The organism is Zobellia nedashkovskayae, from assembly GCF_015330125.1.
GTDB lineage: Bacteria > Bacteroidota > Bacteroidia > Flavobacteriales > Flavobacteriaceae > Zobellia > Zobellia nedashkovskayae.
The window spans coordinates 3,806,322-3,863,992 of sequence record NZ_JADDXR010000002.1 but is presented as its reverse complement, the minus strand read 5'-3'; the positions used below and the strand labels follow the sequence as shown (position 1 = coordinate 3,863,992).

The 57,671-nt window shown below is 36.1% G+C and carries 54 protein-coding genes (1 of these 54 only partly in view); 9 read left to right on the top strand and 45 right to left on the bottom strand.

Annotated features, from left to right (window positions below):
- Positions 1-141 carry the 5' portion of a DNA cytosine methyltransferase gene (locus tag IWB64_RS15845; protein WP_194534934.1) on the bottom strand. Its footprint begins 1,134 nt before the window's first position, so the window shows 141 of its 1,275 coding nt (coding positions 1-141); it begins with the start codon at positions 139-141; its stop codon lies off the left edge, out of view.
- Between the two features lie 208 nt (positions 142-349).
- The gene (locus tag IWB64_RS15840; protein WP_194534933.1) at positions 350-1,564 is read right to left on the bottom strand and encodes a patatin-like phospholipase family protein; all 1,215 of its coding nucleotides are present in this window, start codon (positions 1,562-1,564) and stop codon (positions 350-352) included.
- Positions 1,565-1,778: 214 nt separating this feature from the next.
- Here IWB64_RS15840 and IWB64_RS15835 point away from each other — a divergent pair, with 214 nt between their 5' ends.
- Positions 1,779-2,678 (top strand): EamA family transporter, encoded by a 900-nt coding sequence (locus IWB64_RS15835; protein ID WP_194534932.1) that lies wholly within the window; start codon positions 1,779-1,781, stop codon positions 2,676-2,678.
- A 210-nt stretch (positions 2,679-2,888) separates the two neighbouring features.
- The gene (locus tag IWB64_RS15830; protein ID WP_194534931.1) at positions 2,889-3,422 is read left to right on the top strand and encodes a hypothetical protein; all 534 of its coding nucleotides are present in this window, start codon (positions 2,889-2,891) and stop codon (positions 3,420-3,422) included.
- A 163-nt stretch (positions 3,423-3,585) separates the two neighbouring features.
- Here the strand turns inward: IWB64_RS15830 and IWB64_RS15825 are convergent, their stop codons facing one another.
- From IWB64_RS15825 to IWB64_RS15795, 7 genes are read right to left on the bottom strand one after another with little or no spacing between them, the layout of a single operon-like run.
- On the bottom strand, positions 3,586-4,932 hold the full coding sequence (locus IWB64_RS15825; protein WP_194534930.1) for a Gfo/Idh/MocA family protein: 1,347 nt from the start codon (positions 4,930-4,932) through the stop codon (positions 3,586-3,588).
- A 55-nt stretch (positions 4,933-4,987) separates the two neighbouring features.
- Positions 4,988-5,755 carry a glucosamine-6-phosphate deaminase gene (locus IWB64_RS15820; RefSeq protein ID WP_194534929.1) on the bottom strand — a complete coding sequence of 256 codons (768 nt, stop codon included), beginning with the start codon at positions 5,753-5,755 and terminating at the stop codon, positions 4,988-4,990.
- Between the two features lie 10 nt (positions 5,756-5,765).
- A complete protein-coding gene (locus IWB64_RS15815) occupies positions 5,766-7,010 on the bottom strand; it encodes an Nramp family divalent metal transporter (RefSeq protein ID WP_194534928.1) in 1,245 nt (414 codons plus the stop codon).
- Between the two features lie 48 nt (positions 7,011-7,058).
- Positions 7,059-8,276 (bottom strand): N-acetylglucosamine-6-phosphate deacetylase, encoded by a 1,218-nt coding sequence (locus IWB64_RS15810; RefSeq protein ID WP_194534927.1) that lies wholly within the window; start codon positions 8,274-8,276, stop codon positions 7,059-7,061.
- A gap of 16 nt (positions 8,277-8,292) precedes the next feature.
- Positions 8,293-9,087, bottom strand: a complete 795-nt coding sequence (locus IWB64_RS15805) for a 3-keto-disaccharide hydrolase (RefSeq protein WP_194534926.1) — start codon at positions 9,085-9,087, stop codon at positions 8,293-8,295.
- A 9-nt stretch (positions 9,088-9,096) separates the two neighbouring features.
- Positions 9,097-10,104, bottom strand: a complete 1,008-nt coding sequence (locus IWB64_RS15800) for a Gfo/Idh/MocA family protein (protein ID WP_194534925.1) — start codon at positions 10,102-10,104, stop codon at positions 9,097-9,099.
- 39 nt (positions 10,105-10,143) lie between these two features.
- Complete coding sequence (locus tag IWB64_RS15795) at positions 10,144-11,205, bottom strand: substrate-binding domain-containing protein (RefSeq protein ID WP_194534924.1); 1,062 nt, start codon at positions 11,203-11,205, stop codon at positions 10,144-10,146.
- A gap of 612 nt (positions 11,206-11,817) precedes the next feature.
- On the opposite strand from IWB64_RS15795, the gene IWB64_RS15790 reads away from it, so the two are divergent.
- Positions 11,818-12,639, top strand: a complete 822-nt coding sequence (locus IWB64_RS15790) for a hypothetical protein (protein WP_194534923.1) — start codon at positions 11,818-11,820, stop codon at positions 12,637-12,639.
- A 171-nt stretch (positions 12,640-12,810) separates the two neighbouring features.
- Here the strand turns inward: IWB64_RS15790 and IWB64_RS15785 are convergent, their stop codons facing one another.
- Entirely contained in the window at positions 12,811-13,650 is an 840-nt protein-coding gene (locus tag IWB64_RS15785) for an oxidoreductase (RefSeq protein WP_194534922.1), read from the bottom strand.
- 384 nt (positions 13,651-14,034) lie between these two features.
- Between IWB64_RS15785 and IWB64_RS15780 the strand changes: the two genes are divergently transcribed.
- Together IWB64_RS15780 and IWB64_RS15775 are read left to right on the top strand one after the other, a co-directional pair.
- Positions 14,035-14,844 (top strand): polysaccharide deacetylase family protein, encoded by an 810-nt coding sequence (locus IWB64_RS15780; RefSeq protein ID WP_194534921.1) that lies wholly within the window; start codon positions 14,035-14,037, stop codon positions 14,842-14,844.
- A 386-nt stretch (positions 14,845-15,230) separates the two neighbouring features.
- Entirely contained in the window at positions 15,231-15,842 is a 612-nt protein-coding gene (locus IWB64_RS15775; RefSeq protein ID WP_194534920.1) for a DEAD/DEAH box helicase, read from the top strand.
- Positions 15,843-15,857: 15 nt separating this feature from the next.
- On the opposite strand, the gene IWB64_RS15770 is transcribed toward IWB64_RS15775, so the two are convergent.
- From IWB64_RS15770 to IWB64_RS15650, 25 genes are all read right to left on the bottom strand, one after another.
- A complete protein-coding gene (locus IWB64_RS15770; protein ID WP_194535916.1) occupies positions 15,858-17,408 on the bottom strand; it encodes an SDR family oxidoreductase in 1,551 nt (516 codons plus the stop codon).
- Between the two features lie 263 nt (positions 17,409-17,671).
- Positions 17,672-18,259 carry a DUF6515 family protein gene (locus tag IWB64_RS15765; protein ID WP_194534919.1) on the bottom strand — a complete coding sequence of 196 codons (588 nt, stop codon included), beginning with the start codon at positions 18,257-18,259 and terminating at the stop codon, positions 17,672-17,674.
- 242 nt (positions 18,260-18,501) lie between these two features.
- A complete protein-coding gene (locus IWB64_RS15760; protein WP_194534918.1) occupies positions 18,502-18,801 on the bottom strand; it encodes a hypothetical protein in 300 nt (99 codons plus the stop codon).
- A gap of 304 nt (positions 18,802-19,105) precedes the next feature.
- Positions 19,106-19,297, bottom strand: a complete 192-nt coding sequence (locus IWB64_RS15755; protein WP_013995610.1) for a cold-shock protein — start codon at positions 19,295-19,297, stop codon at positions 19,106-19,108.
- A 193-nt stretch (positions 19,298-19,490) separates the two neighbouring features.
- Entirely contained in the window at positions 19,491-20,807 is a 1,317-nt protein-coding gene (locus tag IWB64_RS15750; protein WP_194534917.1) for a DEAD/DEAH box helicase, read from the bottom strand.
- 3 nt (positions 20,808-20,810) lie between these two features.
- Entirely contained in the window at positions 20,811-22,142 is a 1,332-nt protein-coding gene (locus tag IWB64_RS15745; protein ID WP_194534916.1) for a DEAD/DEAH box helicase, read from the bottom strand.
- A gap of 123 nt (positions 22,143-22,265) precedes the next feature.
- On the bottom strand, positions 22,266-22,712 hold the full coding sequence (locus IWB64_RS15740) for a KTSC domain-containing protein (RefSeq protein ID WP_194534915.1): 447 nt from the start codon (positions 22,710-22,712) through the stop codon (positions 22,266-22,268).
- A 167-nt stretch (positions 22,713-22,879) separates the two neighbouring features.
- Entirely contained in the window at positions 22,880-23,386 is a 507-nt protein-coding gene (locus IWB64_RS15735; RefSeq protein ID WP_194534914.1) for a GreA/GreB family elongation factor, read from the bottom strand.
- 140 nt (positions 23,387-23,526) lie between these two features.
- Entirely contained in the window at positions 23,527-24,261 is a 735-nt protein-coding gene (locus IWB64_RS15730) for a LytR/AlgR family response regulator transcription factor (protein ID WP_194534913.1), read from the bottom strand.
- A 42-nt stretch (positions 24,262-24,303) separates the two neighbouring features.
- Positions 24,304-25,329: a hypothetical protein gene (locus IWB64_RS15725; RefSeq protein WP_194534912.1), complete on the bottom strand. Its 1,026-nt coding sequence runs from the start codon at positions 25,327-25,329 to the stop codon at positions 24,304-24,306.
- An 8-nt stretch (positions 25,330-25,337) separates the two neighbouring features.
- On the bottom strand, positions 25,338-25,937 hold the full coding sequence (locus tag IWB64_RS15720) for a YbhB/YbcL family Raf kinase inhibitor-like protein (RefSeq protein WP_194534911.1): 600 nt from the start codon (positions 25,935-25,937) through the stop codon (positions 25,338-25,340).
- The gene (locus IWB64_RS15715; protein ID WP_194534910.1) at positions 25,934-27,259 is read right to left on the bottom strand and encodes a YHYH protein; all 1,326 of its coding nucleotides are present in this window, start codon (positions 27,257-27,259) and stop codon (positions 25,934-25,936) included. Before IWB64_RS15715 ends, IWB64_RS15720 begins: the two co-directional genes overlap by 4 nt.
- Positions 27,260-27,373: 114 nt before the next feature.
- Entirely contained in the window at positions 27,374-28,408 is a 1,035-nt protein-coding gene (locus tag IWB64_RS15710) for a sensor histidine kinase (protein WP_194534909.1), read from the bottom strand.
- A gap of 6 nt (positions 28,409-28,414) precedes the next feature.
- Positions 28,415-29,635 (bottom strand): ABC transporter permease, encoded by a 1,221-nt coding sequence (locus tag IWB64_RS15705; RefSeq protein WP_194534908.1) that lies wholly within the window; start codon positions 29,633-29,635, stop codon positions 28,415-28,417.
- 2 nt (positions 29,636-29,637) lie between these two features.
- A complete protein-coding gene (locus IWB64_RS15700) occupies positions 29,638-30,381 on the bottom strand; it encodes an ABC transporter ATP-binding protein (protein WP_194534907.1) in 744 nt (247 codons plus the stop codon).
- Positions 30,382-30,387: 6 nt separating this feature from the next.
- The gene (locus tag IWB64_RS15695) at positions 30,388-31,614 is read right to left on the bottom strand and encodes an efflux RND transporter periplasmic adaptor subunit (RefSeq protein ID WP_194534906.1); all 1,227 of its coding nucleotides are present in this window, start codon (positions 31,612-31,614) and stop codon (positions 30,388-30,390) included.
- A gap of 5 nt (positions 31,615-31,619) precedes the next feature.
- On the bottom strand, positions 31,620-32,951 hold the full coding sequence (locus IWB64_RS15690; RefSeq protein WP_194534905.1) for a TolC family protein: 1,332 nt from the start codon (positions 32,949-32,951) through the stop codon (positions 31,620-31,622).
- A gap of 269 nt (positions 32,952-33,220) precedes the next feature.
- On the bottom strand, positions 33,221-34,696 hold the full coding sequence (locus IWB64_RS15685; protein WP_194534904.1) for a CotH kinase family protein: 1,476 nt from the start codon (positions 34,694-34,696) through the stop codon (positions 33,221-33,223).
- Positions 34,697-34,950: 254 nt separating this feature from the next.
- The gene (locus IWB64_RS15680; RefSeq protein WP_194534903.1) at positions 34,951-35,898 is read right to left on the bottom strand and encodes an ornithine cyclodeaminase family protein; all 948 of its coding nucleotides are present in this window, start codon (positions 35,896-35,898) and stop codon (positions 34,951-34,953) included.
- A 223-nt stretch (positions 35,899-36,121) separates the two neighbouring features.
- Entirely contained in the window at positions 36,122-36,847 is a 726-nt protein-coding gene (locus IWB64_RS15675) for a phosphatase PAP2 family protein (protein WP_194534902.1), read from the bottom strand.
- A gap of 210 nt (positions 36,848-37,057) precedes the next feature.
- Complete coding sequence (locus IWB64_RS15670) at positions 37,058-39,694, bottom strand: MGH1-like glycoside hydrolase domain-containing protein (protein WP_194534901.1); 2,637 nt, start codon at positions 39,692-39,694, stop codon at positions 37,058-37,060.
- Positions 39,695-40,692: 998 nt separating this feature from the next.
- Positions 40,693-41,484, bottom strand: a complete 792-nt coding sequence (locus IWB64_RS15665; protein WP_194534900.1) for an SDR family NAD(P)-dependent oxidoreductase — start codon at positions 41,482-41,484, stop codon at positions 40,693-40,695.
- Between the two features lie 75 nt (positions 41,485-41,559).
- Positions 41,560-42,522: a 2OG-Fe(II) oxygenase gene (locus IWB64_RS15660; protein ID WP_194534899.1), complete on the bottom strand. Its 963-nt coding sequence runs from the start codon at positions 42,520-42,522 to the stop codon at positions 41,560-41,562.
- 246 nt (positions 42,523-42,768) lie between these two features.
- Positions 42,769-43,752: a zinc-dependent alcohol dehydrogenase family protein gene (locus IWB64_RS15655; protein WP_194534898.1), complete on the bottom strand. Its 984-nt coding sequence runs from the start codon at positions 43,750-43,752 to the stop codon at positions 42,769-42,771.
- A 148-nt stretch (positions 43,753-43,900) separates the two neighbouring features.
- A complete protein-coding gene (locus tag IWB64_RS15650) occupies positions 43,901-44,746 on the bottom strand; it encodes an enoyl-CoA hydratase/isomerase family protein (protein ID WP_194534897.1) in 846 nt (281 codons plus the stop codon).
- Between the two features lie 169 nt (positions 44,747-44,915).
- On the opposite strand from IWB64_RS15650, the gene IWB64_RS15645 reads away from it, so the two are divergent.
- Entirely contained in the window at positions 44,916-45,326 is a 411-nt protein-coding gene (locus IWB64_RS15645) for a hypothetical protein (protein WP_194534896.1), read from the top strand.
- Here IWB64_RS15645 and IWB64_RS15640 read toward each other — a convergent pair whose 3' ends face one another.
- The 7 genes from IWB64_RS15640 to IWB64_RS15610 all read right to left on the bottom strand — a co-directional run bounded on the left by IWB64_RS15640 (position 45,327) and on the right by IWB64_RS15610 (position 51,502).
- Entirely contained in the window at positions 45,327-46,193 is an 867-nt protein-coding gene (locus IWB64_RS15640) for an AraC family transcriptional regulator (protein ID WP_194534895.1), read from the bottom strand. It lies immediately after the preceding gene.
- Between the two features lie 32 nt (positions 46,194-46,225).
- A complete protein-coding gene (locus IWB64_RS15635) occupies positions 46,226-47,779 on the bottom strand; it encodes a DEAD/DEAH box helicase (RefSeq protein ID WP_194534894.1) in 1,554 nt (517 codons plus the stop codon).
- A 325-nt stretch (positions 47,780-48,104) separates the two neighbouring features.
- The gene (locus IWB64_RS15630; protein WP_194534893.1) at positions 48,105-48,578 is read right to left on the bottom strand and encodes a cupin domain-containing protein; all 474 of its coding nucleotides are present in this window, start codon (positions 48,576-48,578) and stop codon (positions 48,105-48,107) included.
- Between the two features lie 61 nt (positions 48,579-48,639).
- Positions 48,640-49,647, bottom strand: a complete 1,008-nt coding sequence (locus IWB64_RS15625; protein ID WP_194534892.1) for a zinc-binding alcohol dehydrogenase family protein — start codon at positions 49,645-49,647, stop codon at positions 48,640-48,642.
- 27 nt (positions 49,648-49,674) lie between these two features.
- Positions 49,675-50,349, bottom strand: coding sequence for an NAD(P)H-dependent oxidoreductase (locus IWB64_RS15620; RefSeq protein ID WP_194534891.1), 675 nt, complete (start codon positions 50,347-50,349; stop codon positions 49,675-49,677).
- Positions 50,350-50,562: 213 nt separating this feature from the next.
- On the bottom strand, positions 50,563-51,192 hold the full coding sequence (locus IWB64_RS15615; protein WP_194534890.1) for an alpha-ketoglutarate-dependent dioxygenase AlkB family protein: 630 nt from the start codon (positions 51,190-51,192) through the stop codon (positions 50,563-50,565).
- A gap of 58 nt (positions 51,193-51,250) precedes the next feature.
- Positions 51,251-51,502 (bottom strand): aldo/keto reductase, encoded by a 252-nt coding sequence (locus IWB64_RS15610; RefSeq protein ID WP_317172002.1) that lies wholly within the window; start codon positions 51,500-51,502, stop codon positions 51,251-51,253.
- A 303-nt stretch (positions 51,503-51,805) separates the two neighbouring features.
- Between IWB64_RS15610 and IWB64_RS15605 the strand changes: the two genes are divergently transcribed.
- Positions 51,806-52,702, top strand: a complete 897-nt coding sequence (locus tag IWB64_RS15605) for an AraC family transcriptional regulator (protein WP_194534889.1) — start codon at positions 51,806-51,808, stop codon at positions 52,700-52,702.
- A gap of 3 nt (positions 52,703-52,705) precedes the next feature.
- Here IWB64_RS15605 and IWB64_RS15600 read toward each other — a convergent pair whose 3' ends face one another.
- Together IWB64_RS15600 and IWB64_RS15595 are read right to left on the bottom strand one after the other, a co-directional pair.
- Positions 52,706-53,293: a thioredoxin family protein gene (locus IWB64_RS15600; protein ID WP_194534888.1), complete on the bottom strand. Its 588-nt coding sequence runs from the start codon at positions 53,291-53,293 to the stop codon at positions 52,706-52,708.
- A gap of 500 nt (positions 53,294-53,793) precedes the next feature.
- The gene (locus tag IWB64_RS15595) at positions 53,794-54,669 is read right to left on the bottom strand and encodes a LysR substrate-binding domain-containing protein (protein ID WP_194534887.1); all 876 of its coding nucleotides are present in this window, start codon (positions 54,667-54,669) and stop codon (positions 53,794-53,796) included.
- Positions 54,670-54,782: 113 nt separating this feature from the next.
- Between IWB64_RS15595 and IWB64_RS15590 the strand changes: the two genes are divergently transcribed.
- Positions 54,783-56,243, top strand: coding sequence for a pyridoxal phosphate-dependent decarboxylase family protein (locus tag IWB64_RS15590; protein ID WP_194534886.1), 1,461 nt, complete (start codon positions 54,783-54,785; stop codon positions 56,241-56,243).
- A 142-nt stretch (positions 56,244-56,385) separates the two neighbouring features.
- Positions 56,386-57,147, top strand: coding sequence for a DUF481 domain-containing protein (locus IWB64_RS15585; protein WP_194534885.1), 762 nt, complete (start codon positions 56,386-56,388; stop codon positions 57,145-57,147).
- A gap of 8 nt (positions 57,148-57,155) precedes the next feature.
- Here IWB64_RS15585 and IWB64_RS15580 read toward each other — a convergent pair whose 3' ends face one another.
- Positions 57,156-57,632 carry a GAF domain-containing protein gene (locus tag IWB64_RS15580; protein WP_194534884.1) on the bottom strand — a complete coding sequence of 159 codons (477 nt, stop codon included), beginning with the start codon at positions 57,630-57,632 and terminating at the stop codon, positions 57,156-57,158.
- Between the last annotated feature and the right edge of the window lie 39 nt (positions 57,633-57,671).

Below are 57,671 nucleotides of genomic sequence, written 5' to 3'. Positions count from 1 at the left end.
ATAAAACTGGGAAACACCATTTTTTGAATTATGTAAATAGTGTGTGAACGCCGATTTTTTGGGGCTCTCAGATTCCACAAGCCTTATCCTAAAGCTACTCCCGTTAACATCTTCAATTGTGATTTTTTCTTTAATTTCCATTTAGAATCCTGGTATTCTTGAGTATTCTGCAAATTAATAAGTTTATTATAATATATGAGGTAAGTTGTAATTTAAGTATCAACAAAAGCTTCAACAATTTTATCTTGCAATAACATATTTATAAATTAAAATATCCCATTCCGCAGACCACGAAAAACTAATCTTTTTGAACTCTCAATAAATGGTTATCTTGAGCCTTCTGGGTTATTTACTCCTCCAGCTCCCACTCACACCACCTATCCATCCCATCCTGATACCATCTATCTCCGGAGATAAACAACAAATCATTGTTTCGTTCTACCTCAAATTCTACGGGTTGGTTATAAATTTTTCCGGCTTTCCAGGCATCAAAACATTGTAATAGCAAGTCCACTTGGGCGTTTTTGGTCAAATCCATATCCAACTCATACAGTTCTTTTATGAGCGGTACGGCTTCCGTAGACAGCTTATCATCAAAATGAATAAGTGGCGATAATCGTATAATGCTTTCGTTCAAATCTTTGCCTGTGGTGGCTTTAAAAAACATCATGGCCATATAATTGGCGGTATCTGGCGGTTGGTATAAAATGGTCTTGGCTTGGTTAAAAACGGTTTCCATAAAGAAACTGAGCTGTGGTTTAAATTTATGAAAAGCCCATTTCTTTCTTCGGTGTTGCTGGGTGTCTAGCTTCCAGTTCCAAAACGTCTCTTTATTATCCGAAGACATTAGCGGGTTACTGGTACCAAGGGAAACAATCTGTATGTCCTTTAGGTCCACTTTCAGTTTATAGGCCTCAATAATACCCGCTAGAATAGGATTATTAAATCCGCCAAGAGCGCCATCCCAAAGTTCAAAAAACACGCCACTTTCCTGCGCTTTGAACCGTGCAGGAAAATCAAAATACTGCACCGGCGCATTGGAAGAACCGTTAATGGCCTGTGTAAGCCGCACGGAATCATAACGCGAAGGCGTTAAGGCGTAGGATTTAAAAAACTTAGCGCGGTTGTTGAGCGCATCATAAGTACAGACCACAATTTTTAGGGATTCTTTACCAATGATTTTTGGCAGTTCTGACATCTGCACCTTATCTACTTCGGGAAACAGATATTCAAAAGCTTCCATTTTCTTGGTAGCGCTATATTTTGGTCCAAATCCAATACCGAAAAACCGCAAATAATCCACCGGAAAAAAGCGGTCCCAAAAGGCATTCTTATGAAAAATACGTTCTCGGTTTTCTTTATCCTTAAACAAGGTAATGGCCTTATCTATAGAATAATTTTCGGCCAAAGCAGCCAAAACAATACTTCCGCCGGAATTGGCAATGACCAGGTCAAACTTACGGAGTACCTCATGACCGTTCATATTCCCGTAGCGGTCCCGTAAAGTGAGTAGTTGTATAATGGCCCAACTGCCGCCGCCATCTAAGGATAAGATTTTATACATTTTGGTCAGTACGTGGTTTGGAGTGACTAAATATATTAAAATATACTAAGATATCTATTACAGAAAAGTGTAATCGAATTCAGAATCTTTGTTGTAAACCGGGTTTCTGTGGATTACCCAACTCCTACTCCGTTTTAGAATAGATTCCACCTACAGGAAAACAATGCGGCGGACGACGCTCAAAACCTAAAAAACCAATATCTTCGCGCGCTGTATGTGGATGTATCTTGGGCTTCTGGCCGCTTTATTCTTAGGGTTTCATAACCTGCTTAAAAAACATGCCGTTCAGGGCAATGAAGTCTTTCCGGTGCTTTTGGGCACCATTTCTTCGGGCTTTTTGCTGTTACTGCCTTTTTATGTAAGCTCCGCTTGGTATCCGGAGTATATGAAAAGTCTAAACTTCTACGTTACGAATATCCCGTGGCAAACGCATGGGTACATTGCTATAAAGTCCGCCATCATGGCGGCTTCCTGGTTGTTGGCGTATCAGGCGTTAAAACATTTGCCCATTACCATAGTTACGCCCATACGGTCCGCAGGTCCGTTTTTTACATTTATAGGTGCCATTACCATATACCAAGAAAAGCCCAACGGGCTGCAATGGGTGGGGTTCTTTCTGATTATATTTTCGGTATTGCTCTATTCTAGAATCGGTAAAAAGGAAGGCATCCATTTTAAAAGCAACAAATGGATATTCGCCATTATTGGCGCTACCTTTTTAGGGGCTTCCAGCGGATTGTACGATAAATTCCTCATTCAGAGTCTTACCTTGAACCCACAGACCCTACAATTCTGGTTTTGCTTCTACACCGTCCTTATTCTACTCGTCATTTTGAGCATCACCTGGTTTCCGAACGCGGAAAAGCGAAAAGCCTTTAAGTGGCGGTGGTCCATTCCACTTGTCGGCATCCTTTTGCAAATAGCGGATTACTTTTACTTTAAAGCCCTGCAAGACCCAGATGCATTGATCATGTTGCTTTCCGCCATTAAACGCAGCCAGATACTCATTGCCGTAGTAGTAGGCGGACTCATCTTTAAAGAACAGAATAAACGCAAGAAACTAGTGCCGCTAGCGGGTATTATGATCGGGGTGTTTTTGATTTTGTATTCTTAGGGGCTGACTGAGAGTACATTATCATAAAAAATAATGCTTTTCTCTGGACTAAGTTTACAAATAAGACTTTAATACTGTTGATATATGAAAATTGATTACTCGTTAATCGAGATAAAATACCTTGTGGACCAACCTCGCTTTGGTCTACTACTGAACTAGAACTGCAGGAAATAGGTATTTATATAATTGATGTATCATACTACTAGTTGAATGGATTTTATGTTTTTGCTTTTTATAGCAATGGTAATAGGAATTACAGTACCTACTGGAATTTCGTACGTCTTATATAAGTGGATTAAAAAGAAAGGCATCGATAAAAGATTGAGGCTACTGGCTTTTATCCCCATCTTCATTGCCGCATACTTTATTTATGATGCCGTATATCCATCGGACGAATTTTATAAAGTGGATTTTAAAGAAGTTACGGACATGGAATTCCCGAAAAGTGGCAACATAATAGCTAAAACTGCTTCTTTTCCTGACCATTTTGGAGATTATATTTCCTCATTTTTGATTGAATTTGACCCAAATGATCTTAAAAAATTGGAAAATCAATTAATAAATACCGGATTTGAAGAAAAAACCAATAGAATGAGTTCCAAGGAACTGGACTATATAGAACAACGTGTTGAAGGGAAAGAATATGCTAAACAATTCGTGTATCAACTAAAAAACGGAAAGCACTACTCCGTCGGTTTTCTAAATGACAACAAATCCGTAATTGTAACGAGAGTAAGTTGGTAAAGAATCTGTACTACTTAAAAGAAAAGCCTATTACAGGGTAAGTTTTACATGTAGATTAAGTTCATAAATGACTTTACGTAAAAAATCTTCAAACCCTTAAAAAAGGATTTGAAGATTACAACGGATTTCCGGTAGAAATCACTTCAACCAACAATAACACTCATTATTGTAAAAATTTTTCCCATCCTGGAGCATAATCCCTGCTCCAATATTTCATTGCTTCCTTACTGTCCAGTATATGTCCATTTTTAGGATCGATTCTTAAATTTTGTCCGGAACGCAGTGCTATGTTGCCTAGTTGAACAAGTAGCGTACTTTGATGGCCACCTTCAATATCCGAGTTAAGTGGTGTCCCTTTTCGTATGGCATCAAAAAGGTTCTGAATATGTATAATGTCTAAAAGTTGAGAAGGGTTCGAAAGGCTGTCCGCACTGATTTTCCGATTGTCGTCCACCGCTTTGACCAAATTGTTATCCAAATCATAGACTTTGTACGAATTGCCGGATTCTATGACCAAAGACCCTGTTTCCCCGTAAAATATTACGCCAACGGTGCTTCCTTCCACGGAACGACCATTACAACTGCGACCCTCCCATGTCATCAAGGTATTGTTATCGAATTCCAGATTGATGATTTGTGTATCGGGTGTTTCCCAATCGTCATCATACCGATACCGACCACCACTGGAACTAACCTTGGTAGGGAATTCGACACCTAGGCCCCATCTGGCCAAATCCACAAAGTGCGTCCCGTTGTTAAGAGCCTCACCAGTGCCCCAGTTCCAGAACCAATGCCAATTGTAATGAATTAAATTATCCCTGAATGCCTCTCTGGGCGCCGGCCCTTGCCATAGTTCATAATCCAACCAAGACGGTACCTCTGTCAATTTTCCTTTTCCAATTGAAGGACGATTATTGGTATACCACGTTTTGGCAAAATAAGGACGCCCTATACTACCATCTTTGACCTCCTTTATACCCGCTACAACATTGGGCCATGAACGCCTCTGGTTTCCCATTTGCACAACCTTATCATATTTAATGGAAGCGGCCACCGCAAGTTCCCCTTCCTTAGGGTTGTGGCTTGCCGGTTTCTCTAGATAAACATGTTTACCTGCTTTACAGGCCATTATAGCCGCAGGGGCGTGCCAATGGTCAGGTGCGGTAACAACCAGAATATCTACATCCTTATCATCCAATGCCTTCCTAAAATCTGTTACATGTTTCGGTTTTTTATTCTGTATTTTATCTATGGCCCCAATAAACTTTGCAGATGCTCTCTGGTCTACGTCACAAGAATAGATTACATCGCAATTTGATTGCACGGCAAAGTTGGTGCCTACGGCGAGTCCTCTACTGTTCACTCCCATACAGGCAGCTTTTAGTCGTTCGTTAGATCCAATTATATTACCGTAACTTTTAGCGCTAAACCCCGGCAACACCCCTCCGATTGATAAGGATGAAGCGCCCAAAGCCGCCTTCTTTATAAAATCCCTCCGCTTGTTTTCCATATTTTGTTTAGATTATAATTGTTTAGCATTCTTCCGAATAGCATTACCAGTTGAATTATTTTTTTTTTAATCGAGATGCCGATTGCGCATCCAGGAACAATTTTACATCCCTGTGTGTTCTCAAGATGCTTGCTGGACATTCTGTAGAAATATCCGCGTACAATGCGTTATAAACTGCCTCCGATTTTCTTTCGTCAGGTACTACACAGCTTATTGTCTTACTTCTCATTATGGCCGGTATAGTAAGTGTCAAGGCCATCTTAGGAACAGCTTCTATGGTAGGGAACCACCCTTCGCCAAATTGTTGATTCCTACATTGCTCGTCCAATTCTACCAACTTTACCAATTTTGTATCGTTAAAATCCGCCACTGGAGGGTCGTTGAAGGCGATATGCCCGTTCTCTCCTATTCCGATGCAGGCCACATCTATATCATGCGCTTCCAACCGAGCAGTATATGCGTTAATTTCATGTTCAATATCATCTGCATCACCGTTCAGAAAATACGACTCCGAAGGGTTCACTATTTCCAGAATCCTATCCTTTAAATATTTACGAAAACTGGCGGGATGTGAATCCGATATGCCGAAATATTCGTCCAAATGAAATACTATTACTTTACTCCAATCGATGTTTGCTATAGTCAGAGCCTTAAGAAAAGTGAATTGAGAAGCACCCGTTGCCAGAATTATCCTGGCAACGCCTTTTGACTCGATTGCTTCATTTATTTTGTTTTCAACAAAATCAGCTGCCGCTTTCCCCATTTCCTCAGGTTTTGGGTATACGTCTATGTTCAGTTCCTTAATTTTAAAAGATGTATTCATTTTAGTTTTTTTAGTATATAAATTCCATCATGGCGAACCACGATGTTATCAAAGAAAATAATATGACCGCTATAATGCCTATATTCATTTTAAGACCTGCCTTGTGCCCGTGCATCAAAGTTTTCTTATTGATTAAAATATAAATGGGAATTGCTACGGCCGGGAGAATAAAAGCTTGGAAAGCTTGAGAAAAAACCATTAGAATAGGTGGCTTTTCGTCCATAAATACAGTCCCGAAAGTAAATAACAATGCTATGACGATAAGAACCCTGGACTGCTTAGAGTGTATGTCTCTTGGCTTCCCCGTGTAATCTGCAATTAGCCATGGAGCTATCAGTACAATTGGAAACACCGTGGAGAGTCCCGCCCCGGCAATTCCTATAATCAAAAGAAAAGCCGATAGTTTTCCCCCAATCGGTTCGAACAACTGTATCATATCTACCGTGTTATCCAGTTTGAGACCCATTACATGAAGGGTTCCTGCCCCTACCGCCATAATTACACCACTTAGAAACAGCATCATAGCCGCAGAAACAAAAGCATCTCTTTTTTCATTTTTTATATCCTTTATCCCCCAACCTTTCTCTGCCACTACCGTGCTCCTCATAATAAAAACTGCTGCCGAACAGGTAGTTCCCGCAATAGCCGCTATTAACATATATTCACTGGGAGTGCCAGGCATGGAGGGAACCATACCCTCGATCAAAGCGCCCATACTAGGTTTGACCATAATGAACACCACAAGAAAGGATAGCCCCATAATGATTACGAGAACCGTAAGTATTTTTTCGAACATCTGGTATTTCCCGAACCAAAGGAACAGATAGAGAATCATCACGAAAAAAAGTATGATATAAAATGTGTTCAACTCCAGACCGTTAAAGGCTAACTTGATTCCTTCTTGTATAAGATCGGCAACTATGCCCATGACCCCCATAAGAGCTAGTAATTCTCCTATTATCAAGGCAATAATGATATACAAGGAAAGCAACCAGCCCCAACGAAATTCTTTTTTAAAATTAAAAAGAGCCGTATGACCCGAAACCAAGGTCACCTTTCCATAAGCGACCATAAGTATATAGGTGAATATACAGGAGAGTACGAGAGCCCAAAATAAACCCATACCATGTTCTGCTCCTGTTTTGGCCATAGTAGTGACACTCCCCGTGCCAATATTGTAACCTATTAAAAATAGACCTGGGCCAACAACACTTAACGCTAGAAGTATTTTCTTAATTATCTTATTGCTTGCCATGTTTCAACTACTATCGTTAAATACTGTTTTACTTCTCCACGTATAAAATTAGATTCTTGAATAGACCAATTTTCCAGACACGTATGTTTTTTCGATGACCAATTCGTTGTTATTTATGGTGAATAGAATCAAGTCCGCTTTCTTACCTTTTTCCAGAGCTCCTAAATCTTTCATCGAAAACATTTTGGCAGGGTTGGTACTTCCCATTAAGATAGCGTCTGCAAGACTACATTGCGTATATTCCATCATAACGCCCAGACACTTACTTATAGGTGATGCCGCCCCTGCAAGTACATTTTCCTTTGGCAGCTTTACCACGTTCGGTGTCAACAATAGTTTGCGCTCCCCTCTAATATATTCTCCGGGAGGCAATCCTGCCAAATCCAAAGCGTCGGACACCAGAATTGTATTGTTAGGACCCTTAACCTTGTAAAAACTCCTTACCTCTTCTTTTGTCAAATGAAACCCGTCCGCAATAATACTAGGTGTTATACGGTCATCCGATAATTGGGGCCACAGGGGATTGTGATGGCGGTTTATCTCGTTAGCACATCCATTCCCTAAATGGGTGGCCATTTTGGCTCCCGCATCAATAGCTTCCTTAATCTGATTCGCAGACCCATTATGATGACCTAAAGCCACTACAACACCGCTTTCGGTACATTTTCTTATAAACGGAATAGCACCTTCTAGCTCCGGGGCCATCGTGAGTAAAACGATACCGTTATCTGCCGCTTTTTGTATTTCTTTGAATTCTTCCCAATCCGGATTTTTAATATATTTTTCCAAGTGAGCGCCCCTAAACCCTGATATTGGTGAAATATAGGGTCCCTCTAAGTGAAAACCAGGAATGGATGGACCAATTTCCGGATCTTTTCTTGCTGCCGCCAATACTGCGAAATTTTCCTTTATTCTATCGATATCACTTGTAATAATAGTAGGCAAATAACTGGTGACACCAACTTTCCATAAAGCTTTGGTAGCCTTTCGGATATCCTCAACGGTCAATCCGGGTCCGGAAAAATCGACACCCATATAACCATTTATCTGAACATCGATCAATCCTGGCGCTATAAATGTTCTCATATCATTTTTCGCATCCGAAGATTTAATGATTGTTGCTATTCTATCACCTTCTATCTCAATGGTAAGCGGTGTATTATCAAGGTATGAGATACCGCTTACCGCCATAGGTTCCTTTTTTTCCGTCTTAGCAGTATTTGTGAAAACTAAAATGACAAATAATATGACTGAAGTAATTTTCATAGTGGCTATTTTAGCTTTATTCCTGATTGCTCTTGAACTCTCTGATCTTTATATTTCGGAACCACGCATCATCATCATGGTTTTGCAAGACAATGTGTCCTTTCCTTTTTTTAATGAAATTGGGATAGTCCTTGTACTTGCTGATTTTATACAATGAATCCAATCGAGCGGACCCGTAATCGAATTCCACTACCTTATTTCCATTTAGCCAATGCTCCACATGGTCGCCGTTAACTATAATTTTACTGGTATTAAATTTCCCTACAGGTTGCAATTCAACATTCTTGGCCTCAATCATATCATAAAGGGAACCGCTGAACTGAGAGGCCTTTATAACTTTATAAGATTCGTCATCGTCATCCAACAATTGATATTCAAAACCAATTGCGGCATTAGGGGAATCATACTTTTTTGACATTTCCTCGGACACATTATATTTTAGTCCGCTATTACCTGCCTTCAATATTTTCCATTCAAAATAAAGTTCATAATTATCAAAGGTTGCTATGGTCATCAAATCTCCTCCTTCCATAGGTTGGCCATCGGGAAAAGAAGGGACCAGACCACTATTCAATTTTCTTATGGTGCCATCCTCAATAGTCCAATGTTTATCGGGTATTATATCCATGCCCAATCCACGCCATCCATTAAACGTTTTTCCATCAAACAATAGGTGCCATTCCGATTCTTTGTCCCCGCTTTCTTGGATAACCGTTTCCGCTAGATTGGAAGTATCCTGTTTTTTTTCCTGTTTGCAACCTATCATGCCTAGACCTCCTAACATTATGATTACTATGAATAACTTTTTCATTGTGTTTTTTTATACAGTTATTTTTTCAACCTCTACCCATTGGTCGCTATCCACAGATTTCTGTATAGCCGCAAGAATAGCAACACCGTTCAAAATACTTTGATGTGACCTAGGTTCTTTACCTGTTTTAAACATCTCCACCATATCACTATCCGCTTTCGAGATATCTTTGGTCAGAACATCAGGTGTCATTTCGGTAAGACCTTGATCAGTTTCAACAAAGGTTCGCCATTCGTATTTTTTTGTAGAAAAAACCAATGAAGCCAACATCCCATTTTCAAAAACTATATGCGCTCCGTTTTTACCTTCGTCATTATTAGTTACACGTACCTTTTTTACATCTTCTCCGAATAGGTCTGTTAATGGTTGTATCATATGTGCTCCATAAAAAAATGCCCCGCCATATTCCGAGGTAATACCGTAGGGGCCAATGCGAACGATTTGGTTAATATCATCAATTTTGTCTACCTTACTTTTAATACTGTCCGTCTCATAACTATGCGCGATGGAACTATACGAAGTAACAGGAGTTCCTACTTTCCTTGCCATGGCCAAAAACGCCTTGGCCTCTTGAAGATCAGTAGAAAATGGCTTGTCTATAAACGTTGGAATACCTGCTTTTACAAATGGCGTGGCTGCTTCCAAATGATATTTGCCATCTCTATGGTCCACAATAAGAGCATCTATTTTGCCCATCATTTCTTTTGGGTCTTTTACCATATTGGGAATCCCGCCATGTTGCATAGCGTCGATAGCAAATTCCTCTGTTTCACCCCAAACATATTTTACTTCTACACCAGGGAATTTTTTATCTATATTAAAGATTTGACCAAAACCTTTGGTATGCGAATTCTCCGCTCCAATGATTCCAATTTTTAGTGCTTTCTGCTTATCTTTTACCATTCCAACTAAATTTATAGCAAAACCAGAAGGGCCTGAAAGTGCTATTGAAGATAATGCTACCCCTTTGCTCAATTTTTCAATAAAAGATCTTCTCGCATTTGAATTCTTACTCATTATTTCAATAATTAATTAAGGAATCTGATGGTTTTAGAATTAACGTGCGTTCAAATAGAATTCTAGATTCTCTTTTATGATAATATCAATTGGTACATGATGAATTTTTTTTGGGGTCTTGCGATAAACGAAAAAGTCAAAAAATGCCTGAACAGCCCATTTTCCCTGAAAGAATGGATTTTGAGAAATCAGATATTTGATACCATCGTTTTTAAGCTGATTAATATTTTCCTCTATAAGGTCAAATCCAATTACCTGTATATCCAATTCATGGTTCCTATGAAAAGTAGCTATTAAATGACTTCGCGAATTGGTGACAAAAACACCTTTAATATTTGGATTTTTGATATAATATTTTGTAAGCTCCCTAAATACATCGACTTCATCTGTTGAATTAATAGTTAAAGAGGATATTTTTCTTTTGCCTTTGCCTTCCTTGGAATATAAAAAGTCCAAAAACCCTTGTTCAATTACCCCAACTAGAGAACTGTTGTCAAATCCTTTTACCATATTTACAATAAGAATATCCCCTTCTGGATGTAAAATAGAATGTAACAACATACCCGCAACACGTCCACTAGACTTTGAGTCCGGACCTATATAACTCAACGCTTTCCGACTTGGAATGTTAGCATCTATAAAAACATAAGGAATATTCAATTCATCTAGCCCATCAAGAAATGAGACACTTTCTTTTTCAAACAGTGGTGCCAATATTACTCCGGAAGGTTTCTTTTCTAAAATAGAGTTCGCGTGTTTTACAAAGCTAGATTCATCAAACAGACTATACTCATGAACATCTATTGAAAAACCGAAATCCTTATACTCCTCCCCCATTTTTTTGGCTCCCTCTTTAGGAAGGGACCAATATTTTTCCGTAGTTGTAGATTCAGGAAGAAGGGTGCTAATCGTGAAGGTTTTCCCCATGGCTAGGGTACTAGCTAAAGAATTGGGGTTAAAGCCTAAATGTGTAATAGCCTCTTCAACTAACTTTCTTTTTTCAGGAGAAACTTTTCCTCTTTCATGAATAACCCTATCCACTGTACCTGTTGATACGCTGGCGTAATCTGCAACATCTTGAAGTGTAATTTTTTTATTCATTTGAAGCTTAAAAGCTACCATTTGTAAAAATGTGGGCGCCCACAAATATATTAATAAACTTAAAATATAAAAGTTTTATACCTTATAAAATTTAAAATTGAGGTTTTAAACCGGAAATTTTTACAAATATGTGGCCGTACACACTATTGAGCTTTCTAAACAATTGATAAAAGTCTATGTCTACAATCCTTTACGTAGGCTGTAGCCTAGCTTTATATTATATTAAAAGTACACTCATGTATATTAATTCTATATACCGTAAACACTAAACCAGTGAAAATTAATTTTGAAAAGCTACCTTTTATACGTTTTCAGCTTTTCATGAGAATTATTCTTTATGGGGAATTTAATATTGATATTCAATAATTGAAAACCTCCATTTAATGAAAGGCTAACAAACAATCTAATAAATCACTTATGGGATTTTCAAGAACTCTTTAATTCTAATGGCTATTCCTAAATTATAGTGGAAGAACATGGAACTATTACCTTAATTACAATACATAATTAAATTAGGTTTTTTTCTTACAACTCTTATAGATATTTTATATTATTAAGTGATTTAACGATAATATTATATTAATAAGAATACCCCAAATAAAACAAACAGATATGAATGCATTTAATTCATTTTTCCTTCTAATATTAATCATTTCAGGATTGCATATACCATCATTTGGCCAAGAAACTAACGTTTCTGGTAATTGGATTGGAATTACCACTTTGAGGGACGAAAAAGTATGCTCTTATGAAATAAAAATTACCCAATACGGAATGGATTTAGAAGGAATTATTAAACTTTCAACTTTTAATAAACAATACTATGCTATTTATAAGGTAAAGGGAAGAATGTTTGATTCAAAAATTTTTTTAGAAGGTTATGAATATATTGAAAATATATCTGGTGGCGGATATAACTGGTGTATGGCTTCATTAAATCTTACTTATTTACAAAAAAACAATAAAGACTATTTAATAGGCTCTTGGGGAGCTAACAGTATATCTGGAGGCTGTCCGTCAGGAAGTGGTGATGTAGAAATTAAACGGGAAAATACTAAGAAACAAATAAAAATAGATAAAATAGCCAATAGAAAAGTGATTGTAAAAGACACCATAAATGTTGAGAATGTAATTGTGGTAATAAATGTTTGGGATGATGGAATAGAAGATGGTGATATTATTTCAATTAACCTTAACAACGAATGGGTTTTAAAAAAACACAAGGTTACAACCAAGAAAGAAACAATCAAGTTTGCGTTAGAAAACGACTATAACTACCTTACATTATACGCTGAAAATCTAGGAGACATCCCTCCAAATACTGCTGCAATTGAAATTAAAGACGGTAAAAAATCAAAAACAATAGTCTTAAATTCTGATGAGGGAAAAAGTGAAGCAATACTTCTAAAAAAGAATAATGAAAAGTTACCGTAAAATAAATAAGTTATAATAGCCAACCATTTTACAAAGGGGTGATAAAACACGACTAAAGCAAGGTTCTATTAGGCTCAGAAGTAACCTCAATCAATATCAATAAAATAGAACATATTAAAAAAACCGCCCAAAAAGGCGGTTTTTAGTATCTATAAAATGGGTTGTACTACCCTATTCGAAATCACAATCTTTACCTAAGCTTTCAAACTTAGCTAACTCTTCTATTAAGCCGTTGTTTACTTTTCCGAAAACTTCGTAAGCAATTTTACCTAAAGGTAAATGTACAGGAGCTTCTTCTAGCTGTGCTAGTTTGTAAATAGCATCTGCTGCTTTTTCTGGGTTACCAGGTTGGTTTCCACTTAAACCTTGCAAACCTCTAATACGCTCACCTACTGTACTTTCGTAATCTTCAATTTTTGTATTATCGTAAGCTGCTGAACTTCCTGCCCACTCTGTTCTGAACGGTCCAGGCTCTACATTGGTTACTTTAATGTTTAGCGGCTTTAATTCTGCTGCCAAAGCTTCACCAATACCTTCTAATGCAAATTTAGAACCGTTGTAGATTCCTAAACCTTGAGAACCTATACGTCCTGCAATAGAAGTTATGTTTATGATATGACCAAAACGTTGCTTACGCATGTGTGGCAATATCTCTCTTATTGTAGTTAAAACGCCAAAAACGTTTACTTCAAATTGTCTCCTAACTTCTTCATCAGAAATCTCTTCTATACTTCCCATAATACCATAACCGGCATTATTAACAACTACATCTATCTTTCCAAACTTATCATAAATGGTTTTAATACCATCAATGATCATTTGCGAAGAAGCAACATCTATAAGTACTCCAAAAGAACTCCCAGGGTTTTCCTTGTTAAACGCCTCTACTTGGGCTTGTTTTCTAAAAGTACCTACCACAATTTGACCTTGCGATAATACCTCTTTAGCTAACTGCTTACCTAATCCTGATGATACACCAGTGATAAACCATACTTTTTTTTCTGTACTCATTTTTATTTTATTGAAATCGTGTAAAAGAACTGAACTATTTTTTTGCTAAATTACTAAAAGATTTGCTGGTATTATAGTCCTTTGGAGATGTTAAGTCTATTTAAAATAATAGCTTTGGTTTTTTTGATTGTTTTCTGAAATTAAAACTGTGCTTATCCCTGTGTATTGCAAATAGGGTTCTTTAGGTTTAACCCGAAGGTAATTGTCTACATACAAAATCTCTGAGTCTTGAGATTTATTAGGAAAAGAGAGTAATAAGCTATATTAGGGTTGTAGTTTTAAAAAAAATCAGCTTTTCTACCTCCATATTTATCAAGTCTGATAAGGTTTTAATGCATTTAGATTTTAAAATTATTCAAAATATTAAACAATAGAATTCTAATTATGAAAAAAATAGTCCTTTGTGTATTGATTATCATAGTGAATGCTGCTTTTTTATATTCTCAGGAAACAAATAAGAACTTCAAATGGCCCGAAAATAAAAAAGCAGCGGTCTGTTTGACATTTGATGATGGTCAAGATTCTCATCTGGATAATGCCATACCCTTGCTTGATAGGTTTAATATGAAAGCAACTTTTTACTGCCCCGGAAACAAAGAGGCTGTACATAACAGGATTTCTGAATGGAAAAAAATTGTTGAAAACGGACATGAACTTGGCAATCATTCGTTATTTCACCCTTGTGATGGTAAATTATTTGATTGGGTCAGACCGGAATATGACTTAAATAATTATAGTTTAGAACAAATTCGAATGGAACTATATACTGCCAATACTTTATTCAAAGCTATTGATGGAAAAACGGATAGAACTTATGGTTATCCCTGCTCAAACTTTAAAGTACAGGGAGATACAACCTACGTAGAAGTGGTTAAAGAATTGTTTTCTGCCGCAAGAAGTGATGGACCTATTCCGAACAGCATGGAAAATATTGATACTAATTTTATGCCTAGTTGGTGTGTGGAGAGTCATACCGGAAAAGAGTTAATTGCCTATGTAATAGAAGCAAAGGAAAAAGGTACAATTGCTACATTTATGTTTCATAGTGTTGGAGGTGGCTACCTAAACGTATCCAATGAAGCATTGCAGGAATTATTGGTTTATCTTAAAGAAAATGAACAAGATTATTGGGTAGACACCTTTTTTAATGTTACCAAATACATTTCAAGCCAAGACATTGTTACCACTGAATAAACTAGGACTAGAAGTGAAACAAATGATTTAAAACCGATTTTACCCATTATGTATGAGGTATTTACAGGATGGTTTAAATTAAATAGTTGTAAAAAACTTCAATTGCTTGTTGTTAATGCTTTTTGTCCTTCTTTAATGAAACGGTCATTATAGTTGATGAAGCACTTTTCTTCTTGATTTACTTCTGAGCGAAAGTGTGCCCTAATTGTTGATATCAAAAACGGTTACCTTAATTCAACAAAAAGACGATTTCCATTATTTTAGGTTGCATAAAAATTTCTTTTTTAATTAGTTACCACTCATTCTTTACTTTCCCCAATCGTTGTCAGTATATTTGCCTTTTCAAAAGAGTTAGATTTAGAACTGCAATTCATTACATAAAAGGTATGCCATTTAAAAAATTACACCCCCACTTACTTGATTGTTTAGAGCGTCTTGAGATAGATACGCCTACGCCATTTCAGAAAAGTAGTATTCCCGTTATAAAAAGTGGCGCCAATGTTTTTTGTTTTGCTGAAAAAGGAAGTGGTAAAACAACGGCCTTAATTCTGACCACCTTGCAGAAACTTAAATGTGAGGAAGTTGGAGATGCACCTAGAGCAGTGGTAATGGTGGAAAACAAGGAAAAAGCCTTAGAACTAGAAGAAGCCTTTCTGGAATATACTAAATATACTTCTTTACGGGTTTACGCCAGTTACGAACAACTGCATATAGATGTTCAGAAATCTGAAATATACATGGGTATAGATATTCTGATAACTACCCCTAAAACGCTTCACAACCTGTTTTTAACCAATGGTGTAAGTATCTCAGAACTAAAAATAATCAGTGTAGATGATGCGGAATTTCTAATGAACAAAAAAGAAACTACATTTTTGATTGCTATAGGTGCCAGCATTAAAAAATGCCAGTATGTTATTTATTCTACAAAAACACATCCGCAATTGAAACGCCTAGAAGAGCATTTCATGGAGCATTCTAGAACCATTAAAGCTTAATCGTGAAGCTTTTGTTTACCAAGAAATAGGGAAGTAATCTTTTAGGAATTTCCCACACCAGTGTTTTCCGGTATTGATACCGTCAAACAAGGGGTCTACTACTCTAGCGGCACCATCAACAATATCTAATGGCGGCTGAAAATCGTGCACTTCTTGTTTCTTTTTGGCCAATTCCGCAGGGTCTTCATCCGTTACCCAGCCCGTATCTACCGCATTCATAAAAACACCATATTTAGCAAGGTCGCCAGAAGCAGTATGCGTTAGCATATTCAAGGCCGCTTTTGCCATATTGGTATGCGGATGACGGGATTCTTTAAAAAACCGATGGAATTTACCTTCCATTGCCGTTACATTAATGATATGTTTTTGGCCCGTATTTTCCTTTTTCATGAGTTCTGATAGTCGGTTGCACAACACAAAAGGCGCAACGGAATTTACCAGTTGTACTTCTACCATTTCTGTGGTTTCAATAGCACCTAGTTTTAACCTCCAACTATTGGTTTTACGTAAATCTACTTGTTGTAAATCGGCATCCAATTCGCTTTCCGGGAATACTTCTTGAGTAACCAGACTGGCATCAAAGCTATACGGAATCTGAGATAATTTAGCAGAAGACCGCAATCCTATACCAGGTTCCGGACCGTGCCAAGAAACCGGCATGTTTTTATTGGATGAAGCAGCTGTTGTTAAAGTAGTCAACTCATCCAAACACGCCATGTGGTCCGCCAATACGCCTCTTGCATATTCTGGTAAAGACTCAAAAGGTCTTTCTTCATTCTGCATTAAATGCGCATAAAACCCTGCAGGACGGCGTACCGTTTGTGCAGCGTTATTGATAAGGATATCTAGCTTCTCATAATTCTGCTCAATATAGTTACAGAAAATTTCCACACTAGGAATGTGTCTTAAATCCAGTCCATGTATTTTAAGTCGGTGTCCCCATTCCGTGAAATCTTCCTCTTTAGAAAAACGCAAAGCAGAATCTACGGGAAAACGAGTGGTAGCAATAACAGTTGCACCACCGCGTAATAACATAAGCGAAATGTGATACCCTATTTTTAAACGAGAGCCGGTAATAATGGCTACCTGCCCTTTTACATCGGCTGTTTGGAAGCGTTTGGCATAATTGAGGTCACCACATTCCGTACACATGGTATCGTAAAAATGGTGTAGTTTGGTGAACTTGGTTTTACAGACGTAACAATCGCGAGGCGATTCTAATTCCCCGGTTTCCTTTTGGGCCAAATCTGCCGCTGCCAATAATTTAGGCGCTACAAATACGGAAGCTTCACGGGCATAACGAATACCGGTTTCGTTACGGGCACTTTTGTCTTTTGCTGCCTGCTTACGTTTTGCTGCTTTTTTAGCATCCTTTTTTCTTCGAGAGAATTCTTCCCTACTAGGTCTTGATAATTGACCGGATACCTTTATTAATGCAGTTCTTTGCTCTTTGGGGATTTCAAATATCTGATTGGTATCACCAACCAATCGCTCTAGAACAGCAATTGTTTTTTTTACTTCCTCTAAAGTTATTTCTTGAGAATCATCCAATTCTTCACTCTTCATTCCTCCAATTTTTATCAGCATAGTGCCCTATTCAAACACTATTTTACGCCGCGCGAAATTACATCTTTATTCGCTGTACTTTATGTAAATACGGTGTTTTATTTTCTTGAAAAGTACCGTCAACAGCTACTTCTTCCTGCAAATTGGAATTGTAACCCCCTATTTATCAGTTTCTCCGCAAGATTCTTAGTCGACCCCAACTAAAAGAGCGCCAACAGTATAAACTATTGGCGCTCTACAATTAAACAGGGGAATATTATTACTTATTCCATATCTATAATACCCACTACCTCATAAGCTCTTGTGCCATCTACCTGTACTTTTTCATAAAGAATATTGGCATACTCGTAATAGGTCTGACCGTCTATGACTACCTTTTCGTAATCGTTGGGAAGTTCATAAACAATAGTACCTACTTCTGGCTCAACCACTTCATATTCATTACCTATTTCATTATAAAAGGTACCACCAATGGTAAAATAAATATGGTTGTTATAACGAACTCTGGCGTAACCTTGAGGTAAAGTTTGTATTCTAAACCCAATTTTTGGAGCTATAGGAATATACCGACCTCTAGAAGATGTGTAATATCTGTTATTTGCATAATAATAGTTCTGACCTTGATACTTAACTACTTTTTTATTAGGTACGGACCGTACGGAAACCACTTTCTTTTTTGGGGTTTTGTATACCACTCTTCTACTAGATACCCTATTAGGTGTTTTTTTGACAGCAGTTTTGGTTGTCGTTGTTTTAGTTGTGGTACGTCTGCTGGTCTGAGCTGTACCTGTCATTGCAAATGCGACTAAAAATAATGATGAGATTACATATGTTTTAATAGATGCTTTCATAATTCAGTAGGATTTAAAAGATTAAACTTAAATTTTTACTATCACTACTTTGACATAAATAATTAACCTTGGTTTAATCACCTAGGCTTGTTTTTAACCAAAACTAGACGAGCTATCGTTTTCTATCTACGAACTCGTAAATTCTATAGATGTAAATAAGCTGTTATTTTGAGTTTTGTAAGCATAAAAAAAGGCGTATTCTCTTGAATACGCCTTTTTTACAATTAAAATTTATGAGCTTTTTACTTTAATAAAGCAAGAATACCTTGTAATTCAGTAAGGTTAAGACTTGAATCACTATCCGTATCCAAGGTGTCAAAATTTTCTGAAACGGAACCAATAGCCTCCGTTGAGCTAATGCTTTCACTATTATCTGTATCCAACAAACTAAATAAACTTGTTACCTGCTGTACTGTTGAATTAGAACTCAAAGACCCTAATAACGAGGCTGCCTGTGATGCCGTGGAAGTGTCTACGTTCTTAACGCTGTTACAGCTAGCCAATGCCGCTATAAGTGCAAATGATGCTACTACTTTTTTCATGGTTTTGTGTTTTATTAATGTTTATATGATGCAAAAGTAGTCTTACATATTGAATTAGAAGAAATTTATATACCAATACTTTGATTATATCTATACATCAATTGAAGTAATAGACGAATAACGTTATAAATGAAGATTAACTAGCTTTTAGCTAGACATTATCGCTTCTATAGTTTTAAGCCGAAATCAGGAAAAGTGAACAATTCCACATTATTTTTTATAAAACAGCAGTACACAGAAAATTTCGGACACAAAAAAAGCCCATCAATTAAGATGGGCTTTTCTAAAACTTAAAGTATATGTATTAGATAACTTTTACGTTCACTGCGTTCAATCCTTTGTTACCTTCTTGTAAGTCGAATTCAACTTCATCACCTTCGCGAATTTCGTCAACTAAACCTGATACGTGTACAAAATGATCTTTTTCTACGCCTTCTTCAGTGATAAAACCAAAACCTTTAGTATCATTGAAAAACTTTACTGTTCCTTTACTCATTGTAATGTAATTAAAATTTATAATCTATATTGAGCTGCAAAGATGGTTCCATTTTTCTGACAAACAATATTTTAATTCACTTATTTTCAACTAAATATCATTTTGTTTTTAACGTAGTCCTCTAATTTAAAGAGCAATAGCCTAATAACGTAGTGTTTGAGGATGATTAGGTGTATCGTTAGTTGACAAAATATTATTCTAAAACCGTTACGCGAACCTTCTTATTCTTCAAACGAGAGTTGTTCAGCTTATCTACTAGCTCATTTGCAATAGACAAAGGAACGGCTACAAATGCACAATCTTGCTTTAATTCAATAACACCCAATTGGTCTTTATTAATTTTTCCTTGCTTAAAGAACAAACCAGCAATATCCCCTTTTGAGATTTTATCTTTTCTACCTCCTGAAATAAATAGCGTTTCCCAGTATTGGGTTTTGGCAGGTGCTTTCTTAGAAATATTCACCTTTTCCGCATCCTTAATAAAATCAGGAACATATTCTTTTGACCACTGTAACACATAAGCGGTTCCTTTTGAATTTACACGTGCCGTTCTACCATTACGGTGGGTAAACTCTTCAACAGCTCTGGGAAGTTCATAATGAATGATATATTTCATCTCTGGAATATCTATGCCCCTAGCAGCTAAATCCGTTGCAATCAATACTTGACAAGTGCCGTTTCTAAATTTAATTAAAGAACGTTCTCTATCTTTTTGCTCCATTCCACCGGAAAAACAAGCATAATTGATTCCGTTTCTATCCAAATAAGAACTTACCTTTTCAATACTATCTTTGTAATTGCAAAAGATAATACCCGGCTGATTACCTATATGGCGAAGCAATTCCATAAGGGTTTTCAACTTTTCCTTATCAGTGGCAATTACCGTTTTAATCGTCAGTTTAGACTCTTTTTGAGTATCTAGGTAATTAATAATCGTAGGCTTATCCAATCGAACAAAACCAGGGATCTCAACACCTTGTGTAGCCGAGGTAAGAATACGTTTATTAATATGAGGCAATTGCTGAATGATATCAATCATTTCACCCTCAAAACCAGTTTCCAACGACTTATCAAACTCATCTAAAACCAACGTCTTTATATTCGTTCTTGAAAAACGGTCACTACTAAAATGATCCGCAATTCTACCTGGTGTACCTATTAAAATAGCAGGTGTGTGCTTTAATTCAATTTTATCCTTAGACATGGGTCTACCACCATAAACTGCATTCACTTTAAAACCAGAACCCATATCACGAACTACTTGTTCTATCTGTATGGCCAGTTCCCGGGAAGGCACTAAAATTAATGCCTGCACTTCCATACATTCCGCATCTAGACTATCTATGAGTGGCAAAAGAAAAGCTAAGGTTTTACCCGTACCCGTTGGAGAAAGGAGAACTGTATTGGTTGTTTTTGGAATAACCTCCAATGCTTCTTCTTGCATTGGGTTCAATGCAAAAATCTTTAATTTATCTAAAATGTCTTGCTGATTACGTATCGTATTAGCCATGGCTTAGTTCTTTTGAAGTACGTCTATTTTTGGATTAGCCGCAGTGTTGTGCATCAAATGATCGGCCAGTACTTTTTCTATTAACTCATCTTTCGTTAAATGATGGAAAATAGTCTTGATTTTTTCTTTCGTTTCTACAGAAACAGTGCGATTAGGTTTGGTCTTGAATATTTTCTTGGCCCAAAGCTCTAAGTTAATTTCTTCCCTATCTTGGGCATCTTGCTTTTTGAGCTCATGGAAAACCAATCCCAATTCTTTTTCAAACTCAGGAATATCTGGGCGTTCATCTTCTTGAATGATACTTAAAGAAAGTCCCTTTGCTCCTGCCCTAGCCGTACGACCACTACGGTGTACATAGGCTTCATAGGTATCTGGAAGATGGTAATTAACCACATAGGAAATTTCCTTTACATCAATACCACGAGCCGCTAAATCAGTAGCCACAAGAATATCTATATGACCTTCTCTAAACTGGCCCATGATGCGATCACGAATACCTTGTGATAAACTACCATGAATAGATCCTGATGAGAATTTGTTGATGGCCAGTTTCTTTGCCAATTTGTTGACTGCTGCTTTTGTTTTACAGAAAATAACACCACGTTCTCCTTCTTTAGAGTTTAAAAAATGAAGTAAGACTTCTAACTTTTCAATTGGATCAACAACAATGTATTTATGATCAATACCTTGGTGTCCCATTTGAGCCATATCTGCCTCTATATGTACTACATGTTTAGACATATAGTTTTGCACCAGTTGCTTTACAGTTCCCGGCATAGTAGCGGTAAACAATAAAGTCCGTCTAGATTTTGGCATCTCATCTGCCAACGTATCCAAATCGGTTTTTAATGCAGTCACCATCTCATCGGCCTCATCCAACACCAAAAACTTCAATTTTTTAATGCTGACGGCCTTACGCTGATTCAAATCTATTAAACGTCCCGGTGTAGCTACTATAATATGTGTAGGCTCTTTTAAACGCTCTATTTGAGGTTTTATAGGGATGCCACCACAAACGGAAGCAATAGAAATAGCAGGGCTATGCGCGGCAAAAGAAACTAAGTTGGCATAAATCTGTTGTCCTAGTTCCCTTGTGGGAGATAATATTACAGCTTGTACGTCTGTATTTTCCGTGTTTACCAACTGAAGCAACGGCAAACCAAAAGCTACGGTCTTACCGGTTCCTGTTTTTGCCAAAGCCACTACATCCTCTTTCTGCTTTAAAAAAATGGGAATTGTTTTGTTTTGAATATCCGTGGGAACAGAAATCTTTAAATCTGCTAAACTCTGGAGCACTTGTTCGTTGATTCCTAAAGCGGAAAATGATTTAGACATAAAATAATTTTAAACAAAGATAGTCACACGTTATAAGAGAATCGTGCAAAGTGATGTACTAATTAAATGAAAAAGGGCTCTGATAAACAAGCCCTTATATTGTAATCCGATAAAAAGTAACGTTTACGCTTCTTGAAGTATACGTTTAGATTTTCTATAGGTGTATTTTGGGTAGATACTACGTTTTGCAAAACGGTTTAATTTGTTAGAATTAATCATTTTGATATAGACAGGTTTCGTAACACCAAAATACTCATAAGTAGCGCCGTCTACGAAAGTAATTTCTAACAACATTCCTTTATGTACGTAATCTGCTATACCAGAATTTGTGGTTTCGGTATATGCCTCCAAGTTTGCAGCAATAGTTTCAGGAGCAATACTCACTAAAAAATGATACCCGTCAATAATAGCACGGCTTTGTACCTCTGCTTCTTCACGCTTAGCGTCTCCTTCTTGAAATTTATCTGGATGCCATTCTTTCACCAAATTACGGTAGGTTGACTTAAGTGACTTAAGTTCAATCTCCTTCTCAATTCCAAATAATTTCTTATACTGACTAATACGTTTCATACACCCAATTTTTCAAGCCGCAAAACTACGCCTTTATTTTGAACGAGTTAGGTTATATTTTACGTTTTTTGCCATAGGGGATATTAACCTGATAATAAGGGGCTTTAAACGGTATTTTAATTCTTAAAATGGATTGGAAAATAGCATAAATTTCGTGGAATGTTACCCTATTTATCATAACGTACACCTACGATCTTAAATAAACGGTCTTCTTTTCCTATTTGGAGTGCTGCCACATCATTAACTTTCTTTGAAATTAAGGCCCTAGCGATTGGAGAAAGAAACGAGATTTTATTCTCAGAAATATTTGCTTCATCAACACCAACAATCTGAAACTCTTGTGGCGATTTTGCATTGCCAATCAACAATGAAACTTGAGCTCCAAAACGCACCTCGTCTTCGGGCTGGTCTTCAAGATGTATTACTTTGGCAGATGCTATACGCTCATTTAATAATTGAAGTTTGGAATTTATTAAGTTGATAGCAATACGTTGTTCTTTTTCATTGTCTTGATCAGATAATTCCTTATCCGCTATCAGTTTTTCTCTTTCATTTAAAAGTTTCAACAAGCCATTTTCTGTTACATAATTAGTCACTCCCATTGGCAAATCCGCCCTTGGTGGAACCATTGGTATTTCTTCCTGATCTTCTTCTTTTACAAATCCTCTGCTCATCTAAATAATTTTAAAAACAATTTAGTAGAAATCACTATTTATAATTGATGATATTCAACACATCTTTGTCGCAATAAAGCAAGATGGATTACAATTATAATGTGATGGATTGATGAATGGATGGAAAGTAAACCTGCAAATTAAGAATTGAGGGAATTATCATTAATGTACTCCAAGAACTTAGGTTTATACTGCTCGGAAACCGTAATGCGCTGCTTATTGATGATAATCTGACTTCGTTCAATAATCTCAATGTTTTTTAAGGACACGATAAAAGATCGGTGCACCCGCATAAATTCAGTCTGCGGAAGTTCCTCTTCCAAAGACTTTAAACTCATAAGCGTTAAAATAGCTTTGGGATTATCCTTTAGCCATATTTTTATGTAATCTTTTAAACCTTCAAAATACAGGACATCGGACAGTTTAATGCGCACTTGTTTGTATTCCGATTTTACAAATAGAAACTCCTTTTTATCAGAAACCGAGGTTTGACTATTTCCTTTAACCAACGTAAACCATTCCAAAGCTTTGTTTGCTGCAGATAAAAACTCAGCATAATCAAAAGGTTTAAGTAAGTAGTCTAAAGCCTCTACTTTAAAGCCTTCTAAGGCATACTCATCAAAAGCCGTAGTAAAAACTACCCGAGTGTGCTTTGGTAACATTTTAGAAAACTCAAGTCCCGTGAGGTCCGGCATCTGAATATCCAAAAACAACAAATCTACCGGCTCTTTATTTATAAATTGAAGGGCTTCAATGGCACTACTACATTTCTTTTTTAGCACTAGAAATGGCGTTTTAGCCACATAACTCTCCACTAAATTAAGAGCCATGGGTTCATCATCTACAATCATGCAGGTAAGTTCTATAACTTCCATTTGAGTTTCATGTTTAGGTGATCAAAAGTTTTTTTCTAAAATTTACTCTACGATGTATCTCACAAGTACCTCGTTATCCAAAATTACATTGGTTGACCATATAAATTTGGCATCTGCAGAATTATTATCAAAAACATCAGTAAAGTTGGTGTAAGAAGGTTTGTTATCCACCCCTATTACTTCATTTGCATATTCAGACGCATTTGGCCATTCACTATCATCAAAATCTGCAGATTGCCAATTTGTCGGTGTTTTCCAATGTAAAGCATAGTATGAAGTTCCGTCATTAGAATCTTCGGTACTGCAAGTATCACTTAACCTTAAAGAACCTTCTTCAGAAGCACAAGATAAATCTCTTAAAGGCGCTGTGTAAAATGTTTGGGCTTTCCAATTAGCATCTGTTGTCGCAATTATTTCTCCTTTAGCATCTTTAAAAACACCTAACATACCACCATCTCCGGGGTGAAATGCTTGCCCTCTATTAGCCTCGGAGCCTAAACCACTATTTTCTTCCCAATCTACCAATTTCATTGCTATTGTAAAGGGCTTGTTCACCTTAAACCGAACAATATTAGAATTAAACTGTGTGAACGGTACATTGTCTTTTCCTACCGGAATGCCATTAATGTACATTTCAAAATAGTTGTCGGCAAATACATATGCCGTAATCATTTCACCATCTTGATCAATTTCTACGATATCTGTACCATTTAATGCAGCTAAAGCCTCATCTGCAGAGGCATACTCAACTTTTGTACAAGGGTTAAACAAATCTGATGCAAAAGGGAAATTTTCATCGGTAAAATTGACCAATGCAGGCACAGTCCAAGTACTACCATCCGTTGCCACTGAAGTTCCAATTGGAGCTTCTCTACCTCTATCACATTCAAATATGTTTTCAGTTACTACTGTTGCCGGTCCTTGAGATACAGAAGCAGTACCATTGTAAACATTTGTAGCAGTTTGTGCTGTTGTATCTGTCTGTACAGTTTTATCACTGTTTTTACAATTCACCATTGTAATACAGATTAGCGCTAATAGTAATGAAGTATTTTTTATAGGTATCATATTTTAATTTATTTAGTATCTAAAAATCTTAAAGTAGTTCTGTCAATAATTTTTACTGTAGCCATTGCATTCATAAACACGTTATAATCTACATCTAAAGTATTCATTTTGGGCAAAGTAGGTGGTGTTTCTGCTAACGCATAAAGCGCAATGGTATATTCGTGTTTGCCTTTTCCATGAGAACATGGCGACGTATATGATATAGCCGTGCCATCTTTATTTGCACCCATATACCAATCTCCATTAGGAGCCATTTTATAGGGTATTTCAGTTGTTTTTGGGTCTATATCCCACAATAAGAGGTATGAATTAATCTCTGTCTTATCATCTTTTTTTGGGTAATGATACATCACAACTGCTAAAGATTCAGTACCATATGGCACATTTTCCCATGAGAGCGGTATGGAATTTTCAACATCATCTATCTTCTCTTCACACTTATAAGCTTCTAATAAAACACCATCCTCTATTGCAATACTCGATAGTTTAAAATCTGAATGTACGGTTTTAAAATCATCATGATTCACCTCTGTAGTTGCTTTTTTATTGTTTTTACAGGACATCAACCCTATAAAAAGTATGAGAACTATAAATTTTGAATATTTCATTTTTCTCTTGGTTTATAGGTTTCAAAGGATGATGTGCCATCAGGGTTTATAAATTCATAGCTATAATTGTCATCACTATCCCATTTATAATTTATGATATACTCTTTAGAATCTAAGCTGTACGTTAAGGAATATGCATTATCACCTAAAGATTCAAAATCAATGATTTCAGCACCTCGTAATGGTCTTAAAGCAGGTCTTAGCTCTTGGGTTCTAGGTTGTGGAGAAACTTGATTTTCTGGTGCCTCCGTTTTTGGGTCCAATTTTACTTCGCCTCGCATACCAGCAATAAAGTAAGGATATTCATCAATAGTATGGTATTGATAAGATCCATGTAAGTTCATTTTTCCTAAATACTCATCTAGTTTATCGGTTGTTTTTCCATACACAGGAAAACCGTCAACAGCGTAAGCTACCGGATTGCCAGCACCAACTTGATCTTGCAGGTGTAAAGGAGGTAAATGATAATGATAATCGTCTGCACGACCACAATGTCCACCCCAATTATCTAATTCTCCTATAGCATTAGCATCTTCACCTCTATTATTTAAAGGGTTAAAAATGGGAATTCCATTTACAGCAACAGCAATCGCCCCTTTTAGTAAATTGGTTTTTGTCGATAGTGGATTTTCTGCCATTTTTGGATGTGTGGGTATAGCCCAACTATTGTCACCTGTGTAATTTTGATTGATAGGAACTTGTTGTTGCCAGTTTGTTATACCAACCATCATATCATGATCTGGTAACCCATTTGATGACACATATAAATAGTTGTCATCTGAATGTGTTGTAACACCGTCAAATTTCTCAAAAAACGTTTGCATCAGCGAAACATCATTTGCTGGTACTTGTACCGTACTTGTTTTAGCGCTATTGGTATTCTTGCACGATACAATTAAAATAACCCCTAAACCAAGTACTCCGTGAGTTAAGTACACTGCTTTCTTTTGTTTTATCAGTTTAAAAACAGAAAAGGACAAAAGAAAAATACCTAGAGCTATAAGTGCCCAATTAAAACTTGATACTGATTGGGGGGCAACTTTAATTGTTTCGCTACCATTTAAAGAATGGATGAATTCACTTTTAGTTTTAATATACTTTTGGTCAGCTTCTACAAAGTCTGTAATTTGAAAAGATTGAATAGTATGATTGCTATCCATAAGCCAAACTTCACCGTTTTCATAATTAATAAAATCAGCCTGGATTATTTCGTTTGTAGTTGTTAATTCCCATTGTTTTAAAGGAATACCATGACCACCCTCATGCGAAAATAGAGGGGTGTTTAATAAAAGAAAAACGATGATTAGCAGTGTATTTTTCATATTTAAATATTTCACACAAGTATTAATAACAACTTATTCGTTTTAACCATTGAAAGGCGCATATTCTCATTTTAAAAAGGACTGTTTTATTACTTAAAATTGTGAGTAGAATTTTTAAGTTTCTATTTTTAAATTTACCCTATAAACCCCAGCTTTGAGTTCCTTTTCAAAAGTGTGTTTATTTGGATATAATAACTGCAAGCGCTTTTCTAGATTAGCCAAACCAATTCCAGAACCACTTTTATCATTATCCTGTTTAGGAAAATTATGATTTTCAATTGTGAAATCCACTATGTTTCCCTTAATGGTCATATCAATAGATATGATGCTATTTTTGTTCGCAGAAACCCCATGTTTAAAGGCATTTTCAATCAGTGATATAAATAATAGAGGTGCAATTTGAATTCCATTTTGACTAACAGGAAAACTAGATTCTATTTCTGTTTTATCCGTCAAGCGCAGCTTCATTAAATCTATATACTTCCGCATGAACTCAATTTCCTTAGAAAGTGGCACCAATTCCGTATTCGTTTCATATAAAAGGTACCGCATTAGCTTGCCTAAACTATGGATTGTAGATTTTGCCTTTTCTGGCGAAATATCCACAAGAGAATAGATATTATTCAACGAATTAAAAAAGAAATGCGGCTGCAGCTGGTACCGTAAATGTTGTAACTCTGTTTGCAATTTAAAGTTAGCGGCTTCTTTACGTTGAGCTTCCGTTTGCACCCATCTTTTGGTGGACTTTATAGCAATCGAAAAAAGCAACGGAGCAGTATATGATAGCATTTGTACATAGATAAACAGCTTAAACGGTGGGCCTACCCTATCCTCTTCTGTTTTAGGTCTCTTTATGAGCTCTTGAAAGAAGTTACTTTCTATCTCTTCCTTCAATAGAATAAAAAAGGCAATTATGACAATGTTAATAGCTACGAATAACAAAGTTTTCTTAGTAAATAGGAATTTATCTATGAGAACTAAAAAATTAAAGTAAAAGATAAATGCATAGAATAGCATCGGAATAAAAAAATGGGCAATCAACCGATTCACATCTTGATCTTCTCTATATGATAAAATAAAGGGCATGCTGAACAGCACCAACCATATAAGCAGATGCTGAAGAATTATTATTTTTTTGTTTTTATACATAATTACTTATTCATAACGTAATGCTGTAATTGGATCTAAAGCTGATGCTTTTCTTGCAGGATACCATCCAAAGAAAATACCTGTAACCGCACAAACGGCAAACGAAATTATTATGGAATACAGGGCTACACTAGTAGGCCAATGTAAGAACTTTTCAATAAAGACCGTAGCGCCAAGACCTAAGATTACACCTAAAACCCCTCCCGTAATACTAATTAAAATAGCTTCAATTAGGAACTGTAACAATATATCTGATCCTTTGCCACCTACAGCCATACGTAGTCCTATTTCCTTAGTTCGTTCTTTTACTGATACATACATGATGTTCATAATACCAATACCTCCAATCAATAGGGAAATACTAGCGACGGCGACTAATAAAACTGTGAGCATTTCACTAGTGGAACTGAACGTTGAAATTAATTCTTCCATAGATCGTACAGTAAAATCATCTTCTTCACTGTCCATAAGTTTATGTTCTGAACGAAGAATATCGGTCACTTCAATAACCGCCTCTGCAGCATCATCTTCGCTAACTGCAGATGCCATTATTTGATTTAAATAATCAATAGCCAAAATACGTTTTTGTACTGTGGTATAAGGCGCTATAACAACATCGTCTTGATCTTGTCCAAAGGTGTTTTCTCCTTTTTCTTCCAATACACCAATTACTTTAAACGGAATGTTATCAAAACGAATCATTTGCCCTACAGGCTCCTGTCCGTCAGGAAATACATTGTCTACCACTGTTTGTCCTAACACCACTACTTTAGAAGCGGATTTCACTTCTGCATCGGTAAACATACTTCCGCTGTGAAGACCAACAACCTTAATTTCTAAATAATCAGGATTTACCCCATAAATTGTACTTGGCCAGTTATTGGCACCGCTAATTACTTGCCCGCCACCATTGACTACAGGAGTAATATAGCTTAATAGCGTAGATTTCTCTTTTATGGTTTCATAATTATCTAGTGTTAAAGTTTGTACATCTCCACCACTACCCCTTGCAGGTCCACGATCGTCAGTACCAGGTCTAATGGTAATCATATTAGAACCCATATTGGATATGGTGCTTCTTATACTCTCTTTAGATCCCTCACCAATAGCCAGCATTGCAATTACAGATGCCACTCCAATGATGATACCCAACATGGTAAGCAAAGTTCTTACTTTATTAAGAACTATGGCTTTATAGGCAATTTTTAATAGATTAAGTAGTCTCATGATCAATTATTTTCTTTAGGTAACTTTGCTAATTCCTTTGCTGCCGATTGTACGTTTTCATTCTTATAATCTTGAATGATGTTTCCATCTTTTAATACAACCGTTCTGCTGCTGAATGTAGCAATATCCGGTTCGTGGGTTACAAAAGTGATGGTAATGCCCTGCTTGTTCAAATCTTGAAACAAGGACATGATTTCATAAGATGTTCGGGTATCCAGGTTTCCCGTTGCCTCATCCGCAAGGATCATCACCGGATTGTTTACCAACGATCTTGCTATGGCCACACGTTGTTGTTGTCCTCCGGAAAGTTGCGAGGGCGTATGATGTAACCGATCGCTCAAGCCTACCATATCCAATGCTTTAAGGGCTCGTTCCCGACGTTCTTCTGTAGACACCTTGCTGTTATATAATAGTGGTAACTCCACATTTTCAATTGCCGACGTTCTGGCCAGCAGATTATAGGATTGAAATATGAATCCGATTTTCTCATTCCGAATCGTAGCCAATTCATTCCTACTAAGATCTTTTACACTTACACCATCTATCTCATACGAGCCCGCTGTAGGCTGGTCTAAACATCCTAAAATATTCAATAGCGTACTTTTACCCGAACCACTAGACCCCATAATAGTCACGAATTCCCCTTCTTTAATCGTAAAAGAGATTCCTCTTAACGCATGAACAGTTTCAGTGCCCATTGTAAACTCACGAGTTAAATCCTTTATTTTTATAATTTCTTTGCTCATGATGGCTTACTTTTTCTTACCTCCCGGTCGTTGTGGCATAAACGGACTCTCTTCTGACCCGCCCGCTGATGTTCCAGATTTAGTAGTTTCAGATTTTAAACTATATACCAATTTATCTCCTTCTTCTACTCCACTTAAAATTTGGACATTTACTCCGTCACTTGCTCCTAAAGTCACTTTCTTTGGAGAGATAGCCCCATTAGATTCTAATACCCAAACCCTTGTGCTGTCATCATTTTCATCAGGTTGTGGTCCGCCTCCTTTTGGTGGTTCCATAGTCAATTTTTCTTGCTCATTATAAGCCATCATTTCTGGAGGTGTTGGCTTAAAATTGATAGCTTTTGCTTCAACAGACAAAACGTCTTTTAACTCTAATGTATAAATTGAAATAGTTGCCGTAAGACCTGGTTTTAATCTTAGATCAGGATTATCAGCTTTAATAACTACCGTATAGGTAACTACATTTGATGTAATTGTTGGATCCAATCTTACCTGTGTTACCTCGCCATCAAATTCTTGACCTTGGTAAGCATCCACGGTAAAACTTACACGTTGCCCCTCTTTGACAACGCCTATATCTGCCTCATCAACATCTGCCTCAACCTGCATTTCCTTTAAATCTTGTGCAATGGTAAAAAGTGTAGGCGTACTGTAACTTGCTGCCACTGTTTGTCCTTCATCTATATCTCTTGAAAGTACAACCCCATCTATAGGAGAATATATGTTTGCATACCCCAGGTTTGTTCTTGCTTGTTGTAAGTCAGATAAACGTTGTGTTACCGTACCTTTTGCAGTTTCGAAATTGAAAAAAGAATCGTCATAATCTGATTTACTGATTACTTGATTGTCATATAACGTCTTTTGTCTTTCAAATATAATTTGTAAATAATTACGATTACTTATGGCATTATCATACGATGCTTGCGCTTGTGTAAGTGCTGCCTTAAGGATTGTTTTATCTAATTCCGCAATCAGTTGCCCTTCTTTTACCTCACTGTTGTAGTCTACATAAATTTTCTCTACAACACCAGATACTTGCGTACCTACATCTACTTGGTTTATGGGTTCAATAGTTCCTGTTGCAGTAACCATGGTGGTTACATCACCTTTCTTAGCTGCTACCGTTTTTGCCTCTATGGCCACATTATTATCACCTTTTAGTAAGCTAAAGGCAACAAAAGCTAAGATGATCAAGACGATACCACCTATTATGAGTTTTCTTTTATTTTTCATTTTGACTAAAGTTTAATTTCGTTTCCTTGATAGAATTGTAAGAGTTGATGGTATAAAATGTTTAAGTACTTTGACTGTAAATAGTTTTGCTGGGCATTGGTATACGTGTTTTGGCTTATAACCAAATCCGTTGTACTTAAGGCTCCCAATTCATATTTTTTCTGAGCTAGGTTATAAGACTGTTCCGCTGCATTTTGTGATGCTTCTGCCGCAATAAGCTGCTCTTGTGAAGAAACTGCATTTTCATAGGCCGTTTCTACTTTTTTAATCACTTCTTTTTCAACGGTCCGTTTTTGTAGTTGTGCTTTTTCAATATTTATTGATGCCGTTTGTACCGCTGCTTTGGTCTGATTTCTATTGAAAATTGGAATACTCAGGCTTAAACCAAGCTTCTGATTGAAATTGACATCCAATTGATCTCCAAAGGTGTTATCGTTGATACTCGTATACCCTGACCCCAGACTACCTATTAGAGATAAGGTGGGTAAATACCCTCCTTTGGCAATATCAAGTTCCTTTTCGTTAATACTAATGACCGTATTGCTTGCTTCCACTTCCGGTAGATAATCCAATGCGTTAGTATAAATAGCCTCCTTATTCAGTTCTAGGTTTACCAAGTCCATATTCTCATCTATGGTCTCTATTTCTAATTTCTCTAAAGGCGATAATTCCAATAGTTGCTTTAAGGTGATGATGTTTAGGGCGTAGTCATTTTTGGCTGCAATTACATTGTATTTATTGGTAGCCGCTTGGCTCTGCGCTTCCGTATAGTCGCTCAATGCAATAGAACCCGCATCTAATCTAGATTTAGCCCTAACAACCTCTTGTTCCGATGCATTTAAATTGTTCTGAGCAATTGTAATACCCTCTTTACTATAAAGAGTTTGTAAATAGGTTTCTAAAATACTGATGACAATACTATTCTTAGCTTCTTCTTCTAATAAAACACTTTGTTCTACAAGCAGTCTATTCTGTTTTACCTGATTGTTCAATTGATTTCCTTGAAAAAGGGTCATAGAACTATTAATTCCAATATTGGTATTGTGTATCTCGTCGGACACATAATCACTTGTAATAGGGTCAATGGTAGTACCACTAGAATACCCTTGAGAAGCACTCCCAAACAGATCCGGAAGTTTAGCCGATTTTGACTTGCTATAATCAACTTCAGAAATGCTCTTGTTTAACGTCGCATCTTTTATGGTAATGTTATTTTCTATAGCATAAGAAATGCAGTCCTCCAACGACCAAACTTTAGATATCGAATCAGTTTTTGCTTTTTGGGCAAAAGCAACCTGTGCAAATAGAAAGCCTGCTAGAATTATATATAGTTTCATTTAAGGTGTATTTTCAATTAACACTCCAAATGTGACACATTACTGACACCTATTAAAGTGCAATAGAAGTCTACCCTTTTTACCTATACAAACACCCCTATTCTATCGACGAGATTTTTGTGATCTGTATCATATTTAACTGAATAGATAATTGTTCATTACCATTGCTTCTTAGATTTTGAAATAGAACATAAAAAATCCGGTTACCAATGGCAACCGGATTTTCTCTCCAATTTAACTCCTACATCATCACGCTACATAAAAACTCACTAATTCAAATAATTAATAACTGCCGATGCTCTTTCCGACACATGACTGTTCAACTCGTTTATAGCTGCCTGGAAGTCTGCACTAGAATTCAAGAAGGTATAGCCCTCAACTTCTGCAGTGGCGTACGGTTCTACTAATGATGCATAAGCAGCATATTCAGCCTGCATTCCGCTCACTGTAAAAACGTTATTCGCAAATTCCTGTACATAGCTATCATATTTTGCTTTATAGGTTGCATCTTCATACAAATATCCTATTAACGGCCATTCTGTGTCATTTAAATCAGAGAAATCCAAAGCCAAAGAACCTTGCTGATTTCCTCTCTGTAGCGCTTCATTATTATCCCACGGGATCCATGCTAATTTTTCTGTATCAGGATTATTATAAAGAAAATAGTTATGCGTCATTCTACCATAGGTATCCCAATTTTGGATGACCGTATTAACCGCTAAATAGTTCAAGAAAGTATCCGTATCAAAAATAGTCTCCAGATTGGTACGCCATGCTTCGGGATCAGTAGTACGATTATCTGCATGTAAAGCAGCAAAAAGGCTTTCAATATCTGAGAAATCAGCTTCGTCTTCATTAGTTTTCTTAACGAATACATCTTCTGAAAAGCTTCCAAGAGCAAAACTAGCCCCATCGCCATCTGGCTTGTATAAATTGCCATCATTATCCGAAAATTGAGTGTCTATGACCGTATCATCTACTTCTTCTACCATGGTATACACTCCAAAGTACTCAGGCCCGTCTCCATGATCAACATACACTTCATAGATTGAAGCATGTGAGCTTGCCAAACCGGCATCTCTAAACAAATCTGTAGCTACTTTTTCGCGCAACATAGATTTATCATTATAGTTGTTTTTAAGGCTTAGTTTTTTGAAACCATAAAAACGCTGATTATCAATCTGTGGGTATTCATCTTCAAACTCATCAAAATCAAGCTTAAAAGACAATTTTAAAATTCCCGCAGACCAGCTAGATTGTAAGCTAGAATTACCTTTAAAACGTAGTCCTACGCGGTACCATTCTTTATCTTCAAAATAAACTTCACCTGGAACGAAAATAGGATCTTCATCGGTTTCAACCAATCCACCGCCTCCTTGACCTCCTGGTCCGCCGCCGGTACCACCAAAACTGCCATAAAGGGAAGTCATGTCATCCAACATGCTCTGCCACCGATCTTCAGTAATTACAAGATCAAGACGTTTTACAGAATTGTCTTCAAAAACAACATCAAAATCGGGGTCTGCAGACTTACTATGGGTTAGATCCGTCCAATCCGTTGCGTCAAAATCACTGTCAGCATATGCCTCAACGTAGGCCACGTCATCATCGTCATCTGTTTCATCAACTACTTCCTCTGTTGTTTCTGAATCATCCACAACAGCTTCGGTTACGTCATCATCTGAGCAAGAAGTTAAAAATGTAAAGTGCATTGCCAATAAGAGCAATAGGCTTACTTTTTTCATTATGAATTTATTTTTAGTTTATTATATTCAATCCAAAGATGCAGATTAGAACCACACAAATATTTCAGAATCTGTGAACAACCCAATATTCTAAGTGAAACATTAAAACTATTAGGTAAAACAATTTTCAAGCAATGGGCTTTTTGAGAAGATAGACACACTAGAACCTAAAGAAGGTAGAAACAGAGCAGTAAAAGAGTTGGGTTCAGCTCCTTATTCTGCTATTAAAATTAGAATAATACAAATTGTTACTGTTATTCTTTTAATTTTTTATAGCAATGTAAACCAGCCGCAATATCTTCACAAGCAATACCCAAAGATTTGAATACTGTCTTTTTTGATGCATCGTACAAGCTTGAATCCTTCAATAATTCTGAAATATCAGCTTTAATAAAATCTAGGGCATCGTGACCGTTTTCATTGGCCGGTAACAAAAGTTCTCCTGCCTCATTAGCTGCCGACAACCGATTATCAACATACACATCAGAATTATTAATTATAGCCGATGCCAATTCCCTGGTGTTTGCCGTGCAAGCACCTACCGCATTAATGTGAACATGACTTTCTAGATACTCATTCTCTAAAATAGGTTCTGTAGCTGCGGTAACGGTACAGATAATATCTGCATCTTTTGCGGCCTCTTGTACGCTATCACAGACTATAAAATCAATACCTTCATACTTCTTCATATCGGTAGCCAAGCGTTCAGCACTGCTCCTATTTAGGCTCCAGAGGGTAACTGTTATAATGTCCCTAACCTCCAACATGGCTTCAATATGCTTTCTAGCTTGTAAACCACTACCAAGAATACACAAACTCTTAGCATCAGCTATTGCCAAAAAACTAGTAACTAGTCCGCTTACCGCAGCTGTTCTTATCCCTGTGATCCCATCGGCATCTAGGCTTGTCATCAGTTGGCCCGTAACGGTTTCATAAAGATGAATAATTCCTTGGTGAGAGCTAAGTCCTTTTTTATAGTTATCAGGAAAAATACTTAAAACCTTAATTCCCATTACTTCATAAGGCCGAATGAAAGCCGGCATCATTCCCATAATTCCCTTTGTGTCATTTTGCAAAGGCATGGTAGCACGAAGCGGGTTTACAATATCTTTTTCGGCATCAAGTAAAAACAACTCCTTCATCACCTGAATGCATTCAGACATGGGTAATAAGGATTCGATTTGGTCATTGTCTATAAACATCTATTCTAGGTAATTATTTATACAGCGCAGGTTTAAGAATGTATACATGGGTCAGAAAAACAAAGTTTCCAACTATTCCTATATTACTGAGTTATGGTGCAAAGGTAGTCTCCTATTACGACAGATAAAATTAATTACAACCCGTAATTAATTTTATTAAATACAGTGAGTTTTCATGTTTTTCTTCTGGTAAAGATTTCCTTTATTAATAGAAAACTATAAGCTAAAAAGTTTTAGAAAAATACAAACCTACAGCACCGTCTGTATAGCGAGGAATAAGGGCAATGTTCTTAGACTTTATAAAAGGATTCCACTTAAATAGATAATCAAAATGATACACCAATTTTGTAACCAGAATTCCTAAACCGGCACCTGCAAGTATATCCGATATGTAATGCTTGTTGTTGAACAGCCTTAGGCCACCTGTAACAGATGCAAAACCATAACCACTATAAGCCAAATAAGCATTGGTATCTTTATACTCTTCGTAAACTGCAGAACCAGATGCGAAAGCAATAGATGTATGCCCAGAAGGAAATGCATGTTCATTAGAACCGTCCGGCCTAATTTTATAAATAGAATTCTTTAAAGCTCTAGTAAAAACATCTGTAAGTATCATTGAGACGGCCAAATTTTTGGTCTGATCAAACCAATGGTTTTTGGCTTTGACCCCAACTACATTAGCAATAAACAGAGTTGCTACTGGTGCATATCTAGTATAATCATCAAAGTGAGTTCGAAAATCATTACCCACCCAACCTTGAGCTGTTTCATGCAAGGATTGTTCAAAACCACTATCTGATAACAATATTCCTGTGGTAAGTAAAGAAAGAGGCAAAATAGTCTTTTTCAACAAGCTTTTTTTTGGCTTTACTTGAATACTATCATTTTGAGCGCATAGGTTTCCTAAAGTGAAAAATACTAGGAAAAGGGCAATATATTTTCTCATATTCTGGTGGTGTCTAACCAAACATTTTACTTTAGACTAAGATAAAGTTGAATTCAAATGCTTTAGTAGAATCACAATTTACTAAATGTTTTGAAAAAAAAGTCCATATCTAAATTTATAGTTTTAACTGATTAAATACAATTCTAAATATTCATACTTTCTAACGGTCTCTACTTTCATTTTATTTATAAGTATTTACTTTTGGCAGTTTTAGCTAATTCCTTTATTAGCATCCAAATCCATAATTAAATTAGCAATCAATGCGGTCCATCCTGTTTGATGGGACGCCCCTAACCCTTTTCCATTATCACCATCAAAAAACTCATAGAAAAAATGCTGATTTTTAAAATGTTCATCTTTGGTGAATACATTTCTCTTATCCTCTGAATGGTATTGAAACTTTCCTTCTTTATTGGGTTCGAATAGGTTAATCAATCGCTTAGACAGCTCATTGGCAATCTCATTTAAATTCAACTCATTCTTTGAACCTGTTGGAAATTCATAAACATAGGTAGGTCCATAGAATTTATAATACTTTCTTAAGGATTGAATGATCATGTAATTCAAAGGCATCCAAATAGGACCACGCCAGTTAGAATTGCCACCAAACATACTGGAACGACTCTCCCCAGATTCATATTGTATCTGATGGTGACCATAATGCTGAAATACGAAAGGATGTTTTTCATGATATTTAGAAAGAGAACGAATACCATAATCAGATAAAAATTCATCTTCATCCAATAAGCGTTTAAGCAGGTGTTCCAGCCTAAAGCCGCGCATTATAGAGAACAAATAATTACCCTCTGAATTTGTCTCCTCAATATTTGAGATTAAAGATGCCAAATCCGGGCGTGTTCTAACAATATCTGCTGCTCGGATTTTAAACTCCTTCAATTCTTCAAAAAGGTCTTTATGAATAATTTCAACGGCAAATAATGGAATAATCCCCACTAATGATCTCACTTTTAATCTGTCGGTGGCTCCATTGGCCATTTCAATAACGTCATAATAAAAATTATCTTCTTCGTCCCAAAGTGAAATATCCTTTTTCCCTATATGGTGCATCGCCCAAGCAATATTCAGAAAATGCCTAAAGAATTTGGCAACAGATTCTTCGTAAGTTTTATTAGTCTTCGCCAATTCTAATGCCATACGGAGCATATTTAGCGTAAACATCGCCATCCAACTGGTAGCATCTGCCTGTTGCATTCTTGTAATGCCATGAGGCATATGATTACGGTCAAATACACCTATATTATCCAGGCCTAAAAACCCTCCTTCAAATAAATCGGTACCACTCTTATCCTTTTGATTTACCCACCAGGTAAAATTAAGAAGTAATTTTTGATAGGCTTTTTCTAAAAACCCAGTATCGCCCTTTCCACTGCGTTCTTTATCTTTTTCATAAACCGTCCACACAGCGTAAGAATGCACAGGTGGATTCACATCACTAAAATTCCATTCATACGCAGGAATCTGACCATTAGGATGCATATAACTTTCCCGCAATACCAAAAGCAATTGTTCTTTTGCAAAATACGGATCAATTTCTACGAATGATGCCATATGAAAAGCAAGATCCCAAGCAGCATACCATGGATACTCCCATTTATCTGGCATAGAAATCACATGCCGATTCGTTAAATGTTGCCAGTTAAAATTTCGTGCATTTGTACGGTAAGGTTTAGCCTCTCCTGGACCACCAAAAAGCCATTTGTAGACATCGTAATAATAAAACTGTTTAGTCCATAATAAACCTGAAAATGCACTTTTTGCAATAGTTTGATGAGATTTTGGAAGGTCCGCTTTTATGATATCCCTATAAAATTCTTCGCATTCTTTTATTCTTTGATCAAATATCTCATCAAAATCTGCCCAGGGATTTTCTAATTTCCTTTTACGAAGTCTTATTTTTATACTTTTTTCTTCACCGGGTTTAAGCTTAAGCTTATGCCAAACAGCAAATTTGGTTCCGTTTTTCTCTGGGTTTACCGTAGCCTTACCATTTACTACATGATCATTTATTCCATCCTTAACATAAGGCACTTCGTTAGGTACATCATAGATTAGCTTATTATTTGTTTCATTATCACAAAAAAGTTGTTCGCCATCCTCGTGATACAAATAATACCTACCATTTCTAATACTTCTAGACAGCACAGAGTTATCAGAAGTAGCTTTCATATTAGGGCGTTCAAAACGCTTATTATGTTTCCAAAAATTTCTAAACCATAGTTGCGGGAGCACATGAATTTTAGCTTTCTTAGGGCCTCTATTTACAACGGTAATTTTCATAAGAATATCACCTACATCTGCTTTTGCGTATTCTATAAAACAGTCAAAATACTTATTTTTCTTAAAAGCTTTGGTGTCCAATAATTCATATTCATTTTCTTCTCTGTTCCTATTCCTATTTTTTAGAAGCAAATCTTCATAAGGAAATTTTTTCTGTGGATATTTATACAAATATTTACTGTAGGAATGTGTAGGTGTAGAGACCTGATGAAAATAAAGTTCTTTTACATCTTCGCCATGATTACCCTGGTTATTGGTAAGGCCAAACAAGCGTTCTTTTAAAATAGTGTCTTTACCATTCCAAAATACCGGGGCCAAACAAAGTATTTCCCTAGAGTCGCAAAATCCACCTATCCCCTCTTCTCCCCATCTATATGCATTACTTCGTGCTTTTTCATGATCTATAAAATCCCATGCTTCACCATTAACGCTATAATCTTCTCTTACCGTACCCCATTGTCTTTCTGCTAAATAAGGTCCCCATCGTTTCCAATTTTTATAAGAATCAGGAACGGCTAGCCTTTGTTCCTCAGCATTTTTGTTATCCATATTTTTTGAAATAATCCTCGAAAGTAGTACTAAAGTGAAAGAATTACTTCAACCCCTATTAAATATTATGTAATTAGTATTATTAGAATAGTTCTTTTAACATCTTCAAAAAATACAGTAGATGTTTTTAATAAACCGGTATTTAATTATTGATCAATAAAATGCTTCTCGTAACAAAACCACACTCTTCTGAACACCCATGATTCTTTAAAAGTGGAAGTCCCCTAAAAAATCCATTTCTATGAAGTGCACTTACAACGAACAGAAAAAATAGAACAGTTTATATTCAAAAAAATGCCATCTATACATTTGGCGAATAGGAAACACGCCTTAACTAATACCTTAGGGGTATAGAACTCAATATTTTAATGTTATGTCTACAGTCGTACAAATATTAATTGTCCTAAGCATTAGTTTTTCCACCGTTACTATTGTAATCATATTACGTAACCTGTTATCGGAAAAAATGAATTAAAATAAGTTAACAGTACTTAATTATTTATTCGTTTTTATAATGATGGAAAATTGGTGACATTAAATGTCATATCCCTGTTGACATATGCTATGAATACATACTAAGCTCTTTTGCCAATACCACCTATATATTCTTACCTTATTTTAAACGGCTTTGGATTCTCCCTTAGTAATTACGTTTAAACATTTTTTGTTTAAAAGCGTATTTCCAGAGGGGCCATAAGCCCAAACAAAACTCCAATACAATATCTATTCGCTGCTTCATTAAAAGAGGACAGCTATTCCAACAAAAGGAGTGATGAAAAATGATAATATCATGTGCTTCTTTCTATTAATGCCCTTTCTACATCTATATTAAAAGCAAGTTAACACTCATATAAATTATGAATGTTACCACTTTCCGATTTCTAACTTTACCAACTAAAACAGAATTCGCCCTTGATTTTTAGAGTTTAGTTGAAAATAGTGAGTAACAAATCAGTCTAGTTATTATTTAGACGAGATATAGACATTTATAAGCTCTTCTAATGTAAAACAATTGTATTACTCAACTCAACCAATTCTTTAATTTTTTCATCATCATAGGCATCTGGGTGTGCTTGAGCATAACTTCCTTTATCATTATCGAAATAAGCATTTGTTTTCGCTTTGTCGGTCATACTTAAATCATAAAGAATATCTACTCCCTTTTCTGCAGGAGACCAATGTTGACCGTAGGCTTCCTTTGCCATCTTGGTATTCAATAACGAACCTGGGTTTACGGCAACAACCAAAATACTTGGTTCTTTTTTTGCCAAATCAAAACTCCACATGGTCAGCGCTAATTTACTTTGTGCATAGGCATCATTAGCCCCTAAACTCATTTCACCTTTTAATGCACTTAAAGAAACTGGGGATTGTGCCGCTGAACTAAGATTTACAATTCTAGGTGCATCTGACTTTTTCAATAACGGTAGTACCGCATTTGTAAATTGATATGGTGCTAAATAGTTTACTGTTAAACGAACATCTATTCCATTCGCCGCTGTTTCAGTTTTAGCTTTTAAAACACCTGCATTGTTTACCAAAACATCAATTTTCGGCATTTTTTCAGCAACTTCTTTTGCCATTTGTTTAACCTCTGACAAGTTTGAGAAATCAGCTAAAAAACCTACTACATTGTCATTCTTTGATTCTGCTTTGATTTCGGTTACAGTAGCCTTTAATTTAGCATCAGTTCTACCATGAACGCCGACAAAATGACCTTCTTTCGCCAAACTAAGTGCTAATAAATTCCCTATACCGTCTGTGCTTCCTGTAATTAATATATGTTTCATTTTTTTAAACTTTTGAATATTTTAAATGGAATTTTGGCAGAAAATGTTCTGCCAAAATTCTGACTTCTGTTCTTTTTAAAACGGAGCAAAGGTATCTTTGGGACCTTCTGGTAAACTCCAACGCTCGCGAGCCGTAATATTTTCTGCTGCAACAACTTTGGATGTTGAATTATCAACACTACCATAGCTACTTGCACCCCCTCGCGGTATTTGCATACGATCTCCGTATAGCCATACAACCAAGTTACTACGTTGTCCACTTGTAATTGGATGGGTAGCATGAGGTACTTTGCCAGTATGAATTATTGCCTTACCGGGTTCAAAGATAGTTTGAACAACCTTTCTTGTAGACGTATCATGAAAATCGACTTGTGAACCTGTAAATTTTTCTTCAGGTAAGTTAATATTGATATTCAAGGTAGCTGCAGAAGCATCCGTATGGGCATGCAAATCTTTATCTTTATCTGGGTTATACTGAATAGAAAAACCAAAGGTTTGGTTATCGTAGCCATAAGTACCTAGTAATAAACGGGCGATCGGACGCATATAGCGATCCATGATTTCGTTATAAAAAGCCTGAAAATTAGGTGCAGCAAGATGCCCTTCTGAACGTGGGTCTAACATAACGCCATAACGATTTAACTGAATGCCATAAGGTGCACGTCTGGGAATTTCAGAATTTACCGTAGCTTCTAGATATTTACGAAAATCTGCTAGACGTTCTAGATCAAAAAACTGGGCAGAATATACCCCAGGAATAATCTCTTCCCATAAATCAGCAACAGCATTTTCTTTTTCTGGATTTTCCCAAGCATCGTTTATGGCTTTTCTTAATTTTGGGTCAAGTAAAGTTTCATCAGGTACTAGCAAACCGTCTTTGTTTTCAATTTCCCATTCGCTCCAAGCATCTTCAAGCAACTCTCGGTTACTATTCCAAAATTGTGACACAGAAGGATCACGATTTAGTGAAGCTTCGCGAGTTGGTAGTGTAAGCGCACGAGCTTCTGCGAGTGCATTTGTTATTGTTATTGTTTTCATGATATATTTATTTTTTACCAAAACCTCTTAAAGAGCATCTTTTGGTTTTATTTACTTATTCTGATAACAAAGGTAGTATGAGACACCAGTAATTTTTTGGTAGTAAAAACGGTTGTTTAGGTAAATTTCAAGGTTTTATTTTAAAGCAAAAAAATACCCCATTTCTGGGGCATTCAACAGAACATATTAATCGACATGTTTAGAACCTGCAACTCTAATCCTACTACATATTTTATTTACTATTATCTAGTTTTCAACCACAACTTTACCAATGGCTGTACCACTAGCTAAGTGTGCATAAGCATCACCAACTTGCTCTAATGAAAATTGATTTTCATCAACAATCGGAGTTAAATGACCTTCGTTAGAAATTTCAGCTAATTTTTCTAAAATACTACCGTGATCTTCTCTTTTGAAGTTATGTAACATCGGAATCAACATAAAGACCACGTGTAATGATGCTCCTTTAAAGTGCAACGGAGTTAAATCGATTTCCAACAAGGAAACTGTAGTGGAGATATGACCGTTTAGGGCAACTGCTTCCATAGAATTTGTCAGGTTTGGACCACCAACAGTATCAAAAACAACATCAAAACCACCATCGGTGTATTTTGCTGTGTAATCTGCTACTTTTTCTGTAGTAAAATCAATAAAGGTTGCCCCGAATTTTTCAACAATAGCTTTTTGTTTGTCGCCTGTTCCTGTTGCATAAACTTCTGCTCCAAAGTACTTCGCCAATTGTACCGCTAAGTGACCAACTCCACCAGAACCACCGTGTATTAATACTTTTTGACCCGCTTTTACGCCTGCTCTTGTCAACCCTTCATAAGCTGTAATTGCAACTAAAGGTAAAGCTGCAGTTTCGCGCATAGTCAAATCTTTTGGTTTGTGACCAATTAAACTACTATCGGCTACAATGTATTCTGTTAATGTACCAGGTAAATCTGCTAATCCGCCAGCACAACCGTATACTTCATCGCCTACAGCATAACCTTCTACACCTTCTCCAACAGCTTCAATTACTCCGGAAAAATCCATACCTAATAAAGCTGGAGTAGCAGGAGACAATGGTAAATCTGACCCCATATTCTTAATCATCATATCAATAGTATTGACACTAGATGCCGCTATTTTCACTAAAACGTGATTTGCTTTTACTGCTGGTTTTGCTATTTCTGATACTTCGAAATTTGCGCTTTCTCCGTATTCATTTAGTAACATTGCTTTCATATCTATTTTTTATTTCGTTAATCGTTAATCGTTGTTGGTTTTTCGCTATACGCTATACGCTATACGCCATGCGCTACACGCTTCGCGCTTTACTCAAAAATTTAAAAGCGATATGCGCATAGCGTTAAGCGTGTTGCGTAAGGCGCCCTTAATTTACTTCTTGAATATCCATAACCATTTGTTCCCAGTTCCTCTGGTTTTCGTGGTCAAATTGTGCTCCGTTATCATCTGCATAGGCAAATCTTTTTATTGCAGGAGTTCTACTCGTAGCTTGAAATAATTGGTATGCTTCTTCTTTTAAAGCTTCTTTTATTGGTAAATCTATAGATGCATATACTGCACGTTTACTAGCGGCAATAGAATCTGCTGGAAATTGAGATATACGTTGTGCTAAAGCATCTACATAACCTCCTATTTCATCTGCCTCTAATGCTTTGTTTATAGTCCCGAATTTTTCAGCTTCATCTGCATCCCAATCTTTTGCTCCTAGAATAATTTCTAGTGCTTTTCCTAATCCTGTTTGTCTAGCCATACGAGACGCTCCACCTCCACATGGTAAAATTCCCATGCCAACTTCCATCTGCATGAACTTAGCCTTTCCTCTAGCTGCAAAACGCATATCTAACGCTAACGCCATTTCGTGTCCGCCTCCTCTTGCAAAACCTTCAATTTTCGCTATAGTTGCTTGTGGTATGTTGCTTAAGCGTTCTAAAACAGCTTGTAAGTCCAATAACTGTACTTCGTTTCGTGGTACAGCTTCGGTAGACATATCTTTTAATAAGTTGGTATCATAATGACATACCCAATATCCTGGATTTGAAGATTCAAAAACCACAACTTTTACGCTTCTATCTCTTTCTAATAATAAGCATAAGCTGCTTAAATCTGCTAGCATTTCTTGTCCCTGTACGTTTACTGGTCCGAAGTTGATGTCTACGGTTAAAATTCCGCCTTTTTGTTCTGCTGTAAATGTTTGAAAGTTCTTGTAGTCCATAATATTTATTTTTTGGTTGCTATTCGTTCTGTATTAATTACAGTACAAAGTTATCTAGGGACACAAGGTTCAAATGGGTAAAAAACAAAGTGGTTTAGGTAAAAAAAGAGGTAATTGGTGATTTTTTAAGTTTATGTAAGTAAATTACTCCAATATAATTGAGACTAACATGAGTACATCTTGCGAACCAACACCTCAGAATAAAAAAGAATTCATTTCTGATATTGGAGAAATACTAGTCAAGGATAATGGCAAGAAAAAATATTACACACCTGATGAAGTGAAAAAAGCGCACAGAAACAGTAAATGGTATGATTATGTGGATTGGTCTTGTTGGGCATTGAGTATTTTCTCATCGCATACAGACTTTGATTTGTACCATGAAAAAACAGAGGAAGCTTGTGATTATGTAGCTATGAAGACAGAAATGTTAAGCGGAATTTCTGCCTCTACCGTCTCAGATTGGACCGATATTCCAGCTATTGACTTAGATGCTTCTTGGTTGGATTTTGGCGATGTGTTTGATGGTTTGCTAGAGGGTGTTGGAGAATTTGTTTCAGGAATTTTTGATGGTATTTAATTAGGCGGATAGACTTGCCTTGTAAGACCCTATGGTCATGCCTTTGTAACTTTGAAAGGTCTTATTCAAATGACTAGAATCTGTAAAACCCAATTCCATCGCAATTTCTGAGAACTGCATGTCTGTGTACTTTAAACGGGTTTCAACAAGTTTTAGCTTGTAGTTGATAATGTACTTTTTTAATGAAACATCAGTATGCTTTTTAAAATATTCACTCATATAATTATCTGCCATATGAAACTCCTCTGCCAACCTTTTGGTGGTAAGCAATTCGGAATTATAAATATTGGCGTGAATGTAGTTGATGATTTGTTGAATTTTAGATGACTTAACATTCTTTACCGTGTCTGCCGTATTAATGAATTGAATATTTCTAGCAATAAGATGTAGAATAACCGATACGGAATTTTGAATAATGAAAATATCAAAAGTTTGCTCGCTCATATATTCAGTGGCAACCATGTTAATAAGAGATACTAAGTGTGACCGGTCAGATTCGGTTGCAAATTGCATTTCACGAAGCTGGTGACTTTCGCTATTTAGTATTTCTTCGATTTTTCGAAACCAATCGTTAACCGGTAAGGTTTCGTTTAGCGTAGATGTTTTTCTAAAAAAACTCTTTAAAAATTTTATAGCCACTGTAGTGGTAGCAGAATCAGGGTTTACGATATAAATATCGTCAGGAATAAAAACAAAAACACTGTTAGAAGTATAAGGTACAGTATTACCATTTATTTTAATAGTTCCTGTTCCTTTTTCAAAATATAAAATTTCAAAAAAACGAATAGAAGTATACTTACAAAACTCAAAAAAAGTTTGTTCTTCGTATTTCGCAATTACTATATTTTCAATAATAGTGCGTGCCATAGTGTTTTCTTTTCAACAGATAATTAAGTCGACTAATCTTCCGGCGGATGCCCGTGAATTTGCTCAAAAACGGCATCAAAGTTTTCTCTAAGGTAGGCATTAAGCTTTTTTTGGTAATCCATTTTCAGCCAATTGATAAAATTATAGGTGCTTTTACTTATACACTTGCCATAAACTTGTATCCTATTATCTATATCGTCTTTAAGTAATTTTGCCAACGCAAGCGCATCATACACATCTTCACTGTTTTCTATACAAATATAAGCATGTTGTTCAATGGATTTTTCCAATACCACTTTGGAAGATTCTCCGGAAAAGGTCGCTTCCTTATATATGGCTTTAATATCCAAATAAGTGTCCTTGGATTTTGCAAATTCCGACCTAATATCATCGGCTAGCTCATGTTTAAAAGATCCTTCAATATCTTCATCATCCTTAATACGGTCTATGTAGAAATTAGGAGATTTAAAAATGGTCTCCCAATCTAAATCTGCACCCCACGGACCAAAACGATAGATATTATTGCCAAGATCTATAACGGTAAATTTAGATTTGTTGTTCAACACACGAGACCCCCTACCAATCATTTGGTAGTATAAGGTTAACGATTTTGTGGCCCTATTAAGAATGATGGTATCTATGGTGGGTTCATCAAAACCAGTCGTTAGAATACTCACGGAGGTTAATATCGCGTCCGGAGTTTCATGAAACCAATTTAAAATTTGTTTCCGTTGTTTTTTGGTAGCGGTATTATCCAAATGCATAATGGGCAAACCTACATTCCTAAAGGTATGGTATACTTGGATTGAGGTTTCAATACCATTATTGAATATCAATGTTTTTTTTCCCTTGGAATGTAACGTATAAGCTTCCAGCAATTTATTTAACATGGACGGACTCGTATACAAGTCCGATGAAGATTTTACTGTATAATCCCCATTTGAACCTACCTCCAAAGAAGTCAACCCCATATCATACTGATACGTCTCGGCTCTGGCCAGAAAATCGTTTTCAATTAAATTTTCTATAGATTCCCCAGGAATCAACTCATCATAGTTACCGTTCATAGGCAACTCTTTATTGGAACTTAAGGGCGTAGCGGTAACCCCTAGAATAAAAGAATTTTCGAAAAATTTGAACAGTTTTGTAAAGGAATTATAATGAGCCTCATCCACAATGACAAGGCCAACATCCGAAATATCCAATATACCATCGTTAAGCCTATTATTTAGTGTTTCTACCATGGCAACATAACAGTTGTAACGTTCATGGTCATCTAAATTGGCTTTGCTATTGACTACTTTATTAACCACTCCAAAACTGGTGAGCATTTTAGAAGTCTGATTACAGAGCTCTACACGGTGTGTCATTACCAAGACCTTTTTTGAATGGTTTTTAAGGTATTGTCGAACCATTTCAGAGAAAATTACTGTCTTTCCACCCCCGGTAGGTAATTGATATAACAGGTGGTAATCATCTCTTTCATTATCGAACTTTTCAAATATTTTATTAATGGCACCTTGCTGGTAGCTATAAAGTTCTTTGTCCGTTTTCTTTTCCTGTATTTCAAATAAGGGCTCTTTCATGATATCTTTTTCTGTAGCATGCAAAGGTAAAACCTTCAATAAGTAATTACTAATATATAAACAGGCTTTCGAAACAATTCACCGCCGTTTTTATAAATGATGTCGATTATTGGATGTTCATCGCAACAATCTCACACAGCCTATTACTTAAAAACTAAATACTTCGATGGGTTTTACACGTTCAAAAAGGTGTTGAAATAAAAAAGCCACTTAAGAAAAGTAGCTTTTAAAATTTTCATTAAGAATGCAATTACGCTTTATCTAAAATAACACTTTCAGTTATAGGTTTAAATATAGAAAGGTTTAGTCGCAACATTTTTTCATCTTACTCACTCTTTTTTAAATAGTCCGGAAGTTCTTTAGACAGCCAATCTTGACGGACAGGAACGTGCACGTCTAAATCTACTGTTTTTTCCAAAGCCCAAAACTCGTGCGGAACATTCTCTGGAAACACAATGACTTCTCCGCCAGAAACAATAACAAATTCCTCTTTTCCATCTATAATGGTCTTAATTTTAACCTTACCAGACATGATGTAGGTGATTTGCTCATTTGGGTGTTGGTGCCAAGGAATATGTGCGCCTTTTTCCAAATCAAAAATGGTCATTTGTCCTTTTTGACCGTGAAACCATTTTCGCTGAATACCTTCCCCAATAGTTTCCGACTGCATGTCATCAAAATTGAAATGCTGCACTTTTGTGGTAGCCACAGAATCTATTGTATTTACCTGTGCATTTGCAGTAACGTTGACACATAATGCTGTTACGGCTAATGCTGTTATTGATTTTCTTATGTTCATTCTACTATATTTAAAACACACAGAGTGTCATTGGTTTATTTTAATATCTAACCCATTAGGTTTAAAATCCCTCTAAAACAATTTTACCTTTTGCTTTTCCTGTTTCTAAGAAAGCATGCGCTTTACGCATATGCTCGGCATTAATAGTCCCAAAGTTTTCACCTAAGGTCGTTTTAATGGTTCCGTTGTCTATCAACTTGGAAACTTCATTTAATATATTGTTTTGCTCAATCATGTCTTCCGTTTGAAACATAGACCTAGCAAACATAAATTCAATGTGAGTAGAAACCGCTTTATGCTTAAAAGGCATCACGTTAAACGATTTAGGGTCGTCAATAAACCCGAATTTCCCTTGTGGTTTTATCAGCTTCACAATCTCATCTGCATGTTGCTCCGTAGCGTTTAAGCTCACCACATAATCAGGAGCAGGTAAATTATATTTCTCGAATTCTTGACTCAATTTATTTCTGTGGTTGATAACCGAGTCTGCACCCAATTCCTTTAACCAATCTGTTGTTTCTTCCCGAGAAGCCGTTCCAATGATATTCAGCTTAGTTAGCTTTTTGGCTAATTGTACCAAAATAGAACCCACACCACCAGCAGCGCCAATAACTAGAATAGATTTGTTAGCATCATTTCTTGCCACTTCTAATCTATCAAACAACATTTCATAAGCCGTAAGGGTTGTCAAGGGTAAAGCTGCAGCTTCTGCAAACGAGATGCTCGTAGGCTTTCTACCCACAATACGTTCGTCTACAATTTGATATTCTGCATAACTTCCTTGACGTGTAAAATCGCCCGCATACCAAACTTCATCACCAACCTTAAAAAGGGTGACATCATTACCAACTTCTTTTACTATTCCTGCAGCGTCCCAACCTATAATTTTCCAGTCATCACCTTCTACTGGCATTCCCACTCGCACTTTGTAATCAGCCGGGTTTACAGAAATTGCTTTTATCTCTACAAGAATATCTCTGCCTGTTGCTTTTGGCATATCTAATTCTACGTCTTGTAACGATTTTACATCCTGTATAGGGAGGTTTTCTATGTATCCTATTGCTTTCATTTTATGTTGTTTTATAGGGTGATATGATTACTTCCAAGTAACAATATCATCAAAACTTCTTCTAGATTTACCAAATTCTGGATCTGCTTTTCTATAACCGAAAGCAGTCATAAATGATAGACCATATTTATCCGTATCCACACCAAATTTCTCTTTCAATAAAGTTTCTGCTTTTTCTTGATGAAACCCTTCAATGGGACAAGAATCAATTCCTGTTAAAGCGGCCGCTGTCATCATATTACCTAAAGCTATGTAGGTTTGTTTAGCCGACCAATCAAATAACTTTTTATCCGTATCCAAATCAAAATCACGCTCTTGAAATTCTCTATAAAATTTAGAGTACACTTCAATAACTTCTTCGGGCATTTGCTTTACATCTTTCATCATGTGCAAGATATATTCAGAATCATGCTTTACCATTGGCGCCTTCATACTTAAACCTAATACAAAGTGGCTGGCAGTATCCAACTTTAAAGGTGCTCCCCACGCTACCGGCTTTAATAGCTCACGCAATTCCTTATCTTGAACAACTACAAAATGCCAAGGTTCAAAACCAAATGAACTTGGCGATAAATGCGCTGCTTCTAAAATGAATTTCATATCGTCATCAGAAATAGTTTTAGAAGCATCAAATTCCTTTGTTGCGTGTCTAAAATTAAAAGCATTGATGATATCTTCTTTTGCTATGTTTGGTGTACTCATTAGTATATTTTAAAATGTTGTTTTTGTAATCCGATACAAATATAAAGTCTACATATACTTTTTTAGAGTATAAAAAAAGGTGATACTTGTATAAATCAGGGTTTTTTAGAGGATTTTTTAAGAAATAGTTTCAAAATCAGGTTTATTCCTGTTTACAACACAAACAATAAGCACATAAAGACGTTTTAATCCTTTATTAATACCTATTTTAATTTAATTAATCCATCTAAAAGTCAAATTGATTCTAGGTTGAATTTGTTTTGCTGTTTTTGGTATTTTATGCTTCCAGTTATCTTGTGAAGCACCTTTCATAAGAAGAAGGCTTCCGTGGGCCAAGGGTATATCTACACGTTTTAAATCTTTTCGGGTAGTATGCTTTAGTTGAAAAGGTCTTGTTTCTCCAAAAGTTACCGAAGCAATAACTGTGTTTTTTCGTTGATCACCTTTATAATCTTGATGCCAATCTACACTGTCTTTACCATCTCTGTAATAATTTAGTAGACAGCGTATAAATTTCACCTCTACCTCCTGCTCTATTCGTTCTTTAATAAAAAGTAAATCAGCATTCCACAAGTGCATTTTACTCTTTGTGTTCGTATATTTAACATCCTTAGTAACATCACCAAACCAAGCAGTTAACCTAGGATAATCAACCTCTTTACCGTGAATGGTAATTTGCTCTTGCTGCCAAGGTGTATTTTGAAGTAAGCTAGCATACAACTTATTGCTTTCTTCTAAACTGAAGAAATTCTCAAATAAAGTAACATCGGCTCCTGGTAGATCAAATTCTATTTTACGGACTTCATTTGTGGAAAATAGGTCTGTTTGACTAAATAAATCCATCTCTTTTTCTGTATCATTTTTTATTGAAATCGAACTAAACCTCAATCCACCAGAAGCTTTATGTTACCGACTTTAAAATATGTTTTTTACTAATACCATAAGAATGCTCCTTGGTTTCCGAACCTACTTTAGTAGAAATAACCAATTGGACTCTGTTACTACGGGATTTCATCCATTTCCCAATTATAGTTTCAGATTGACCTCCTACACCATTTACCCACCAACTATAGGTATCAGCGGTATCTATAAAATTTAAACCTGCATCTTCAAATGCATGTAAAATTTCAAATGATTGTTTCTCATCTAATATTCAGCCAAAAACGTTATCACCAAAATTAATGCGACCAACTCCTAAATCGGTATTTTCTATGTTTACTTTTTTCATATTCTAATTTTTTAAATTTCTTTTCACCGAACTTAAAGCTTGCCTATATCCTATTATAATAGGTGTTGAATCAGAAAAAAATATTTAAATTTTCACAAAGGTCTGAACAAAATACTATACAAACAAGGTACATAAGAAGGATTTACATGTATTTAACAAGGTTTTAAGGGCTATGAAAAATTACCGTGGGCGCACAATGTTGTATTTTTGCTTAACAAACAGTAGGTTATGCAAATTTTAGAAGCCCAAAAACCTTTTGAGATACAAGAAATTGAATTGAAGGATTGGAAACAACGACCGGTCAAGAACAATTTTTTTGAGTTGGTTTTAATTAAAGATGGTGAAGGCACACAGTGTATAAATTATAATCACCATCGCTATAGTCAGGGTAGCATGTTTTTATTACCTCCACTAAAATGCCACTCTTTTACCATAGAAAAACCGACAAGATTTGTATTCTTAAAATTTACAGATTCGTTTTTTAAAAATGAAAAGCGCAATACAAAAGAAAAAAACGAATGGTTTAATGAAGCTGCTTACATTCTGAGCAATTACAACCAATTACCGGGCGATATCATTAAGAATGATATGGACAGAACGCATTTATCAGACCTGACATCTATGATTTTACAAGAATCTAGAAATTATGGAAATGAGTCAATCACACTTATCAAAAGTCTGATGAACTGTATTATGGAAATACTTATCAGAAACATAAAAAGGGGAAATTTTTATGAAGTCCCACAGAATAATACTGATGACCGAATTACAAAAATGCTAATCTATATTAACGAGAACATAGGCAAACCAGAATTATTGAGGATAGAAAATTTAGCAGAGGTATTTATGATGTCTCCCACATATGTAAGTGAATTTTTCAAAAAACAAGTCAGTATATCTTTGAGGGAATATATAATTAAGGCAAAGCTGAAATTAGTAGAAATACGTTTATTAAATTCAGATTTTACGTTAACTCAAATTGCGGACGATTTAGGCTTTACTGATGTAAGTCACCTTTCTAAAACATTTAAGCGCTATGCCGGGACCTCCATACGTGAGTTTAAGAATAATGGGGAGTATAGGTTACTAAAACGTAATACCTGTTCTACTGCTTTACAAGCTTAATACTTAGAAAAACATATCCATATTATTTCTGGATATCCCACGTTTCCAAGCAATACTTGAACCCATGCTAGGGTATTGACTTGGGTTTACCTCCTTACCCTCCAATATGGCATCCAATGCGGTATAAAGGTCTTCTCCGGTCGCGGGTTGAACACCTGGCCTGGTCATATCAAAACGACCCGTATAAACGCATTCCAGATTACCATCAAAAACGAACAAATCAGGATTACTTTCTGCACCGTAGTCCAACGCTACATCTTGATATTCATCATAAAGATATGGGAAAGGGTAGTTATTGTATTTTGCCATCTGAGCCATAAAAAATGGATCGTCTTGAGGGAATTTCTTAATATCATTGCTACTAATGGCAATAAACTGCATTCCTAAACGCTGATACTCATTGGCCAATTCAACCAATTTAGAATTAATATGTTGTACAAACATACAGTGGTTACAAATAAACAATATTACTGTAGCGATATCTGACTTTAATTGAGATAGCGTCATCACATTACCCGATACGGTATCAGGGAGTTTAAAGTTAGGGGCTTTTTTCCCCAATTCCATCATGCTAGACAAAACAAACGTCATGATTTTATTCTTCGGGGGACTAAACGTCCTGGATTAATTTTTTAGCTATATATCCTATGGCTATTTTTTTAATTTTTTACTTTCTCATACAACTTAATAAGTTGTAAATCCTTAATTTTTAAGTTAAGAATAATTAAAATGAATTTATGTATAAATAAAGGTTTTAAAAATAATTTCTTGTATGCTATGCTATTTCACAGGCTATTTTAACCCTTAAATCATGATTGATTTGAGGATTTAATAGTAAAACTCTCATTATTTTCCTTTTTTCATACCTAATACTTGAATTTTTATCAAAATTTACCTGGTATTTTTTAAACTAAAACCTCTAAAAAACGAATAGTAGGGCACATTATTAAGTAATATTCATACAACAATACGATATTTAAGCATTTTAAAACGCAGTTTTGAACAATAGTTTCTAAAAAGTTACAATTTTTTGCACTTGTTTATTGAACATAAAATAGTGATTAAATCTAGCTCATCCATGCGGCTAATAATTAATTTATTGTATGTAAAAGACTAAATAATTTTGGGTGTTCAGTTTCTAGTTTCGGATTCCAAATCATTGTTAACTGCGCTTTCTGAGGCGTGTCTTTTAATTCATAAAAATCGATAGGTAAATTGAGTCCCCTTATGGACGAAATAGGCTCTAATGAAACACCCATGCCCGCTTCTATTAATCGAATACTGGTACTAACAGAATCGGTTTCATGTACTACATTGGGTATAAAACCAGCACCCGTACAAATGGATTCTATAATATTCACGTAGTTGGGGCCATCTGTTTTTGATGGAAAAATAAAGGGCTCTTTTGTAAATGTAGTAAAACCATCTTTATCTACTCTACTCATATCAAAACCCTTAGGAACCAATACCGCGTAATTGTCTATGTGCAAAACTTTGCTCTTTAGACCCAATGGTACTAATGGGTTAGTGGCAAAACCAATATCCAATTCGCCAGATTGCAGACGCATATATTGATCGCGATTATTAAGTTCTTTTAAAATAGTTTTAATATTTGGCAAGTTTTGACGAATATCTATCAGAATTTCTGGAAGAATAGATTGCATTACAGAATGCGTAAATCCTATTTTTAATTCTCCTGCTTCCCCATTATGAATCTGTTTGGTCCGTTTAAGAATAAAATCATATTGGAGCAGTAACTTCTCCATTTCACCAACAAAATATGTTCCGGCATTTGTTAACTGAACGTTACGTTTATTTCTTATGAACAAGGGGGATTCTATCGATTCTTCCAACTGTTTTATTTTACGACTTAAGGCTGGTTGAACAATATGTAAAGCTTCTGCTGTTTTCGTAAAATTGAGTTTTTTTGATAGAAGTATTGCGCTACGTATGTGTTGTAAATCCATTTCAGTAATACGTATTTGTTATTAGTTTATCAAAATTAAGCATTTATATATATAACTAAGGATACCTAGATTTGTATTGAATAGGATATTATTCAATACAAAAATTATTTATTATGACCTCAGGCCAAAGCTTAGCAGAAGTATACGATGCCGAACAATTTAGAGCTACAGGAAAAGAATTGATAGATGTGCTTGCTGATCATTTTAGGGATTTACAGCATAAAAAAGGAAAGAAGGTCTATCCAAACCATGCGCCAGAAGACGAGTTGCAATTCTGGCAGGAAGATTTGGAACAAAAATCAAACCCTATCCAAACGCTAACAACTCTTCTTAACCGATCACAACAAACTCAACATCCAAGGTATATGGGACATCAAACGGCAGTTCCTGCTCCTATTTCTGCGCTTACAGGTTTGGTTACCAATTTGGTCAATAATAGTACTGGTGTTTTTGAAATGGGCCCTGTATCAAATGCTATGGAACGTGTAATTACAGATTTCACTGCAAAAAAAGTGGGTTATGGCTCGTCTGCTTCGGGAATTATGACCTCCGGAGGAAGCCTAGCGAATTTAACGGCATTATTGGCTGCCAGAAAAGATAAGGCTCCACATAACGTATGGGAAGAAGGTCATAATGAAAAACTTGCTGTTCTTGTTTCTGAAGAGGCCCACTATTGTATTGATTGGGCTGCTAGAATTTTAGGACTTGGAGATAAAGGAATTATTAAAGTTCCTGTTGACCAGGATTTTAAAATACGTACGGACCTTTTACCACAGTACTTAAATAAAGCCAAGGCCGACGGTCTTCATGTTTTTTGCATTATTGGATGCGCCGGTTCTACCGCTACTGGTTCCTATGATGATTTAGAAGTATTGGCAGAATTTAGCCAAGCTCATAACCTTTGGCTACATGTAGATGGTGCACACGGCGGTGCCGTAGTGTTTTCCGAAAAATACCAACATCTTGCAAGGGGTATTGAAAAGGCTGATTCTGTGGCCATAGATTTTCATAAGATGTTAATGACACCCGTTCTCAGCACAGCATTGATGTTCAAAGAAGGAAACAAAATTTACAGAACGTTTGCCCAGAGAGCTCAGTATCTATGGGATTCTCCAGAAACGGAAGAATGGTACAATTCTGCTAAAAGAACTTTTGAGTGCAGCAAACCTTTTTTATCCGCTCAGGTATATCTTATTCTTAAAACCCATGGCATGGATATTTTTGAGAAGAACGTTAATAAGCTTTATGATTCTGCTAAACTATTAGCTCAACTCATTACAGCCAAGCCAGAATTTGATTTGGTACACGAACCGGAATCTAATATTGTAAACTTTAGATACGTACCTAATAAAGAGATGACCATTGCTGAACTAAATTCATTAAATGCTGATATTAGAAAGCGATTGGTTGCCTCTGGAAATTTCTACATAGTACAGACTACCATTGCGGACCAACGTACTCTTAGATGTTCGGTAATGAATCCGTTAACTTCAAAAGCCGACTTTGTAGAGCTGTTGAATGAAATAGAAAAAGAGGCCGCTTCTATCTTAGGATCAGAGCTAGCCCACGTTTAACACCTCACTTTTATTATACTAATTTGCGAGATAAAGCTATTTGAAAAGGATGTGAGGCCAATTGATAAATAAATTGGCCTCCGTTAATTCAGTTTCAACTAGAATATAATAGTTTTGCAGCTTGATAAAAATAGATTGCCGCATGAAACTTTTATTATTCATAGGGTTTACCATCCTATTCTTTCATAATGCCAACGCTCAGTTGGTTAATATTGAGTCTCAACGTATGCAAAAGGACTCCGTTCGTTTTGCTTTGAAAAGTGATTTACTCTTTAATTATACGGATAACAATGGTGCCTATATTCTTGCAATTGGGTCAAATATTACGACACAGGTAAAATCAAAAGATCTGAATAAAATATTTTTTTTTATTGGCAACTATAATCTTATCCGGAGTAAGGATGAAGATTTTCAGAATTCTTATTTTTTCCATTTGCGGTACAACCATAAAATAACGGATTTCTTTAGACTGGAAAGTTTTATTCAAAATCAAAATAACACCTTACTTTCTATCCGAAACAGGAGTTTGGTAGGTGCCGGTGTTCGTTTAAAATTAGTTTCAGAAGATAATGCAAAACTCTATTTTGGAAACGCTTATATGTACGAAATAGAAATACAAAAAGATACAGAAGAGCAGTTCAATAACCATAGGAACAGTAGTTACCTTTCAGCAACGTACGCATTTCCAAAAACGAGATTGGATTTTACGGGCACAGTATATTTTCAGCCCTTATACCGCTACATAGCCAACCACCGAGTACTCAGCCAACTGAAAGCAGAAATGCCGTTAACGGGTCATTTAAGTATTTCTGCCTTATATAATTATTCTTACAGCAGTTTTTCGACTACTACCGAAAGTGATCGTTCATCCAACCTTAAACTAGGGCTTACATTTTCCCTTTAGTCAAAAAACTAGGCTAATAAAGCCTTACTCATAGCTTCACCAATTTTAAGAAGGTTGTTGCGTTCATCCTCAGTAAAATCGTAAGATACCGGTTTAGCTACACCCAAGGTTCCAAAAAGTTGTCCTTCTAGTAACATGGGTACGGCAATAGAACCTTCCACTTTAGTTTCTTTGGCTGCAGGACGCGCTACGCCAGAATCATCGGTCTGCAGGTTACACATTTCTACAGCTTCTTTACGTTCAGCGGCAATGCCTGCCATTCCTTTACCAATAGGAATAGTAGACAGCTTTGGTATTAAAAAAGGAGGAATTCCTTTGTGCGCCTGTATCTGTAACAATTTTGTTTCTTGATCTAAAAAATGAATGGTTCCGGTAGTACAATCAAAAACACTAATTACATTTTCTAAAACGTGTTGCCAATCTATATTGGGTTGCTTCAATTCGGATAAAATAGTGTCTATTCTCAATTCTTGCTTATCACTCATAATCTTGATATTAACTAAATTGATTGTTTATGTTTTTCT

What these genes read in the sequence shown, in the direction of transcription:
- IWB64_RS15640 (WP_194534895.1), bottom strand. Translation starts at nt 46,193, where the DNA reads ATGGCACGCACTATTATTGAAAATATAGTAATTGCGAAATACGAAGAA.
- IWB64_RS15750 (WP_194534917.1), bottom strand. Translation starts at nt 20,807, where the DNA reads ATGGCTAATACGATACGTAATCAGCAAGACATTTTAGATAAATTAAAG.
- IWB64_RS15835 (WP_194534932.1), top strand. Translation starts at nt 1,779, where the DNA reads ATGTGGATGTATCTTGGGCTTCTGGCCGCTTTATTCTTAGGGTTTCAT.
- IWB64_RS15765 (WP_194534919.1), bottom strand. Translation starts at nt 18,259, where the DNA reads ATGAAAGCATCTATTAAAACATATGTAATCTCATCATTATTTTTAGTC.
- IWB64_RS15790 (WP_194534923.1), top strand. Translation starts at nt 11,818, where the DNA reads ATGAATGCATTTAATTCATTTTTCCTTCTAATATTAATCATTTCAGGA.
- IWB64_RS15755 (WP_013995610.1), bottom strand. Translation starts at nt 19,297, where the DNA reads ATGAGTAAAGGAACAGTAAAGTTTTTCAATGATACTAAAGGTTTTGGT.
- IWB64_RS15775 (WP_194534920.1), top strand. Translation starts at nt 15,231, where the DNA reads ATGCCATTTAAAAAATTACACCCCCACTTACTTGATTGTTTAGAGCGT.
- IWB64_RS15595 (WP_194534887.1), bottom strand. Translation starts at nt 54,669, where the DNA reads ATGGATTTACAACACATACGTAGCGCAATACTTCTATCAAAAAAACTC.
- IWB64_RS15720 (WP_194534911.1), bottom strand. Translation starts at nt 25,937, where the DNA reads ATGAAATATTCAAAATTTATAGTTCTCATACTTTTTATAGGGTTGATG.
- IWB64_RS15665 (WP_194534900.1), bottom strand. Translation starts at nt 41,484, where the DNA reads ATGAAACATATATTAATTACAGGAAGCACAGACGGTATAGGGAATTTA.
- IWB64_RS15635 (WP_194534894.1), bottom strand. Translation starts at nt 47,779, where the DNA reads ATGAAAGAGCCCTTATTTGAAATACAGGAAAAGAAAACGGACAAAGAA.
- IWB64_RS15745 (WP_194534916.1), bottom strand. Translation starts at nt 22,142, where the DNA reads ATGTCTAAATCATTTTCCGCTTTAGGAATCAACGAACAAGTGCTCCAG.
- IWB64_RS15685 (WP_194534904.1), bottom strand. Translation starts at nt 34,696, where the DNA reads ATGAAAAAAGTAAGCCTATTGCTCTTATTGGCAATGCACTTTACATTT.
- IWB64_RS15780 (WP_194534921.1), top strand. Translation starts at nt 14,035, where the DNA reads ATGAAAAAAATAGTCCTTTGTGTATTGATTATCATAGTGAATGCTGCT.
- IWB64_RS15580 (WP_194534884.1), bottom strand. Translation starts at nt 57,632, where the DNA reads ATGAGTGATAAGCAAGAATTGAGAATAGACACTATTTTATCCGAATTG.
- IWB64_RS15795 (WP_194534924.1), bottom strand. Translation starts at nt 11,205, where the DNA reads ATGAATAAAAAAATTACACTTCAAGATGTTGCAGATTACGCCAGCGTA.
- IWB64_RS15735 (WP_194534914.1), bottom strand. Translation starts at nt 23,386, where the DNA reads ATGAGCAGAGGATTTGTAAAAGAAGAAGATCAGGAAGAAATACCAATG.
- IWB64_RS15585 (WP_194534885.1), top strand. Translation starts at nt 56,386, where the DNA reads ATGAAACTTTTATTATTCATAGGGTTTACCATCCTATTCTTTCATAAT.
- IWB64_RS15650 (WP_194534897.1), bottom strand. Translation starts at nt 44,746, where the DNA reads ATGGACTACAAGAACTTTCAAACATTTACAGCAGAACAAAAAGGCGGA.
- IWB64_RS15840 (WP_194534933.1), bottom strand. Translation starts at nt 1,564, where the DNA reads ATGTATAAAATCTTATCCTTAGATGGCGGCGGCAGTTGGGCCATTATA.
- IWB64_RS15810 (WP_194534927.1), bottom strand. Translation starts at nt 8,276, where the DNA reads ATGAAAATTACTTCAGTCATATTATTTGTCATTTTAGTTTTCACAAAT.
- IWB64_RS15670 (WP_194534901.1), bottom strand. Translation starts at nt 39,694, where the DNA reads ATGGATAACAAAAATGCTGAGGAACAAAGGCTAGCCGTTCCTGATTCT.
- IWB64_RS15785 (WP_194534922.1), bottom strand. Translation starts at nt 13,650, where the DNA reads ATGAGTACAGAAAAAAAAGTATGGTTTATCACTGGTGTATCATCAGGA.
- IWB64_RS15730 (WP_194534913.1), bottom strand. Translation starts at nt 24,261, where the DNA reads ATGGAAGTTATAGAACTTACCTGCATGATTGTAGATGATGAACCCATG.
- IWB64_RS15740 (WP_194534915.1), bottom strand. Translation starts at nt 22,712, where the DNA reads ATGAAACGTATTAGTCAGTATAAGAAATTATTTGGAATTGAGAAGGAG.
- IWB64_RS15605 (WP_194534889.1), top strand. Translation starts at nt 51,806, where the DNA reads ATGCAAATTTTAGAAGCCCAAAAACCTTTTGAGATACAAGAAATTGAA.
- IWB64_RS15805 (WP_194534926.1), bottom strand. Translation starts at nt 9,087, where the DNA reads ATGAAAAAGTTATTCATAGTAATCATAATGTTAGGAGGTCTAGGCATG.
- IWB64_RS15625 (WP_194534892.1), bottom strand. Translation starts at nt 49,647, where the DNA reads ATGAAAGCAATAGGATACATAGAAAACCTCCCTATACAGGATGTAAAA.
- IWB64_RS15690 (WP_194534905.1), bottom strand. Translation starts at nt 32,951, where the DNA reads ATGAAACTATATATAATTCTAGCAGGCTTTCTATTTGCACAGGTTGCT.
- IWB64_RS15620 (WP_194534891.1), bottom strand. Translation starts at nt 50,349, where the DNA reads ATGAGTACACCAAACATAGCAAAAGAAGATATCATCAATGCTTTTAAT.
- IWB64_RS15700 (WP_194534907.1), bottom strand. Translation starts at nt 30,381, where the DNA reads ATGAGCAAAGAAATTATAAAAATAAAGGATTTAACTCGTGAGTTTACA.
- IWB64_RS15600 (WP_194534888.1), bottom strand. Translation starts at nt 53,293, where the DNA reads ATGACGTTTGTTTTGTCTAGCATGATGGAATTGGGGAAAAAAGCCCCT.
- IWB64_RS15725 (WP_194534912.1), bottom strand. Translation starts at nt 25,329, where the DNA reads ATGATACCTATAAAAAATACTTCATTACTATTAGCGCTAATCTGTATT.
- IWB64_RS15645 (WP_194534896.1), top strand. Translation starts at nt 44,916, where the DNA reads ATGAGTACATCTTGCGAACCAACACCTCAGAATAAAAAAGAATTCATT.
- IWB64_RS15630 (WP_194534893.1), bottom strand. Translation starts at nt 48,578, where the DNA reads ATGAACATAAGAAAATCAATAACAGCATTAGCCGTAACAGCATTATGT.
- IWB64_RS15660 (WP_194534899.1), bottom strand. Translation starts at nt 42,522, where the DNA reads ATGAAAACAATAACAATAACAAATGCACTCGCAGAAGCTCGTGCGCTT.
- IWB64_RS15655 (WP_194534898.1), bottom strand. Translation starts at nt 43,752, where the DNA reads ATGAAAGCAATGTTACTAAATGAATACGGAGAAAGCGCAAATTTCGAA.
- IWB64_RS15825 (WP_194534930.1), bottom strand. Translation starts at nt 4,932, where the DNA reads ATGGAAAACAAGCGGAGGGATTTTATAAAGAAGGCGGCTTTGGGCGCT.
- IWB64_RS15715 (WP_194534910.1), bottom strand. Translation starts at nt 27,259, where the DNA reads ATGAAAAATACACTGCTAATCATCGTTTTTCTTTTATTAAACACCCCT.
- IWB64_RS15705 (WP_194534908.1), bottom strand. Translation starts at nt 29,635, where the DNA reads ATGAGACTACTTAATCTATTAAAAATTGCCTATAAAGCCATAGTTCTT.
- IWB64_RS15615 (WP_194534890.1), bottom strand. Translation starts at nt 51,192, where the DNA reads ATGGATTTATTTAGTCAAACAGACCTATTTTCCACAAATGAAGTCCGT.
- IWB64_RS15680 (WP_194534903.1), bottom strand. Translation starts at nt 35,898, where the DNA reads ATGTTTATAGACAATGACCAAATCGAATCCTTATTACCCATGTCTGAA.
- IWB64_RS15820 (WP_194534929.1), bottom strand. Translation starts at nt 5,755, where the DNA reads ATGAATACATCTTTTAAAATTAAGGAACTGAACATAGACGTATACCCA.
- IWB64_RS15830 (WP_194534931.1), top strand. Translation starts at nt 2,889, where the DNA reads ATGGATTTTATGTTTTTGCTTTTTATAGCAATGGTAATAGGAATTACA.
- IWB64_RS15590 (WP_194534886.1), top strand. Translation starts at nt 54,783, where the DNA reads ATGACCTCAGGCCAAAGCTTAGCAGAAGTATACGATGCCGAACAATTT.
- IWB64_RS15770 (WP_194535916.1), bottom strand. Translation starts at nt 17,408, where the DNA reads ATGAAGAGTGAAGAATTGGATGATTCTCAAGAAATAACTTTAGAGGAA.
- IWB64_RS15710 (WP_194534909.1), bottom strand. Translation starts at nt 28,408, where the DNA reads ATGTATAAAAACAAAAAAATAATAATTCTTCAGCATCTGCTTATATGG.
- IWB64_RS15800 (WP_194534925.1), bottom strand. Translation starts at nt 10,104, where the DNA reads ATGAGTAAGAATTCAAATGCGAGAAGATCTTTTATTGAAAAATTGAGC.
- IWB64_RS15815 (WP_194534928.1), bottom strand. Translation starts at nt 7,010, where the DNA reads ATGGCAAGCAATAAGATAATTAAGAAAATACTTCTAGCGTTAAGTGTT.
- IWB64_RS15675 (WP_194534902.1), bottom strand. Translation starts at nt 36,847, where the DNA reads ATGAGAAAATATATTGCCCTTTTCCTAGTATTTTTCACTTTAGGAAAC.
- IWB64_RS15695 (WP_194534906.1), bottom strand. Translation starts at nt 31,614, where the DNA reads ATGAAAAATAAAAGAAAACTCATAATAGGTGGTATCGTCTTGATCATC.
- IWB64_RS15760 (WP_194534918.1), bottom strand. Translation starts at nt 18,801, where the DNA reads ATGAAAAAAGTAGTAGCATCATTTGCACTTATAGCGGCATTGGCTAGC.